Genomic DNA, 56,709 nt, shown 5'->3' on the forward strand with positions numbered 1-56,709 from the left:
ACCCGCGCGTGGGCCGCAGAGTTCGGTCCGCAGGGTGTGCGGGTGAACGCCATCTCGCCCGGCGTCATCGTCACGCCCACCACCGGGGAGCACGAACCGCACCCCGCCGAAATCATGATGAAGGGCACCCCGGCCGGCAAGGTCGGCAGCCCGGAAGCCATCGCCCACGCCGCCGTCTGGCTGGCGAGCGACGAGGCCGCCTTCGTACACGGCACGGTGGTGGACGTCGACGGAGGCCGCGTCGGCGCCGCAGTCATCGCCCACTGAGACTCCTTCGCCTCCGATCGATGCCCCCGGAATCCCGGGGACATCGCCTCGTACGGCACCTGGCCGAGGCCCGCAAGGAGAAGCGGAAACCGGCGGAGCTGGTGGGCACCTGCGTAGTCGTGACCGAGCAGCCGGCCCGTGAGCGGGCTGAGACTCTCGCCGAGCATGACGAGGCCCTCGCCGCGCGGGACGCCGCACCGGGCGTGACCCCGCTGCCCACCGCCACCCCGCCGCAGCAGCGGGGCCCACTCCGAACGGGTGGATTGGCGGTTCGCATGGCGGGTTGTGAGGCGACTTGCCTAGGCTGCGGCGGCATGAGGGGCGGCGGCTGGAGACCGCTCCGCGGCGATGGGTGCGACAGTTGGATCGCTACAGCACATCCGGCAAGTTGGTGCGGGACCGGATTCCGCAGATCATCCGCGAGGACGGGGCCGAGCCGGTCACCTACACCGCAGGCCGGGAGGAATACCGCAGCCGGCTGCGGGACAAGCTCGGGGAGGAGGTCGCCGAGTTCCTTGAGGCGGATGAGCAGTCGGCGCCGGAGGAACTCGCTGACGTGCTGGAGGTCGTGCGCGCGCTCGCCGCGGACCTGGGGGTCGACGCGGCTCAGCTGGAGAAGATCCGTGACGCCAAGGCGGCTGAGCGGGGCGGTTTCGCCGACCGGATCGTCTGGACGGGCAACCGCTGACCTCGTGCGTGGGTACGTTCCTCACCCCTTGGGCTTGGCCAAAACGACGTGACAGACCCCGGGCAGCGGCAGCACCGGGGTGCCGGCGGCGGGGACAAGTCCGGCCTGGCGGGCGAGGGCGGTGATCTCGTCCGGGGCGATGCCGCGCTGGAAGGTCCCCTTGCGCAGCGACACGGCGACGACCTCACTGTGCTTGAACGGAATGCTCAGACAGCCCGTGAACGCCGTTGCAGCGCTTGGGTGCGTCCGGCGTAGTCCTGAAGGAAAGCGGGTGCGACCATCCGCTGAATCTTCCGCAGACAGGCAAGGTCCAGCGGCACCGATCGCCTCATCGAGCGCGCTCCCCGTCGACCTTCTGGAGTAGACGTCCCACGGTGGCCTCGGCCGGGGCGGCCGACGCAGTCCGGCGGTCTCGCCGGGCACGGGCGGGCGGCGTCGGCGAGTTGGCCCAGGCCCCGGTCGGGATGGACGATGAAGAACGGGCAGGCGCGGTCCTCCGTCGTGTTGATCAGCGACTCGACGCCTCGTGATCACCCGAGCCCTGCCTGCCGCCACATCCGGCCCAGACAACCCGTCACCAAGCTCACCGGGCTTCCTGCCCGTCTCAACCGGACGCAACCGCGAAAACGGCGCAGCCCTGGGACCTGCCCCGCGAACCCGGGGACAGTCGCCGAGTCAGCTGATGGGCCGAAGTGCGAGCGTCAAGGCGTCCTGTTCCGCTTTGGTTCGCTGTGAAACGGCTGAGACGTGGTCGTGTGCAGGAGTGTCCGGGAGGGCAGTACCCACGCCAGGCCGAGCAGAGCGCCGAGGGTCGCGATCCATAGGGTGGGGCGCAGGCCGATGGTTGCGCCGAGCCACCCGCCTGCGAGTGCGCCGATGGGGCGGATGCCGTAGTTGAACAGGCCAGGACAACCGTGGTGGTCCCCGGCTACGACCCCGCCGCGCGCTGCTGGCCCGGGGTGTCGCCGATCCGGACGCGTTCCATCGGCTCCGTCCGCTGTGCACGCTGTCACAACCGGGAGACGGCCAAGCACCAGCCGGGCGGTTGGGCTGCGGCGAACGCCCGCCCCGTGCGGCGCTGACCAGGGCCGTTACCAGGGGGGTACTCCCCTCCCCTCCCGCGAAAGCACGGCAGGGAGGCTCCGAGAGCGCGCCGGAGCTGTGGCCATTCTTGGAAGCCTCGGCGCCATCACAGCAAGTTAGAAAGGAGACCATGGCCGACCGATACCGACCCAAGCCGGCGGCAGCACGGGCCCGTGAAGGGAACCCGTCCAAGGCTGAGATCAGAGAAGGGGTGATTGTCCCTCGCGCTGTTCTTGCCGAGCCTGATTGGCGAGACGTGTTCAAGGACTCGCCGGCCGCCGAGATCCAAGCGGCCAATATCCGCTGTCGGGAAATTGCCTCGGCCGAGTGGCGGCGCGTTGTGCCGATTCTCGAAGTGGCTGCCGGGCTTGGCGAGGTGGACCACTCGACCGTCAAGGATCTGTGCGTCTGCGTGGCCCGCATCGACCAGGCCGAGCGCGACTTGTCCGAACGCGGACTCATGGTCACTGCCGAGCGCGGCACGGTGAAGAACGGCGCAGCCACCATCGCGGCGCAGTACCGCTCCCAACTCGCTCGATACATCAGGGAATTGGGCCTCTCGCCGAGTGCGCGAGTGGCAATTTCCCCGCCGGAGTCAGCAGACGATTCCGATATCTGGGATTAGCGGTCTCATCAGGTGATGGGGGTCAGCCAATAATCGGAATTGCAAAGGCCCCGTCCTGTTCTCCCTCAGCGGGAGCCAGGGCGGGGCCTTTCTGCATTTGGGGAGATCGCTCCGGCGTCAATGCGGAGTGCAGGCGCCCACTGTCGTCAGCGCGGGGCCGCCGGGAGGTGAGCGGCCGAACGCTTGGCCGCATCATGCGCACGGAATCCGAAGCTGATGAGAATGACGCGTTCTCCGGCGCCGAGGGGTGTCCTTCCGTGCGGGGTGATCGCACCATCGAACACCACGGACTCTCCCGCAGCGAGATCGCACGCATGGTAGCCGTCAGCACCGATGAAGACGGTAGCGCTCACGGTAGAGGCGACGGCGGGGCGATCGTGCTTGAGACACAGGATCAGATTGGCCTCGCCGAACCCGAATTCGTCCACGTGGAAATCTAGGAACTGCCCCTCTTCCAGGTAGGCGATGTAGACACCATTGTGCGGCTGCTCGACCTCCAGGCCGGTGGATCGTGCGACGACTGCGGCGAGATCAGCTTGCCCGGCGAAGCGGTTCGCGGCGTCGCCAACGGCCGCGTTCCACTTGCCGTTGTGAAGGTATCCGTTGGCGGTCAGGGCGTCTTCCGCCTCCTGCGCCATGGCGGTGATCAGCTCGACCGGGAACAACTGGTCGCGCAGGTGGCGCGGGTGCACTCGCTGGTGTGCCGTCAGCCCGCGCACGGCGCCCCGGATGGCGGGGAAGTCTTCTGCCCACCGATCCGGGCTCCGGGCCGTGGTGTGGGACTGGAGCCACGAGGTCCACTGACCGCTCCACTGTTGAGACGCGGTGTCGTTCGCCGACGATGCGGCGGCTTGGTCGATCAGTACTTCCACCCGTGAGAGTGCTGCCTGAGTGGACCCGATCAGCTCGGTGTCTCCCTTGGCGATCCGCAGCCGCAGCGCTTCCCGCAGAAGGGCCTCGGCGCCCGCGAGGTCCCCGCTCTCCATCAGGTGCTTGCCGGTGTGCTGGAGCGCGAAGTCCACGAGTTCCGGGTGCTGGCTACGTGCGGTGCCCAGGGCGCTGCGGTATAGCGCGTCCGCATTGCGCACGTCACCGGCGTAGCGGTGGGCGTCGCCGAGGTTGAGCCCGGTGGCGATGACCGCTCGGGTGTTGCCGCTCGTTGCGGCCAGGTCGAGCGACTGCCGCAGGAAGGTGCGGGCCTCCTCGTGCTGACCCAAACACATCTGGCCGACACCGATCCATCTGGTCAGGACCCGGGTGCGAGCGGGGTCGGACCCTTCGGGCAAAGCCCGTAGTTCCCCCAGGAGTTGGCCGACCGCAGTAGTCAGCTCGCCCCGGTCGGTGGGGACCATCCGCAGGCCGGCGTCTTGTGTGATGAGGTGCTGGAGCACCGGACCTCCTCGTTCGGTTCTGCTCAGCGTGGCACTACAGCCGGTCGGTCTGCTGGCGCAGGTCGGCCAGCAGCTCGACCCCGTGCGGGGAGAAGTGTGCGGTCAGAAGTTCGAGTTCGCGCATCAGGTAGCGAACGGCGGGCAGGCCCTCGTCGTAGGCGGCTTGGAAGCATGCGCGTTCGTTGGCGGTCAGGTCGTCGCGGTCCAGTTCGGTGCGGCGGAACCTCAGCAACTGGTTGTAGACACAGGTCGCGTGGAAGGCCCGGTCCACCTCCCAGAACTGGTTGCGCGCGACACCCTGACCTGCTCGCCACCTGATCTCGATCTTCGGGGAGTCCTGCGACGAGTACCCGTCAGCGAAGACCTGGTGCTGAAGGACGTGGAAGCTGATCGACTGGTGCGTCCCCTCGTGCAGCAGGTTCTCTGCCAGGAATCGCGGGGACGGCTCCGGACTGACCGTGTTCGGCGGGATGTGGTGCCGGGCCTTGTCGGAAAACACGATGACGTACGGGAGCGCCGGGTCGCTGGAGCTGGTCAGCGAGGAAGCGCGGATGCCGGGCTTGAGACCGACCCACAGCAGCCCACGGACGAATTCGCGCACGCGGGCGAACCTCTCGGGGTGGACCAGCGACAGGCGGTCCAGTGCCCCGGCCAGCGCCGCGCGGCGGTCGTCGGTGTGCTCGGCGATCTCGTAGTTCGTCAGGTTGATCTCGTTGGCGATCTCGACGGGAAGCCCGGCGTCGAACCAGTCGAAGTTGGCTCCGGCCACGGTCACGTTCTCGCTGCGCAGGGATTGGGCGTGCTGTGCGTAGGGGGTGCCGGACTTGATGAGGCGTTCCATCAGGGCGAACGGCAGGGCGCTTTCGGCGCCCTCCTCACGCAGGCGGAGCAGTTCCGGGTCCTTTCGGCCGAGGTCGAAGAAGGAGCCGACCGGGACGCGGGTGGCGATGGTGGTGTTCACTGCGGACTCTCCTTGCTTGGGGCTGTGTGGCGATGCCGCGCGGCGGGTCGGCCCGGGTAGTCATTCGAGCCGACCCGCCATGCCGTCAACTGACCGGCATCAGTGGTGAGTTGCTGTTAGGCCTCGGTGGCCAGCGGCGCGAAGTCGCCGTCCGGGACCGAGTGGTCCAGGCGCCGCGTCAGGGACTCGACGTCCCCCGGCGCGAAGTCGCCGTCCGGCACCGAGTGGTCCAGGCGCCGCGTCAGGTCGCTGACCTTGATGTTGTCGGGCATAGCCCTGCTCCTTCCATGGGAACTACTGCGGGTTGGTGCGCCTCCCCGAGGCCCAGGGAGGGTCTATGGACCGCTGGCGGATTCACCGCGTGGCTTGCGGCAGGTGTCGCCCCTGTCCTGCCAGCCGGGAACCCCTGGCCTGTCGGTGCAATCAGTGAACAGCCAGTCACGCTCCGGGGGTACGGTGTGAGGACACCGATCCCGTTCAACCCGTTCAAGATCGCAATCAGGGGCGACAGTTGACGGACACTAAGGCAGCAAACGAGGCATTGGCCCGTGTCATTGCGGAGGCCGGGTGCACGTACCAGGCACTGGCGACGACAGTGCGCGCGGTCGCCTCGGAGGCGGGGGAACACCTGGCAACGGCACCCTCGGCCATCGCTCACTGGGTAGCCGGCGGCACCCCCACGGGCCGCACACCGCAGTACCTCGCCGAGGCCCTTACTCGGAAGACGCGTCGCAAGGTGACCGTGGCGGAGATCGGATTAGGGTCGGAAGCGATCGGGGAGGTTATGAGTGCCGACCCGCTGGCCACCGCCGCCGACCTCGGGAGAGCCGTGATGCAGTCCCGCCGTGACTTCCTCGCCAGTGCGTTCGCCACCGCCGCTGTGGCGCTGCCGCTGACTTACGATCATCAAGCGGTCGCCGCCACCCTGCGAGCGGGAAGGACCGGCAGCCGGGTGGGTATCGGTGAAGTGGCCACCGTCCGGCACATCACCAGCGTGTTCACCGCCGCTGACGAGCGTCTTGGCGGTGGGCACGGGCTGAGTGCGGTGACTACCTACCTCACTGACACGGTGGTGCCGATGCTCCAGGCCGTGTATCCCTCCGAGGCGATTCGCCGGAGCGCCTACGGCGTGGCGGCCGAACTGTCGTACCTCGCCGCGTGGAAGTATCACGACCTTGGCCGGGAGGGCGCCGCACAGCGGTACTACCTTCTCGGTTACCAACTCGCCTGCGAGAGCGATCCGACAGGACATGGAGCCTGGATGATGCGTGCCCTCGCCCATCAGGCCCTCAATCTCAAGCAGCCGGAGTTCTGCGTCGAACTGGCGGAGGAGTCCCTACGGCGGGCGCGCGGGAAGGTGGACCCGCAGACCGAGGCCCTGTTGCTGATCACGAGCGCCAGGGCGTACGGGGCCACCGGGGACGGACAGAAGGCCGCAGCGGCGCTTCTCGCGGCCGAGGACGCCATGCTCAACACTGCGACGCCCCCGGCGTCCTTTACGGCGGCCACCGGGCCGGTAGCGGCGACCGTCGCGTCTCACACCGCGAAGACCCTGGCTGAGCTGAAAGACCACCAGGCGGCCGAACGCCACCACCGAGCCGCCCTCGCAGGTCGTGACCCCGAAGCGTTCCGGCGCATTCACGCCCTGACGCTCGGGAACCTGGCCCGGTCAGTCGCCGCCCAGCGCCGCCACGACGAAGCTGTGGGGATCTGGGGTCAGTCCCTGGATTTCATGGATGGCGTCGTCTCGGACCGGCACAAGAAGGACCTTCACAAGGTCCGTACCACGATGGCTAGTTGGGCCCGGCGTGGCATTCCCGGGGCCGCAGACCTCGGGCAGCGCGCCGCCGAACTCGTCCGAGCCTGATCCGCGCCCGTCAGGCCCCGCCCTGCTGCTGAACTTCGGCGGGCGGGGTCTGCTGCTGCGCGGTGGCCTGGTCGGTGCGGTCGGCCACGAACGTGCCACGCTGCGGAAGAGTCCGGACCCATCCTTGGGTGCGCAGGTACTCGACAGCATGGCGGGCGGTATTCCGGGCGACGCCGTATGTCTGGATCAACGTCGCCTCGGACGGCACCCGGGCCCCGACCCGCAGTTTCCCGGACTGAATGGCCCGGATGATGTCCGCCGCAATCTGCTGGTACGGGTGCGCCTCGGCGTCCGGGTCGATCGGGGTTACGTCCATAGACAAAAGCGTAGGACGGCCCAAACGTCCCCGCGCGTTTCGCTACGACCATGAACATACCTAGACGTACCTATAGGAGTTTGGGTGCGGTCGAAATCCGCATCACCGACCAAAGACCCCCGGGACTGTGCGACCAGTCACCGGGGCCATTCGCCCGCACAGCTATTTGGGAGCTGCCGACGTGCGTCATCTTATCGCTTGGGCCCTGCTCCGGGCCCTGGTTCTCTGCCTGCCGACTCGCAGCCAGCACCGCCCCACCGTGGTCCCCGAGGCCCCGCCGCTGCACATCTGCGGATGGGAAAAGCCGATCCACCCGCACCACCTAGCGAGGACCATGCCGCCCCTGCCGTACGTCTTCCGGATAGCACCGGCGGTGGTGTGGTGGGAGAACCTTCCCGAGGAAGCGCGACGGGCTCAACTCAAGGAGAGCGCCGAGGCCGCTTGGCCGCACTGGCTCAAGGTCAAGGCCAACGCCGGGAAGCGCCGACAGACCCCCCGAGGACGAGAAGCGCCGCAGGGTCGAGCTGTTCGCCATCGCCTACAATCTTCCGAGCCCGTACGAACTTGTGGCAGCGATGGGCTGATGGCCAAGGCATTCGTCAAGGCACTGCCGGACGGCACCCGCAGGGGCAACACGCGGGGTCTGCTGCGGTGCGAGCGGCAGGGGTGGCAGATACTCGCCGGAAGCCGCTACGCGGTCCGCTACGAGCCCCATACGGCGAACGACTGCCGACCGTGGACTGACGGGGCAGCCCGGTACTGGTCGCGGGACTGCTGGGCCGTCTCGCATCACCGCGCCACCCACGCGTCGTAGGTCTCTCCGGACAGCAAAACGCCCCGTTCGGCCAAGTGCCGGGCGGGGCTCTGTCGTTGGTGCTGACCTGCGGCTATGCTGCACAGAACTGGTAGTCGCGTGTGTTGGGGTCCTGCATGATCCACCAGTGCCCGGCGGGTCCCTTGTCGACCTCGCGGACGCGGACCGCTCCCAGGTCCTCCAGCCGGGCCACCAGCTTTTCGAGGCCGCCGGGCTCACTGTGGATGTCGAGGTGCAGGCGGTTCTTGCCCTCCTTGCCCTCCTTGCCCTCCTTGCCCTCCGGGACGTCCTGGAAGAGCAGTCGCCGGCCGCGGCCGACGCCGCTGGTCTCGTCGAACGGGTCCTCGGGGTGGCGGATTGCGGCATAGCCGCGGAAGGTCTTGCGGCCGCGTTGCTGGGTGACCGCCTCCTCGCCGATGTGGCCGGCGGCCAGCAGCGGCGCTCCCTACCGGACGGCCGCAGGAGCAACAGCCGAGGTGCGCGGCTACCGACCGGCCGACCGCATCCGCGTCACCCATGGCACCACCACGGTCCAGGTCGCCCTCGCCCCCGCCGCCGACGGGGCCCGTACGCTGCTCCGTTTCCACCAGGAGCACCTGACGAGCGCCGAGGAGCGCGAACAGCAGCGGGCACACTGGAAACGCACCATGGACCAGGTCGCAGCCGCCCTCGACGGGCAGTGACGGCGGCGCGCGTACTACCTGACCGGAGAGCAGCGCCTTCAAGAGCCCCCGAGGCGCCGACACCCTCCCGGTGGGCGCTGCGTCGTCACGGGCCGGCCGAAGGTCCGATCGATGACCCAACGGCGGGGCTGGGCGGCGAATCCCCTGATGGCCCGATTCGTCAGGAGCAGGGGGTGCCGTCGTCGGGGCCGGCGACTCCGGGCCGGGTGTTCAGCGACCACATGTGCGTGCACTTCGGGCACTGGAGGTGGACGACCGGCCCCTTGTTGGAGATCAGATAGCGCCAGTGCTCGCCGCAGTTGCGGTGGTCGGCGCAGGTCGCGCAGTGGCGGGCGTCGTCACAGACGGGGCAGGCCACCCAGGCGCGACGGGCGAGGTCCGCCTGTGGATCAATGGGTAGCCGCACGGCCCGGCTCCTCCCCTGGGAGGACACCGGCCGACACCAGTAGGTCATAGGTGCGCTGCTGCTCGTCGTCCAGGTTCGAGTAGAGGAGGGCGTACGCCTCGTCCTCGCCTCGGAGGGCGGCCACCGGGTCCCAGTCGGGCCCGAGCGCGGCCACGACCTCGGCCCGTCGCCGGGCTTCCTCGAAGGTCAGGTCGATCGTGAAGGGGATGAGGCCGACGGTGTTGTCCTGGTTCATGGCGAGACTTCCGGTGGGCTGGCGGAACTCCACCATCTCTACCAGGCGTCCACAGCAGCAGAAAAGGGTGACCTAAGTCGCCCCGGGACCGCCCGGCGCCACGCTCCACCCGGCCCATCGACGGGGCAAGCTCGGATCGGCCGACAGGGGTGGGCCGTTGTCGACAGCCAAGCCCCGAACGGCGGAGGCGATCCGCCCCGGCACTGTGACGCACTTCACGGTCGGCCCCACACGCTGCGGGATCACCACCGATCCGGATTTCGCCACCGAGAGCCTGGCTGCGATGACCCAGCGTGTGAAGCCGCAGACGGCGTTGCGCCTCCAGTCGCGCGGCGTCACCCTCGGGCAGAACTCCACTCCCATCCGAACGTCCCTTTTCCCCGGGTGCGGAGGGCATGCGCTCGGGATATGGTTTTGACGGCAAGATATCAACAATTCACTGTCATCACCAGCCTGAGGAGGGAATGGGTTCATGGAGTTTATTTTCAAAGATGAGGCATTCAAGTTCGAGACGCTGCGTACTGCGGGATTCGCCGGGGACGCCGGTGCTGACATCGGCGAGGTCATCGTCACCACAGCGCAGATCCCCGAGGGTGACGAGGACGCGTGGACCGCAGCCTGGAAGGCGACCGCCGAACGCACCGCGAAACGAGGCGAGGCGTCACTGGAGGTCGGCGACACGGTCAGCGCGCGTGAAGCGTTCCTCCGCGCATCGAGTTACTACCGGTCAGCCGAGTTCTACCGACGCAAGGATCCGCTCAACGATCCCCAGGTCCTCGAACTGTCGCGGCTTTCCAAGGATTACCTCGTCAAAGCCGGGGCCTTGCTGGACGGTCCTTTCCGCGAAGTGACCATCCCATACGCGGACGGTGAGATGCCCGGTTATCTGTTCCTCGTCGATGACAGCGGGGAACCGCGACCGACCGTCATCTACACCAACGGCTTCGACTCCACCCGCGAGGAGGGCTACTTCGTCATCGGTGCGGCAGCGCTGCGGCGCGGCTACAACTTTCTGGCCTACGACGGCCCGGGCCGGGGCTGGATGATCCGGGAGAAGAACGTGCCGTACCGGCCGGACTGGGAGAACGTGTTGGGCCCGGTGGTCGACTACGCCCTGACCGTGTCCGAGATCGACAGCGACAAGATCGTGCATTTCGGCTACAGCCTGGGTGGATACCTGGTGGCGCGGTACGCGGCCTACGACCACCGGTCGGCGGCGATCGTGTGCAACGACGGCGTGACGACCTTCTACGCGTCCTACCCGCCGATCCCCGCAGCCACGCTGCGCCTCATCGAGGAGGGGCGAGACGCCGAGGCAATCCCGTTGCTTGAGACGATGACCAGGAACGACACCAATGCTCGCTGGGGCCTGCAGAATGGTGTCTGGGTCAACGGGGTCGCGAACGTCGCCGAGTACGTCCGCAGCACCGCCGATTACACCCTGACCGTGGACGACCTCCACAGGATCCAGACATCCGTCCTGATCCTTGAGGGCGAGGACGACAAGGTCTTCGCCGGTCAGGCGGCCAAGATCGCCGCAGAGTTGCGCGCACCGCATGAGCACGTGGTGATGCGCAATGCGGACGGCGCGGGCCAGCATTGCCACGAGGGGGCGATGTACCTGCTCCACCAAACGGTCTTCAACTACCTGGCCAAGACCCTCGGCTAGTGCTCTGACCACATAGGCCGGCCCTTCACCCGCTGGTCGATCCGCAGACTCGCCGCCTACCTGCGCCGCGTGCACGGCCGTGTCACGCGGTCACGGCACCAGTTCGGTTACAGGTGGAAGATCTGTCCCGCGATGTCCCGGATGGCGTCAGCCAGGGTGTCAGGAGCGTTGAGGTGGGCGGTGTGTCCCTGGCCAGGAAGCGTGACGATCCGCGCGTTCGGCAGGGCTGCCGCCATGTCAGTCAGACGTTCGCGCAGGTGGGCGGGGCTGAGATCGCCCTCGACCAGGGTCGTCGGTAGGTCGAGCGTCGCGAAGCGATCAACACCGGTGCCGAGCGCGTCGATCGCCTCGTTGTCTGCGATCTGTGCCGCCGCGTACGCGGAGAATGCCGCTCGCACATGCTGGTCGGCGAACCTGGCATCGACCACCTTCGCGGGCATGCGGACGATGTCCCGCATATGGATCCGCATCGCCTCGACCGGATCGCCCCCGTCGAACGCGGCGCGAGCTCGTTCGCCCGCAGTCCCGGCGATCAACTCCTTGGTGGGCATCGGCGGTTCGTAGAGGAAGAGTCCGGCGAACGCCGACGGGTCCAGCAATGCGGCTTCCAGCGCGGCGACGGCGCCCGAGGAATGTCCCACGAGCAGCGCGGGGGGCTTCAGGAGACCCGCGACGGCGACAATGTCGGATGCCTCAGTGATCACCGAGTGAGGGTCGATGAGGTGGCGGGTGACGCCGTCCCAGGTCGTCGCATCCCCGCCACCTGGGTGGACCACCAGCAGGTTGGGCCCGGATCCGTCGTCGAGAGCGGCGATGGACCGGCCGTCATCAGCTGACACGTGGAGCTCAGTCATGCGCACACGTATGGACGTGTCCACCGACATCGCACCGACGGGCTGCGCCGGCATGCCGTGCTGCCGACAGCAGTCGGCCGGGCACGGCGTTGCGTCACGCTCCCCAGGCTGCGAACGGAGTGTCCAATTCGGCGGCGGTCAGGGAACCGTGTTCGTAGCGGTATTCGGGGTCGGCGAGGAAGGTGTCTCCCTCGGCGATGAGCAGCAGTTCGCCGACCCGGTCCCGCACGCTCTCGGCAAAGAGGTCCTCAGCCCCGGCCAGGCGCACCGATTCCGGGAGTTTCGCTGCCAGTTCGGCAGCGACGGCTTCGGTCACGCCCGGTGGCGAATAGAGCCACCGGGTGCGGCCGGCGCCGCCCATCCGGAAGCCGTGCTTGCGGGCCAGTGTGTCGAGCAGCTCGGCGAGGTCGGGGTCCGGGCGGGTCGGGGTGAGCCCGTGGTCGGCGTGTGCGAGTACCACCGTGCCGGTGTCGGCCAGCCTGCGGGCCAAGGCTTCGATCTTGGTCAGGAAGCGGGCGGCGTGTCTGTCGTAGCCGAAGTGGTGGATATGGCGGTCGAGTTCGACGTAGCACCACACGAGCCGTGGCCTGGCACCGGGCAGAGCGAGCGTCCGGACCAGGGCGTCACCGACGAGATCCGCCAACAGGTCCGGATCGCGCTCCGAGTACGGACCCGCGTCCGGGCTGTAGAAACGGTGCCCGATGACCGGTTCGGCACCGCGAAGCAGAGCGTTGCGCCAGGAACCGCCGTACGCCTCCATGTCGCCCTGGACGGCGAGCGGGCGATAGCCGAGACCGCAGGCATCGGTGAAGACGGTCTCCTTGGCGGGGGTGAGGTGCTCGCCCTGGTACTCGAAGACGTTGATGAGCTCCCGCGAGCCCTCTGGGCCGGCAAATACCACACCAGGGACGCGATGTCGGGGGACGTCCAGGCCGGTGAGGGCGGAGAGGAAGCCTGCCGAGGTCGTCGTGGGGAAAACCGACCGCAGACGGTCGATCCGGCAGACATCGGGCCAGCATTCGGCCGCAAAGTCGTGCGCCAGGCCGTCGATGCCGAGAAGTACGACATCCCGTGGGGCCGGCGTGGCAGATTCCTGCCGCAGCAGGGCGGAGATCCTGCCACGGACGCTCGTGATGGAGGTTTCGGCGGTAGTAAGGGAGGACTCAGCGCACGTCGCTTGATCCTCTCTGCCCCCCACCAAGTGAAGCGGTGTACCCACCATGGCCCTTGCGAATGCGTCGTACCGGAGACTGCGCTCGCTGGTTGATGGACCGGATCTGCTCAATCTGGCCTGGACCCTGGACGAACGCCGGTTTCTCTCCATCGACCTTTCCTCACTCATGGGTGCCGAACTCCTGGCGGAGCAGAAGGCCGGACTGCCTTATCTGCACAGTTACTTCGTTCAGGACCCGTACGGCGACAGGGAGCTCGGCCCCACGGTCGGGGAGCTCTTCGGCCGCGCGGGCTGGGACTGCGAGATCACCTGTGGGGCGGGAGTGATATCGCTGCTGCACGCGCTGGCCCAGCTGGCCGAGGGCCGTCCGGTGTACGTCACCGGCGATGTCTACCCCGATCTGCCGCACTGGATTGAACAGCAGGGCGGCGTCTGCGCCTCGGCGTTCTTCGACGGGCTCACCCGGGGCGGGCTCGTCGACCATATTCGGGTGCTGGGCTGCCGACTCGTTCTGGTGGAACGTCCCAGCCTGGTCGCGGCGGAAGCCGACAGGGACGCAGGACTGGACGGGCTGCGTCACCTGTGCGAGGCCGTCGCCCCGCAGGGTGCCGTCGTCGTGGTGGACGAGTCGTATGCAAACTACTGTCCGCCGTCGTACAGCTCGGCTGTCCTTGTCGAGGAACTGCCCAACCTCGTGGTCCTGCGTGGGCTGTCCAAGGCGTATGGGATGGGTGGTCTGCGGCTGGCCTACGCCCTGACCCACCGTTCGCTCACCCCTCGGGTGCGGGCGGTCGTGCCGCCCATGCTCGCCTCCTCGCTGTCGATCCGGTTGGGTAGAGCCGTGCTGGCGCTGGGCGACGCCACCGCCGCGCTGCGGCAGCGCGTGCACACCGCCAAGGCCGAGATGACCGCGCTGCTGACGTCCGCGGGAGTGCCGGTCGCGGACACGTCCCACTCGGACGTCCCCTATGTGATGTATGAGGAGCAGGACACCGCGGCGCAGCAGTGGCTCGAGAGCCGGGGCATCATCGGCAAGCTCCAGCCGCTGTGGTCGGAACGCTTGCTGGGCATTGCCCACAAGTACCGGGTCAGCGTGCCGCTCAGTGAGGAGCGGATGGGTGATTTCCGCAGGCGCCTGAAGTGAAGGGTGCCACACGGGTCAGGCCGATGCGTCGATCAGCCCCAGTTGGGCCGCGCGCACTCCGGCCTGGAAGCGCGAGGTCGCGTCGAGACGGTCGAGCAGTGCCGCCACGCGGCGGCGGTAGGTCCGTACCGACAGGCCGAGGACCCGGGCGGCCTTCTCGTCGGTGTAGCCCCGGCTCGCCGCTTGAAGCACCCGAGCCGCGCTGTCATCGTCGATCCACCCCGCATGTGCGGAACTGAGATCGACGGCCCGTGCCCAGACGGCGTTGTGCAGCACGGACATGGCCCGGGCGGTTTCGGGGTCGCTGATCACGGTGAGCGGTGCACCGCGGGTCGAGCTGAGCAACCCCACCCGGCCGTCGAAGACTGTGGCGGTGGGCAATTCGCAGGGTGATATCCGGATCTGTGCCCCGGAGGCGGCGAGTTCATCCAGTCGGGCGAGTGCCTCCTCGTCCCTCAGCAGCCCGCTGGGGATCAGCAGCCGCATTTCACCGTTCCGGGCGAGGAATTGGGTGTGCAAACGGTCCAGAAAGGGATCGGCGAACTCGTGCGGGCCCTCGGCGTAGCTGCACTGCGCCCGCACCACCCGGTCGCCGACCCGTTGGAGCAGACGCGCTGCGACTGTGCGGGCGTCCTCGACGGGTGGGCAGGGTGGCTGGGTCCCGGGCGTTGCGGCGATCTCTCTCCCGGAGAGGCGGTCGGCCATCTCCGCCAACTGCTGTGCCTGGTCGCGCAACTCCTTGAGCGTGGGGGCGGCTGACTCCGTTGATGACCCTGCAGTGTTGGGCACTGGCTGCTCCTCATGTCTTCTCGACCGATCTCCTTCGGTCGCGGACAGCATGCGGTGGGGCGTCGGCCGTTGTCGGCGAGTGGGAAGACGAGCGGTGAGGGTCGGATGGGGTGGGCGGCCCCCGATGCCACGACGCTGCGACCCCCGACTGGCGTGACCGGTCCGGTTCCGGCCTACCGCTGTTCATCATCACTGAACACGGAGTCCTTTTCAACGTTATTGGACAGCCCGACCGGACGGAGTCGAGCGCCGGCGTGGACGTAATTCCTGCCGACCGGGTTGTCGAGGGAGAGGCGAATTTTCGCCAGATGTTCGCGTGAAATCATTCCTATCGCTCATCAAACTGTCCGGTTCGCCCCTTCGGCTCCTGTCCGGTCGGCTGTGGTGGGCATCTCGCGCAGCCGGCAGTGCCCCGTCGGCCGGTCCGCTGTGACCGATCTGCCGGGCGCAGGGAAGGCCGGAGTCGTCGAACGCCGCGCACGTGGTGGTCGCAGTATGGGAAGCTTGCGCGTGCAGGTGTCCTGCCGGGGGTCTGCCGGACGTCTGAGAACTCCCTCAACCGGGTGAGCGGGCACCTATCCGTGTCGGTCCCGCGCTGCGGCCTCTTTCCGAGGAGTCTTCGAGGTAAGCGCGATGATTCAAGCGGTTCAACGGGCGGTCCACGTCCTGAGGGAACTGGCTACCGCGACACCGCAGCTCGGTGTGACGGCGCTCGCGGATCGGATTGGAGTGTCCAAGCCGACCGCCCATGCCCTGCTGCGCACGCTGGAGCGCGAGGGGTTGGTCTGTCAGGACCCCGAGACTGCTCGGTACCAACTGGGTCCGGGCCTGGTGGTGCTCGGCAACGCGTATTTGGACTCCCATGAGCTGCGTGCCCGCGCCGCCGCCTGGGCCGACCATCTGGCAGGCCGGGTTGACTCGGCCGTCTGGGTGGGGGTGTTGAACAAGCCCGACGTCCTGGTGATCCACCATCAGTTCCGTCCCGGGGACGCCCTGCAGACGCTGGAAACGGGGGCCAGCCTGCCGTGGAACACCTGCGCCCTGGGTAAGGCGATCGTCGCGTTCCTCCCCGCCGATCAGCGCGAGCAGTTACTGGGTGGCGAGCTGTACCGGGTGACCAGCGTCAGCGTCGACGACCCGCTGGTCCTCAAGTCCCAGCTGGACGGGGTGCGGCGCACCGGGTACGCCCTCGACGACCAGGAACTGACCCTGGGCGATGCCGGGATCGCCGCCCCGGTCTTCGACCGCACCGGATTGGTCGCGGGGGCACTCGGGCTGGTCGGCCCTGTCGAGCGGCTCCTGGCGGATGACATGCGTCGGGACTACGCGATTGCGGTCCGCGAAGTCGCGCGGGGTGTCTCACGGGATCTCGGCGCTCCGCGCACGGCGGGGCTGTCGGCGAGCATGTAGTCGATCCTGCGCACTGCGCCGTCGTCCTCGCGCCGGTCCGGGCCGGGGGTGTCCGGTGCCTCGGGCCCGGGGTCAGAGCCCCAGCTGTCGTAGCAACCCCAGCCCCGCCGAGTCGAGTTGGTAGAGGACGCGCCCGCCCAGGCGCTGTTTCCAGACGATGCCCGCCTCGCTGAGGACCGACAGATGCTGGGAGACGGTACTTTTGGCGACGCCCAGGGAGGCTGCCAGGGCCGTCGTGGTCTGCGGAACCACCAGGGCACGTACGACCTGTGCCCGGCCCTTGCCGAGGAGGAGGGCCAGCCGGTCGTCCGCCACCGTGTCCCGGCCCGGAGCGGTCAGCACATGGAAGTACCCCGTGGCCCGGGCCTGGTAGGACATGGCCACGACGCCGTCTTCCTCCATGAACAGCCGCAGGCCGCCGGCGAAGACCGTGGGTACCAGGAGGAGCTTCGAGTGGCTCAGGGTGACATCCAGGTCACGGTGGTACGGCGCGGTCAGGAGCGGCGGAGTCCAGGTGATGCGGCCGCCCAGCTCGGCCAGCATCGCTTCCACGCCGCCCACCGCCAGTGTGCGGCCGCGGAAGAGGATCTCCTCCTCCAGCGAGGAGCGGATCGAGGTCCAGTGCGGGGCGATGGCCCACTCCCAGTACCGCTCCAGGAGTCCGATGAACCGTTCCGCCTGGACTGACCCGCGATGCCGCTGCCGAACCTGCCGCAGTTCGGCTTCGATGGTGTTGTGGGCAGCGTCGGGGAGCGGTACGAAGTCCGGGGGGAACAGGGGACGCTCGGGCTGCCGTAACCGCTCCACCAGATCCCTGGCGAACTCGGTCGGCATGCCACGGCGCACTCCTCGTGCCCAGTTCGTGTACGGCGAGGGGGCCACACCCCGGTAGCGGGCCAGGATGCCGATGCTGCCGATCATTTCCCACAGCGGGCTGAAGGCGAGCCGTGTGGTCTGCAGGCTGTCGTCATCGACGTGGAGACGGATCACGAGGGCACCCCCCGTGCCTGGGTCGCGCCGGTGGTCATGAGGTCTCCACTCGCATGGCCAGGTCCTGGCAGAGCGTGAGCACGCCCTCGATCCAGGGGGCCGGGTCTGCGGGGTCGTATCCCTCCATGGTTTCCACTCGCCAGTAGTCGGCGAAGCTGATGGCCTGCGGAGCCACTGCCTTGAAGCGGTTGGGCCGCCACTTCGGCAGATGGCTGCCGTACTCTCCGTGGCTCTCCAACAGGGCGTTGATGACATGTCCGAAGGCCAGGCGCGCCGAGATCGTCGCGCTTTCCAGGTCTCCGGCCTCCAGCTGGCCGAGTGCGTCCTCGACGGCGTCGTCAGCGGCGCCGAGCGAGCGGACCACGGCGAAGGAGTGGAATGCCGATTCCGCGAGCCGGGACCGGCACCGCGCCAGCCAGGCTTCGCCCAGCAGCGGCAGGCAGCTGCCCAGCCGCCCCAACAGCAGCTCCTCTCGCAGGACCAGGGTGTCCTCGGTGACCCGGCCGGTCTCGAACGCCTCCCAGGAGACCTTGGCGAAGATCTGGTCGATCTGGCTGTCCAGCCAGTACGTGACATCCCAGCGTCGGCTCTGCGTGTAGAACAACTCGGTGCTCAGTCGCGGCGGTTCGAGCGGGACCGGGACCGTGCCGCCGGACGAGGAGACGCGCTCCGTACGGGTGACGACGTAGACGTCGAAGTCGCTGCGCGGGTTGTGCCAGCCCCGAGCGGCAGAGCCGACGACAAACACCGCGAGCGCCCCGCGGGGGATCAGGCCATGCTGCCGTAGCGGGGACAGCCAGTCCTCGGCCGCCTTGGTGCCATCCATCCCAACGTCCCCTTCCCTCAGAGGTCTCGCGGATCTTAGACCACGATCTCGGGCAGTTGCGCATAGGTGTTCGGCCAGGACCGAACGCGTGGGCTGGTCGTGTCCGCACATGTTCAAATCGGATCAAGCGAAACCGAACTCTCGTTTGGGGAGGTGTGTGATGGAGGACCTGAACGTCATCGAGGTCGACGAGGACATCGTCGAGTTCGACTCCGACGAGGAGAACGCGGCCGCCGCGGCGAACGTCGTCAACGTCGTCAACGTCGTGAATGTGGTCAACGTCTGACGAAGACGGTGGCGAGGGCCGGTTCACCGTCCCTCGCCACCTCGGATGTGCCTCCAACACCCCGGCACGCCTCGCCTACCCCGGCACGCCTCGCTCGGGATGCCGCAGAAGACCTGCTTGAGAGATGGGAACCACGGGACATGGCCAGCCCCGCAGTCGAGCAGAAGCTCGCGGCGGCCCGCAAGCTCGGACACACCCTTGCGGCTGACGCTGATACAGACATCGACTCCATCTACATCGGCGGCAGCCTCACGGCCGGCCTGGGAAACGCGACCAGCGACGCGGATCTCTTCGCGCTGACCGGCCACCGAGGCCACGCCGGCGACGAGGCCACCCAGTTCAGCGTCGACGGCCACCGGATCGACGTCGAACGGTGCTCACTCAGCGAGGTCGAAGCATTCGTCGCCGACCTCACCGGTTTCGAGCTGCGCCGGGACAACCTGACAGCCCTTCATGGACTACCGAAGGCACTGGACTTCGTCTTCCGACTCAACGCCTCCGAGACCGTGGTCGACTCGGAGCGCCTGACGGCGCTCCGTGGCCGTATCAGCGACGCTCTCCCGGCGCTCCGGCGCACCATGGTCAACTACTCGGCCGCCGCCATCAACGGACATCTGGAAGACTTCCTCGGCGCGGCCGCCGAGGGCGATCTGGACACTGCGGCGTTCGCCGGGCAGCACCTGGTCGCGTTCGCGGGCAAGGCTGTGGTGTCAGCAGCCGGAGACCTGTACTTCAGCAACAAGTGGGTCTACAAGCAGCTGGCGCGCACCCCCGTCGAGGGCTTCCCCGTGGATCTGTTCACCCACTTCCAGCGCGGTGCCTGGACCGACGGAGGTGCCGAAGCCGCCGAGGAACTGATCCTTTTTGTCCAGACCTGCATAGCGGTCGCGCAGCTCCTTGCGAACACAGGCACTCCGCTCGGAGCCTGGCCGAGCTGGCGGCCCGGGACGGCGAAGGACGGCCTGTGGCGCAGCACCGGCTTCAACGTGCTGCACACGAGCGAGGGCATCCTGCTCCACTGGGAGCTCGGTCGGCAGCTGCTGCTCAAGGAAGCTCCGGCCTTCATCTGGGCCTTGTGCGACGGCCGCTCGGTGGAGGACATCGTGGAGGCAGTCCGCGACCTTGGGGCGAGTGTCCCTTCGCTCAAGGACATGCCCCGAGCCCGCGTCGAGTCGGTCCTGGCAGCCCTACGGAACAAGGGCCTCGTCGGCACCGAGCCCTTCTCCCGGCTGAGCTCGGTCTGACGCGGCACGCAACCGACGACAACGGAAATGCGAACGGCATCATGAGCGCTGAGCTGGTGTCCGCGCCAGGCATCGAGCAGCTGAGAGACATCGCCGGCTGGGCCGCCCGTGAACTGCGCGGTGCAGCGGACTATCTCCAGGTCTTCGCTGAGTCCACGCTGGCGGTGAGTGTGGAGTGCACATCAGGCGAGCCGTCGGCCACCTGCGGGGACCTGCGGGAGGGCCTGGGGTGCCTGGCCCTGAAGGATGGTCGCTGGCGCTACAGGGCGGTGACCCCGGACCAGGTTGACACCGTCGCCGACTGGCTTGGCGCCCCGCGTCCGGCAGCCACGCCCCCCTGGGTGCCCGGCCCGGGCACGGCGGGCTTCCGGCCGGTGGATCCGCAGGCATGGCTGGTGGGGCAGGACGGGGACCCCTACTCCGTCCGCTCCGTGGAGGATGCGACCTGCCGGCGCTACGCCGTGGCTGACAGCGAGGGCGCCGCCTACGCGGGTGCGTCGTACACGCTGCGTCGTCGGGTCGAGGCCGGTCTGCTCGCGGCTGGTCGGCGCTATCGCGGGCTCAGCCGCTGGCTGCGCAAGGGGACGGCTGCGGTCGATGCGGACGCATCGGTCGAGGACCTGGTGAACACGGCCCTGGGCCATGCTCGGGACTCTGCCAAGGCCGCCTTCATTGGCAAGCACCGTACTCCGGTGGTCTTCGGGCCCTCTGCGGCGGCCGGATTCCTGCACGAGTTGGTGGGACACGCGCTGGAGGCGGACAACTTCCGGCTCGACAGCGACTACATCAGGGGGCTGCGCCGGCCGGGGGCCCTGCCGGCGGCACTGTCGCTGCGCGACGACCCGACCGTGGAGCACGGCTACGGCTCGTACCCGGCCGACGACGAAGGCTTCACCGCGACGGTCACCACCCTGCTCCAGAACGGCGAGATCGGTTCCCCTGTCACCTGTCTGCGCACCGCGCAGCGCGGTGGCCTCCGACGCACCGCCAACGCCCGCCGTGTCGACTTCCGCAGCCCCGCCATCCCTCGGGCCGCCAACACCGTGGTGGTGCCCGGTGCGGACGACCCTGCACTGCTGCTGCGGGGCGAGGGCTCCGGCGTGCTGCATGTCGGCGGCCTGGGCGCTGGAATGATCAATCTCGGCACCGGCGAGTTCTCGTTCGCGGCACTCAACTGCCACTACCTGACACCGAATGGCGACCGGGTTCCCGCCCGCGATGTGAGCCTGGTCGGCAACGCACTGGACACACTGGCCCGCTTGGAAGGCATCGGGTCGGACTTCGGCGGCGACAACGCCACCTGCGGCAAGCAGGGGCAGCTGATCGGGATCGGGCTGTACTCCCCTTCGATGCGCTACGCGGCTCTCGACTGGAGCGCCGCGTGATCCGGTCGACTATCGAGAGTGCGCCCGCAGGCAGGACGGCGGCATGAGGCAACTGGACAGCGGCTGCGACGAGGCACTGGCCGTCGCGGACGCAGTGAACCGCGAACTGCGAGCGGGTGAGAGGGCGTTCATCCATCTGGGCCGGACCGGGCGGCGGTGCCTGACTGTCGACCCCGCAACCGGCGGCGGGCAGCTGATGGTGCGACAGGGCCGGTTCGACGGCTATGTGCGCCTCACCCGCGACGGCAGCGAGGTCTACCTCAATGCCCCCGCGCCGGGTTCCGCGACCGTGGGCCGGCTCCTGGACGTCGGCCGGCTCCTGCTGCCGCTCGGCACCTTCCGCACCCCTCTGGCCGACCAGGTGCCACACGCGGGCGAGTGGCGCAACCGTGATGGCAGGGTGAGTCTGGAGTCGGTCGCCACCGACCCGGTACCGCTGCTGTCCCGGCTCGCCGAGGCAGCCGGGCCGGACTGCGCCGTGCGGACCCTCGCTGTCTCCGAGGTACTCGGCGAGCAGGTCTTCGCCGACTCCACGGGCCCGCGTGGTCAGAGCGTCTGCCGAGGGGCCGAGGTGCAGGCCGCCGCATCCGCAGACGGTGGCGCGACTGTCGCCCGGGTCTCCCACTACGCCGCTGATCTCAAGCGCATCGATCTGGTCACCCTCGGTCGTGAGCTGGCGCTGACCGCCGCCGCGCTCGGCCCGGCATCGGCTTCCCTCCCCGGGAGCGAGATCGGGTTCCTCCCCTCGGCGGCAGCCCAACTGCTGCGGGTCCTGGTGAGTGCGCTGCTCTTCAACCCGATCGCCGAGCCCCGGCCGCTGTGCACCGCGGTCGTTGACGACGGGCGCACTGCGGACGGCTGCTCCGCGCGGGCTTTTGACTGCGAGGGAACGCCCACCGGGGCGATGGAGCTGGTGACCCGGCAGGGTGAGCAGCAGGCCGTTGCCACCCGGCTGAACTCCGTCGTCGGTACCGGAGGCCGGAAGGCGCGCAGTCTCACCGGGCACGCGTCCTGGGAGGCACGCCGATACCAGCCGCAGCCCACCGCCACAAATGTGCGGCTGGCGCCGGGTGGTGCGGCTCCCGACCTGTGGAGTGGCGAACGCTGCCTGGTCACCGATGTGCGCAGCCTGGGTGTGGAGGAGTTCCGCTCGGGTGGACAGCTGGCGCTCCGCCTGCTCGCCGCGCGAGCGGTGGACGGCGTACCGACGGGCGCCTATGCGCCGCTCGTGGTGGAGGGAGAGGCCGTCGACTTCCTGGCCGCACTCACCGGGGTCGGTGAGACCGCTTCCTACCACCCCGGTCCCTTCTCTGTCGGCGGCGCCCCGCTGTCGATGGACCTGTCCCGTCTGTCCGAGAGGAACGAGGTCTGATCTTGGCTGCTGATCGGGGACTTCATGTCACCGGCCTGACCCGCGTGTTCACCACCCGGGACGGAACCGTCCGCAAGGCGGTTGACGACGTCGACCTGACCGTGCGGCCCGGCGAGCTCGTCTCGGTGCTCGGCCCGAACGGGGCGGGGAAGACAACGACCGTGCGGATGCTGACAGGTCTGCTGCTGCCGACCTCGGGCACCGTCCTGCTCGATGGCCACGACGTGGTGAAGGACCGCAAGAAGGCCTCCCTGGCCTGCGGGTTCAGCCTCGGGGGTGACACCGGCCTGTACCCACGGCTCACCGCTCGGCAGAACCTCACCTTCTTCGGCCTGATGTACGGCCTGCGCGGCGGCGCTCTGGAAGGCAAGGCCGACCAGCTGCTCCGGACAGTGAACCTGGCCGACCGGGCCGGGGATCCCGTCGGGTCGTTCTCGCGCGGCATGAAGCAGCGACTTCACCTGGCCCGCGCGCTGCTGCACGATCCGGCCGTGCTGATCCTGGACGAGCCCTCGGCCGGATTGGATCCGCAGTCCGCTGCCGCGATGCGCGCCCTGGTCGCCGAGTTGTCCGCGGAGGGCCGCAGCATCCTGCTGACCACTCACGACATGCGTGAGGCCGAGGAGCTCAGCGACCGGATCGTGCTGATGAGGGACGGCCGGATCCATGCCGAGTCCACCGCCTCCGCGTTGCGCCTGGCCGCGGCGGAACGGCTCGGTCACACCGTGCGGATCGACTTCGCCGAAGCTGAGGTCCCTGACGGGGTTGGTGACTGCCCGGGTCTGCTGGACGAGCAGCGGACCGGCTCGACGGCGATCCTGCGGGCCACCGACGGGCCGGCGGCTGTGCAGTGGCTCCTGGCGCGTTTTCCGGGCCGGACGCTGAGTGTGGCGGTCACCCCGCCCACCCTTGAGGAGGTCTTCCTGGAGATGGTGGCCGTCTCGTGAACAACACGTACCTCAGGTCGGTGCTCGACCAGTTCAGGATGCACGCGACGAGCCCGATGGCAGTCTTCGGCACACTCGCGATGCCGTGCGTCTTCGCCTTTGTCATCCACAGCAACCGGGCGCATGGCACGGGCGCGGCCGGCACCACGAGCGACATGGCCGTGGGTTCCGCCGGCATCGGTGTCCTGGACTCCGCCATCGTGCTCGTCGTGCTCAGTCTGCTCGGCGAGAAGCAGTGGAAGACGCTGTACGCAGCGCTCGGCAGTCCGGGCGGCATGGTGCCCCTCGTACTCGGCCGACTGAGCGGGATCGCGGTGCAGACCCTGATCGCGGTCCCTGGAACGTTCGCGGTTCTGGCGCTGTTGTGGGGTGTCGACGACAGCTTCGCCTGGAGCCGCTGGCTGGTCGGCGGAGTACTGCTGACACTGGCCACCATGTCCGTGGTCGGTCTGCTCGCGGCAGCCGTGCTCCGCTTTCCCTACTCCTCCGGCATGGTCAACGGCCTGACCGGTCTGGTCATGGCGCTGTCCGCGCTGGTCGTGCCGCAGTCGGCCCTGCCCGGACCGGTGCGGGCACTGGCCCAGCTGATGCCACAGGCACACGTCATGGCCTGGGTGCGCGGCGGCTCGGCGGGCAGTCTCGCTCTCGCACTGGCTCTCACCGCCGGCTACGCGGTGCTCGTCGTACTGCTGATCCGGCGCGTGGAGTACTCCGCCCGCCGTGACGCCGTCCCCATGGAGATGTGACCGGTGACCACCTACATCAAGGGCGCGTTGCTGTCGTACAAGGCCCTGTTCACCTGGCTCAACCCGCTGGGCTATGTCAGCTCCCGGATCGTCCGCCCGATCGGTCTGGCGATTGCCTGCGTCTCGCTGGCCGACTACTACGGTGCCGCCATCGGCCGCATGCTGATCGGCGCGAGTCTGCTCGCGGGCGCGAGTGCGGTGATCTACGGCATGGCCCTCGCGGTCGGCAATGAGCGGTCGTACGGCACGCTCGGCACCTGGCTCGCCTCGCCGCAGAACAAGCTCGGCGCGGCCTGCCAGCGGGCACTGCCACACATCGCGGACGGTGTCGTGGGCGGACTCTGCACCTATCTGGTGTGCTGTGCGCTCTACGGATCGCTGCCGATCGGCGTGCCCGCGTACACCGGCCTGCTGAGTCTGGCTGTCGTGACCACTGCCGGCCTGGGCCTTGCCCTGTCGGCGCTGGCGCTGCTGATCGAGGACCTGTTCATCGGACCGAACGTGGCCGACCTCGTGTTGATGATGCTCACCGGCACATTGATCCCGCATGACCGGCTTCCGGCCTTCCTGCAACCGCTGTCGGAAGTCCTTCCCGTCACCCATGTCATGGCTGCGGTGGCAGGTCGGCTCGCGGGCGGGAGCTGGAACGGTGGCGAGTTCCTGGTGGAACTGGGGGTGGGGGCCGGCTGGTTCGCGGTCAGTTCGCTTTTCATGATGTGGGCGGTCCAGCGGGCCACCCACCGCCTGGGCCGGTCCTCGGGCTGACCCCTGGCCACCCCTGGCGCAGCGTCAAATCTGCTTCTTAGCGGTGAACTTACTGCCGAGTAGGTGGTGGCGGGCTCCGGGTGGCCGTACACCGGACGTGGATAGGGTGTGACCTGGGCACGGCAACGGCGCCGTTGGACCACCGGCAAAACGCCACCCGCACTGACGTGCATACAGCTGACGACAGTAGGAGAGAAATGACTGCGATTAGCCGTGTCGTGGGACGTGAGGTCATCGACAGCCGGGGCAACCCGACCGTCGAGGTCGACGTCGTGCTCGAGGACGGATCGCTCGGCCGCGCGGCAGTTCCCTCCGGCGCCTCCACCGGTGCCCACGAGGCCGTCGAGCTCCGCGACGGCGACTCCGCCCGGTTCCACGGCAAGGGCGTGCGCAAGGCCGTCGACGCCGTCAACGGCGTCATCGCCGAGGCACTCACCGGACTCGACGCCGAGGACCAGGCCCTGATCGACGGGACCATGGTCGAACTCGACGGCACGGAGAACAAGGGCAGGTTGGGGGCCAACGCGATCCTCGGCGTCTCGCTGGCCACCGCCAAGGCCGCCGCCGCCGCGCACCGCGTGCCGCTCTACCGCTACGTCGGAGGCGCCGGCGCGCGCCTGCTTCCGGTGCCGATGATGAACATCATCAACGGCGGCGCGCACGCCAACAACGCTCTGGACTTCCAGGAGTTCATGATCGCCCCGATCGGCGCCGAGAACTTCTTCGACGCCGTCCGCATCGGGTCAGAGATCTTCCACACCCTGCGCAAGTCCCTGTCCGACGCCGGTCACAGCACCGGTGTGGGCGACGAGGGCGGCTTCGCTCCCGCTCTGACCACGGCGGACGAGGCCCTGCAGTTCATCGTCGACGCCATCGAGACGTCGGGCTACACGCCCGGCGAGGACATCACCCTCGTCATGGACCCGGCGACCTCGGAGTTCTACCGCGACGGCGTGTACGACTACGCAGGCGAAGGCGTGAAGCGCTCCGCTGAGGAGCACATCGCCTACCTCGCCGAGCTGGTCACGCGCTACCCGGTCGCCTCCATCGAGGATGCCATGGCCGAGGACGACATCGAGGGGTGGAAGCAGGTCACGCGTGAGCTGGGCGGCAGGATCCAGCTCACCGGTGACGATGTGTTCGTGACCAACGTCGACCGACTGCGTGACGGCATCCGTGGCGGCTACGCCAACTCCATTCTGGTCAAGGTCAACCAGATCGGCTCCCTCACGGAGACACTGACCACCGTCGACGCGGCCCACAAGGCCGGCTACACGGTTGTCATGTCGCACCGCTCCGGTGAGACCGAGGACACCACCATCGCGGACCTGGCCGTCGCCACGGGCTGCGGTCAGATCAAGACCGGGTCGATGTCGCGCTCGGACCGTACGGCCAAGTACAACCAGCTGATCCGCATCGAGGAGGAGCTGGGCTCCCAGGCCCAGTACGCGGGCCGCACGGCGCTCTTTGTGCGCTCCTGACACCTCGCCACCCGGCAGCCCTCCGTGGATCGGCCACCTGGCGGAAACCGGTGGCCGATCCATTGTCATGATGCTGCCAACGCCCAGCGCCCAATGGCACGTTGATGCAGGTGTCGACGGTGCGGGCGGTGCACCGGCCTAGTGTCGAGGCCAGTCGGGAAAAGGTCCCGGCACTGACCTCTGGAGGATGGCATGATCGCCGTTTCCCCCGCGGTGCAGAGCACCAACTTCAACCTCAAGAACGAGGCTGTCGAGCTGATCGCCGCCGGCGGTGTCGCCGAGCGCGTGTCGCTCTCCGTCGCCGACCTGGAGGCCATGCGCACCCTGCGTGCGGCCGTCCCGGCGTCGAAGCACGGCCTTGAGGCCATCACTGGCGGCTCTTGCGAGACCGGCGCCCAGTAGCACCCCGGGTGGGCCGCCCCTGTGGCGGCCCACCCACCTCGTCTCCCACTGCTCGCTGTCAGGGATCAGATAGGACCGGTTATGCCCACGAACCCCGTCTTCCACGGTAATCCGCCGTCGGTCGCCGTCGTCACCTCGCATGGCCGGCAGACGCTGAGCGGCAACAGCGACGACCGCCTCATCGATGTGCTGAACCGGCACAATGTGCCGTGGTCCGCCATTTCCGCTTACGTCATCCACAAGGCGGGTGAGGCCCCGCAGCTGTTCCCGTCCCTGGACGTGCGCCTCGGCGAGCTGGAGGAGGGCGCCGAGGTGCTGCTCTACTTCAACCGGAACGTCAATCCGTTCAAGTTCTCCCTCGGGGCCTTCAAGCTGATCGAGAGTGAGACCCCGGGTGCGGAGGCGACCGAGTACATCTACCAGCGGCTGGACAACGAGACCGGGACCGCAGAGGCGTTCCTGAAGAAGCTGAGTCCCGAGGAGTGCAAGCAGATCATCGCCGATCGCGTCGGCGACACGGTCCGGCAGCACGTCCCGGCGGGCTCCACACTCGTGGTCGGCGTCAGCGGCGGCGGTGACAGCAACGCCATGCTGTACGGCCTGAGCCGGCTCAAGGACCACGGCATCACCGTCCGCCCCGTGATCCTCAAGGGCATCCCGGACTGGGATGCCGGGGTGCCGCGGGCCGAGGCGCTCTGCGAGAACTACGGCCTCGATCTCAAGGTCATGGAGGCCGACGAGGTCAAGGACCTGCTCGGCATCCCGCGTGACTCGGTCGATCTGATCGACCGCTTCGAGCAGGAGTTCCAGGGCGACGACTTCGAGTTCCTGGGCACCCTGATGATCCGGCTCGCACTGTCCAAGTACGCCCGCGAGCTCGGCACTCAGTACATCGTGACCGGCGTCAACCTCGAAGACATCGTCTGCGAGAACCTCTTCCGCGTCTCAAGCGGCCTCAAGCCCGCCGGCTTCCCGGTCCGAACCATCGGCGACGTGACCCTGGTGCTGCCGCTGTGGCTGTGCCCCAAGCGCATCATCGACGGCTGCTTCCCCAAGTTCTCGCTGGAGAACTACGACGCCCGCTACCCGTGCTTCTCGCTGGGCCGCAACCTCTACTACAGCGTCGTGTACGCCATGCAGTCCCAGTTCCCCGGATACCTGGAGCAGCTGGCGCGGGGCATGTCCGAGCTCAGCCTCAAGGACCCGGTCGAGTACACGTACAACGAGCAGCTCGGCTTCCACACCGAGCGCACCGTCCCCTTCCCGCTGCTGCGCCGCTTCCAGCGGATGCTCACCGGAGCCACGCCCAACTGAACTGAGCTGAGCTGAGGCACGACGGAACGGGACGAAGGAGGCCATCACCATGTCCGATCTGGACAACCCGGGCAAGGGCGTACGCGCCATCACGGACGACGAGGTCGCCCACTACCTGGAGCACGGCTGGGTCAGACTCGAAGGCTTTATGCAGCCGTGGCTGGTGGAGGAACTGCTTGCCCACGGGCAGGCGAAGATGGGCGCCGACCCGTTGACGCTCAGCAGCGCGGCCCCCAAGGACCTTCAGGCCAACGAGTTCAAGTGGTACGAGCGTTGGGACGGACCGTCTCACCACGATGACTGGATCAAGAAGGTCAGTCACTCACCGGAGCTGGCCGCCGGCGCCGCCCGGCTGATGGGTCTGGACGCCGTCCGTTTCTACTTCGACCACTTCTTCGTCAAGGTACCCGCCGAGGAGAAGGGCGGGACCGAGACTCCCTGGCACCAGGACTTCCCGCACCACCCGCTGGACCGCATGGGCGCGCTGACCATGTGGATCCCACTGGTCGAGTGCCCGCCGGAGAAGGGCACCATGCGCTTCCTGAGCGGCTCGCACCGGATCGGCGCCCTCGGGCGCTATCTCAACCGGCATGACAAGATCAACCTGCTGGACGAGAACCCGTGGGTGGCCGAGAAGTTCGAGGCGTCACCGCCGCTGCACCTGATGCCCGGCGACGCCACCGTGCACCACCTCGGCATCACGCACTATGCCCCGCCGAACACCACGGACAGCCCCCGCTGGGTCTACACCACGCAGTGGCTGCCGCCGGCAGCCCGGTTCACCGGTGCGCCGAACCACCGTACGGACGGACTCGACCTCGAGATCGACAAGCCGCTCGACCACCCGCGCTTCCCGGTCATCTCGGTCTGACGGGCAGCGGCGGGGTACGACAGGTCAGGACCAGAATGAAGCGAATGGGGCGGAACGTGGCTGTGAGAGTCGCGGCTGTGGACTGCGGCACCAACTCCATCCGGCTGCTCGTGGCCGAGCGAGACGCTCACACCGGCGCGGTGGTCGAACTCGCCCGCCGGTCGCGGATCGTGCGGCTCGGGCAGGGGGTCGGACGGACCGGGCGGTTCGCGCCCGAGGCGTTGGAGCGCACCTTCGCGGCCTGCGCGGAGTTCGCCCAAGTCATCGAGGAACTCAAGGCCGAAAGCGTCGCATTCGTCGCCACCTCCGCCACCCGGGACGTGGCCGACCGCGCGGAGTTCTTCTCCGGTGTGCAGCGCATCCTCGGTGTGCGTCCCGAGGTGATCAGCGGCGACGAGGAGGCCGGCCTCTCCTTTGCCGGCGCCGTCGGGAGCCTGTCGACCGGCCCAGGCCCCTGGCTGGTGATCGACATCGGGGGCGGCTCCACGGAGTGCGTTGTCGGAGCTTCGGCAAGGAGTGCCCCGGAGAGCGGGGGTACCACGTCCGGCGCCCTGGACGTCCATGCGTCCGTCTCCCTGGACATCGGGTCCGTACGGCTGACGGAGCGGCACCTTGCCGACTCGGAAGGATCGCTGGACCGGGCCTCGCCGGAGGGCATCGCAGCCGTGCGCCGGGATGTCGAGGCGGCTCTCGGAGGGGCGGCGGCCCGGCTTCCCCTCGCGCCCCGGCCCACGCTGGTCGGTGTCGGCGGCTCCGTCACCACGCTGGCGGCGGTCCGAAGGGGCAGCAAGGACGGGGTGCACGGGGTGCGGCTCGACATCGACGAGGTCCGCGAGGTCAGCCGCCTGCTGCTGTCTGCCGACCGGGCGCAGCGCGCCGCCATCGACGTCATCGAGCCAGGACGGGTGGACGTCATCCCGGCCGGGTCCCTCATCCTGCTCACCGCGATGGAGAGGCTGGGATTCCCCGAGATCGTCGTCAGCAGGCACGGTCTGCTGGACGGGCTGGCACACCGTCTCGTCGGCTGAACCGCGCCCGCGGCTCGCGTTCCGAAGTCCGGGATCCGAAGGAGAGACCACCCCCATGACCCCCACGACACCCATCGGCGCCGGCAAGCCCCAGCTGGCCTGCTCGTTCTGCGGGAAGCGGATGGACGAGGTGACCCAGCTGGTGGAGGGGCCGGGTGTCCAGATATGCGACGGCTGCGTCGAACTGTGCAGCGAGGCGGTGGCCGAGGGCGCCCGCAACCGTGCCCAGGCGGAGCAGGGCGGCCGCGAACTGCCCAGGCCCTGGGAGCTGCGCGGCTTCCTGGACGGCTATGTCGTCGGCCAGGACACCGCCAAGCGGGCCCTGTGCGTCGCCGTCTACAACCACTACAAGCGCGTCGACCGCGCAGCGGCGCTCGGCCCGGACGCCGTCGAGCTGGCCAAGTCGAACATCCTGCTGCTCGGACCCACCGGCTCCGGCAAGACGCTGCTCACCCAGAGCCTGGCCCGCATCCTCGACGTCCCGTACGTCGCCGTGGACGCCACCGGGCTGACCGAGGCGGGGTACGTCGGCGAGGACGTCGACAGCATCCTGACCAAGCTGCTGCGGGCAGCCGGCAACGACCCGCGGAAGGCTGAGACCGGCATCGTCTACCTGGACGAGATCGACAAGCTCGCCCGCAGCCCCCAGGCATCCTCCGGCGGTCGCGACGTCTCCGGCGAGGGAGTCCAACAGGCCCTGCTGAAGATCCTTGAAGGCACCGTCGTCACCTTGTCCGGCGGCGACAAGGGCGCCCAGGCGGTTCGCGGGCGCGGGTACTCCAGCCGGGAGCCGGTGCGCATCGACACCTCCGGCATTCTCTTCATCGCCGCTGGTGCCTTCAGCGGCCTGGAGGAGATCGTGGACAAGCGCCGGTCGCGCGGCAGCGTCGGCTTCGGCGGAGCCCTCCAGACCTCGGCCTCGGCCGCCGACCGCACCGGGGCCGCCGGGGTGACCGCGGCGGACCTGGTGAAGTTCGGCCTCATCCCCGAGTTCATCGGCCGCTTTCCCGTCCTCACCGCACTGCGCAGACTGGACCGCTCCGACTTGCTGCGTGTGCTGACCGAACCGCGCAATGCCCTGGTGAAGCAGTACCAGACCCTGTTCGAACTCGACGGCGTCGAGCTTGAGTTCGAGCAGGAGGCGTTGGAGGCTGTAGCGGATGAGGCGATAGCCAGGGAGACGGGGGCGCGCGGCCTGCGCGGCATTCTGGAGGATGCCCTGATCCCCGCCATGTACGACATCCCGTCGCTGCGCGACATCGTGCGGGTCACCGTCACGGCGGACGTGATCACGGATCGTGTGGAACCGGTGCTCACCGTCGCGGAAACCGGCCGTGACCGACGGGCCGGTTCAGCGGGATGAGCCCCCACGACCGCACCCGATGTGGTCCGATCGAAGCCGTGGGGGGACTTCTTGCCGAGCAGAGACAGGAACACCGAATGCCCGACTGGCAGTTGATCACCCGAACCGAGGCCAAGGCGCAGCTCTACATGCGCGAGACCTACTTCCGCGAGGGTCTCGCGGACGCCCAGGACACCTTCGGGGACGCGCTTGAGGACGGCCTCTGGCACTCCTCGATGATCATGGTGAAGGCGGACGGCCTTGCAGCCGGCACGCTCGCCCCGGTCGTCGAGTTCCTGCGTGAACACGACTTCGCGGTCGTCGGCGTGGAGGAAGTCCGGTTCACCCGCACACTCTGGCGTGAGCTGTGGCGCTTCCAGCTCACCTCGGCCACCCTCGACCGCCTCGCCGTCAACGATGCCGTGCACCCGGGCCGGTCGGCGCTGCTCCTGCTGCTGCGCAGCGGCGCGGGCCACGACCTGCCCGGGACGGTCCGGCTCAGTGGTCTCAAGGGATCCGCCGGCGGCCCCGCCAAGGGCAGCCTGCGGGACCGCCTGGGCCAGCCCAACCGGGTCTTCAGCTATGTCCATGTGCCGGACGAACCCGCCGACCTGCTACGCGAGTTGGGCCTGCTGCTCGACTCCAGGGCCCGCCGCCGCGCCCTGGCCGCGCTTGCCTCCGGTCGGATCGGAGACGAGGGCACCGCCCGATTGGAAGCAGCCCTGACGGCGCACACAGGCCGCTCCCTGGCCGCAGAGCCGGCCGCCCGGCGGATCGAGGCTGCGATCCAGGACTCCCTGGACCAGGGCACCGTGGCAGCGGAGCAGGCCGCCCAGCTGCTGGACCATCTGAAGGCCCTGGACAGCGGCAGCCCGGTGCCGTGGCGGTCCTTCTACCAGCTCGCAGCCGACAGCGGCCTGGCGGCCGACCCCTGGGACCTCGCGATCCTCGGCGCCACCCATGTCGTCTGCGACGAGACGGGCTTCGCCAAGGTCCTGACCAACCCCGACCCCGAGGACTGGCGCACTGCGCCTGCCACGGTTGCCGAATCAGCCCCGGCCGGCGAGGAGCCGGACTGCCGAAGGAAGACCCCCATGTTCATGCATCGCATCACGACCGCGGACCAGATGCCCGATGAGCGGGCCTGGCACGCGCTCACCCGCTCCCCGCGCAAGCGCGAGCTGTTCGCCGACGACCTCTACTTCCGCGAGGCATGGGCCGATGCCGACGCTGTCCTCGGGGACGGCGCACTCGACCTGCTGAGCCAGGTGGCGCTGTTCAACTTCAAGCCCGACGGCCTGGTGGGCCGCCGTGCGAGCCGGACCCTCGACTTCTTCGAGGAACACGGCTTCACCGTGGTGGGAACGGCGCCGATGCGTCTCAACCGTCACTCCATGCGCGAGGTGTGGCGCTATGACTGGAACGTCTACACCCCCGATCGACTCGCCCTGTGCTCCCTGATGCACAGCGCCACGGAGACGGTCCTGCTCATCCTCCGTGACCACCGCTACGACGGGGTGATTCCCGCTGCCGTGCGCCTGTCCGACCTCAAGGGCTCGGCGGACCCCAAGGCCCGCGGCCCTGAGGCACTGCGCTCCGTGCTCGCCCCGCCGAACCGGGTCATCAACTTCAACCATGTGGCCGACGAGCCCGCCGACCTGGTCCGGGAGATCGGCATCTTCCTCGATCGCGCCGAACGCCGCACGCTCTTCGAGGAGGTGCGCCGCGACTTCTCCTCGGACCTGTCCGAGCGAGCCCGGTCCGAGGTCGAGCGGCTCGAGAACCTCATCCCCGCCAACGACTTCGACCTGGACCAGGCCCTGGACCGCTTGGAAGCCTCAGGCCGGATCCCGGCCGACGACATGGAGCGGCTGCGCAAGGAGTCGGGGGGCGGCAAGGGCATGGCCTTCGACGAACTGACGGCGATCGTCGATCCGCACGACCCGGCGATCGACCGTTGGGACTTCGTCCGCGTCGCCACCGAAGTGCTGCCCGTGGAGCGAAAAGGCTTCGGCGGCTCGCTCCCGGCACCCGTCTCGGCGGACTGGGTCCGCACAGCCGCGGAGAGCCCGGCCCCGTGAGCGAGACAGCAGAGACCGGGTCCGCGGAGCACGAGTTCGACCTGTTGATGTCCCTCCACGGGCATGACGTGCCGGAAGGTCTGCGCCCGGGGGTCCTCGCGGTCCACCTGGAGCTCAGACGGATGACCGCGCTGTTGCGCACTGCGAACCTGCCGCCCGAGGCAGAGCCCGCGCATGTGTTCTCCGTTGAGACCTATGCGCGGCAAGCCTGAACGGATGGACACACCCATGGGTGACAAGCCCCTGCACGAACTGTCGGTCGCCGAAGTCGGCGCCGCGCTGCGCGACGGTTCGCTCACCTCGGTGCGGTTGACCGCGCACACCCTGGAGCGGATCGCGGCGATCGACCCGCTGATCGACTCACTGGTGGCGGTCACGGCGGAGCGGGCACTCTCCGACGCGGAGCGCGCCGACGACGAACTGGGCCGCGGCGCCGACCGCGGGCCACTGCACGGCATCCCGTACACGCTCAAGGACATCATCGATTCGGCCGGCATCCCGACCACCTCCAATTCCCGCTTGATGCTCGGCCACGTCCCACAGCAGGACGCCCATGTCGAGGAGCGCCTGCGCGCCGGCGGCGCCGTCCTGGTGGGTAAGGCCAACCTCGCCGAATTCGCCTTCGGCGGCCCCGGGTTCGACCTGCCGACCCCGCCTTCCCGCAACCCCTGGAACCCGGAGCACTTCACCGGCGGATCATCGGCCGGCAGCGGCGCCGGTGTGGCGGCCGGCCTGGTGCGGGTCTCCATCGGCTCCGACACCGGCGGTTCGATCCGCTCACCCGCCGCCAACTGCGGCGCCGTCGGTCTGAAACCGACGTACGGCCTGGTGTCGCGGCGCGGCGTCTACCCACTCTCGTACACGCTCGACCACGTCGGTCCGCTCACCGGGAACGTACGGGACGCGGCGCTTGCCCTGCAGGTCATCTCCGGTCACGATCCGCTCGACCCCAGCAGCGTCGAGCGGCCCCGGGAGGACTACACCGCTGACCTCGACAAGGGCGTGGAGGGGCTGCGCATCGGCTATGCCCGCGAGTTCTTCACCGCGAGCAAGGGCGTATCCGACGAGGTGGTCGCGACCATCGATGCGGCGGCTGCCCTGCTCTCCTCCCTCGGCGCGGTGGTGGAGGAGGTGCGCATGCCGGACTTCGAGCTGATGAAGGCCTGCGGCCGAGTGATCCTGCAGGCCGAGGGCTACGCCATCCACGAGCACAGCCTGCGCGAACGGCCACAGGACTACGGCCGCTACACCTACCAGCGACTGACCGGCGGTGCCGCCCTGACAGCGGCCGACTACATCCAGGCCACCCGGGTCCGGCACGAGCTGACCCGACAGCTCAACACCGGCCTGTTCGGTCGCTACGACGCGCTGATCACGACCGTCGCGCTCGCGCCCCCTGCGCCGTTCACGGACTTCCCGCACCACTGGCCGCCACCCGGTCCGGCGGTGGCCGTCCAGACCGCGCCGTTCAATGTCACCGGCCACCCGGCGCTGGTGGTGCCCGCCGGCTTCTCGGCCGACGGCCTGCCCTTCGGACTGCAGATCATCGGCCGGCACTTCGACGAGCGGAGCGTGCTGCGGATCGGCCAGACCTTCGAGTCCGCGGCAGGCGCGAGCGAGCGGCGCCCCGCACTCGGAACGCAGGTGGGCACATGACGGGGCAGCACCGGGACGCGACCCGGAATGTCGTCATCGTGGGCGGCGGACCGTGGGGCACCTACGCCCTGGAGCGGTTGGCAGCCCTGCTGCCGCACACCGAGCCGGACAGCACCGTGCACATCACCGTGTTCGAGCGCTCGGGACGTTTCGGTGCAGGTGACACCCACAGTGACGACCAGGTAGCCACGAGCTATCTGAACCGGGTGGCCAGCCAGATAGCATTCGCCGCCGACGAGTCGACCGCAGCCGCCGACCATCTGCTGCCCCGGCGGCTGCGCCCGACCTTCGCTGAGTGGACCCGGGACGCCTATGCGCGTACCGGGGAAGAGCACTACGACCTCCGGCCCACCGACGTCCCGCGCCGCTATCTGCACGGCCACGCCCTGCGCGACATGTTCCAGCGCTACACCGCGCTGCTGCGAGCGGTCCCCGGTGTGACCGTCGACCTGATCGCCGCCGAGGCCACCGACATCGAACCCGGCAGCGGCGCGGGGTTCCTGGTGCACCACACCGGCGACAGCCCACCGGTCAAGGCTGACCACCTCCTCCTGGTCACAGGCCACTCACAGAACCGCCCGGCCCCCGGCTCCACCGAGGCCCTGCTCGCCAAGGAGGCATCGACCCGCTACATCCCCAACGCCTACCCGCTGGCCGACCTCACGCTCGACGCTGTCCCGCCCGGTTCCACGGTTGGCGTGACCGGGCTCGGACTCACCGCGATCGACCTGCTGATGCACCTCACCGAGGGCAGGGGCGGCACCTTCAACCCGGTCGGCGCCGGCGGCCTCCTTGGCGATCTCAGCTACGCCCCCAGCGGCCGCGAACCCGCTGTGATCGTCCCCGTCAGCCCCAGCGGCATGTTCACCTGGGCCCGCGCCGAGAACGCCAAGGCCGCTGACGAAACCGGACGCACCCATGCCGGCCTGGAGCACACCGCGCGCTTCCTGACCGGCGAAGCCATCGCCACGCTGCGCCGCACCGTCGGGACTCCGCGGCTCCTGCGTGACGGCGAAGTGCGCCAACTGGACTTTGAGCGGCACATCTTCCCGCTGGTCGTGCTGGAGATGGCGTACGTCTACTACGCCACCCTGTTCGGTGCCCAGGCCGGCGTCCGGCTCGCCGAGACCGCGGAGACCGGCTACCGCCGCTTCCTGCACGGCACCGCCGACCCGGCGAGCGTGGCCATCGCCGAACTGATGAGGCCGATGCAGCGGGAGTTCGACCGGGTGGCGGAGTACGTCCTGTGCACTGCGGCCGGACGCCCCGTGCCGCCCGACTGCGCCGTCTACGCGGCGACGGACGCGGTGGAGGCGTTTCACCGCACCGTCTTCGGTGAACCGGGAGAGAACGGTCCCGGCGCGTCGGGGACCATGGGCGCCTCGCCCTGGGGCCACTCCACCGACCCCCGGGACCACAGATACGTCTGGGAGGAGTTCTTCGATCCACTGGGCCCGGAGGACACCAAGAACGGTGATGTCTGGCAACGCGGCCTCATCGACCACATGCGCCGCGACCACCGGGCCGCCGCCCAGGGCAACCTGCGCAACCCCACCAAGGCAGCATGCGACGGCGTATGGCGTGACCTGCGCTCCACCTTCTCTGCCGCGGTCGACTTCGGCGGCCTGACGGCGGCCTCGCACCGATCCTTCCTGACCCGGCACCTGCGCCACTACACCCGCATGTCCAACGGCACCGGCCTGGAGGCGATGAAGAAGGTGCTCGCCCTCATCGAGGCGGGCATCGTGGATGTGACGGTGGGCCCCGCGCCTCTGGTCGAGGTGACCCCGGACGGCGCCTTCCGGCTGCGCGGCACCAAGACCGGCACGGAGCGCACCGTCGCGTACCTGGTCGAGGGCAGAGGTCATGCCTTTGACGCCGACCACGATGTGCGCCCGCTGTATTCCAATCTCCTGCGGCGCGGCCTGGTGCGGAAATGGCGCAACCCCGGGGACACCGAGGACGAGGACTTCGTGCCGGGCGCCATCGACGTCAACCGGGACTTCCAGGTCGTCCGGGCGGACGAAACCGTGGACCCGCGCATCACGGTCCTCGGCGCCCCGGTCGAACGACTGTGCTTCTTCCAGCTCAGTGCCGCACGGCCGTACTCGGGTAGCTCGGTACTCAACAACATCGCCCGATGGGCACAGCACGTCGTCGGGGGACTTCATGACGACTGTTGAAAGGCGAGGGACCCGATGACTGACACCCTCCTGGAGGACTGCCTCCGCCTGGTACCGCAAGACGAGGTGATGCGCCACATCGAACGCATCTGCCGCTACGACCGCTACCAGGGCTCGACCGGTCTGGAGCAGGCAGCGGAACTCGTTGCCGAATCCGCGGTCACGGCGGGACTGACGGGCGTGGCCATCGACCGCTACCCGGCCGACGGCAAGGCGCAGTGGTGGACCTGGCGTGCCCCGGTCTCCTGGACTCCGGTCGCGGCGGTGCTCGAGGTGTACGAGGGCGCGGTGCGGGTTGTCCGGATCGATCACGCGGAGCAGCCCTTCTCGATCGGCACGTACTCTGCGCCTACGCCGCCGGGCGGCTGTGACGCACGGCTGGTGCGGGTCGGGGACACCGCCGTGCGGGGGGCACTGGTCGTCGTCGAGCGAGCCGACTTCGGTAACGCTCGTCTGCTCCGGGAACTTCAGACCGCCGGTGCCGTCGGCTTTGTCACCGATGCCCCCTGGAAGGGGACACCGGAAGAACCCCATGCCGGGCGGATTGAACTTCCGCCGGACAGTCCGCTGTCGGCCTTCAGCGTGCCCCCGCCGCAGTTGGCCCGTATAGCCGCAGCGGCAGTCCGCAGGGGACACGCGCGACTGACGATCGAGATCGACCGGTCGGCCGAGATGCCTGTGGTCTCCGGAGTGCTTCCGGGCACGGACCCCGAAGCCGAGGAGATCTGGCTCACGGCCCACTTGTGCCATCCTCGCCCCGGCGCCAACGACAACGCCTCGGGTGTGGCGGCGACGCTGGGTGTGGCGGCAACCCTGAGCGCTGCCCGCAAGGCGCGCGCCTCCTTCGGCACGCGGGCCTCGATCCGCTTCTTCTGGGCACCGGAGTTTCTGGGCCAGGCCGCAGTACTTCACCAGTGCCTGGGAGAGTCCGTCCCCAGGCAGCGGCTCCCGCGCGCGGTGATCAACCTGGACATGGTGGGCGAGGACCAGGCCCAATGCGGGTCACCCTTTGTGGTGGAACGCCCGCCAGACCTGATCCCGTCCCTGCTGGCTCCCCTTGCGGAGCACTACGTCGATCAGGCGTTCCGGAACACCGCCACGCACTCGGGCGCCTGGCAGCCGTCCCCCTTCCTCGGCTTCTCCGACCATGCCCTGTTCGCCAATCCAGGTATCGCCCGCCCCGGCGTGCAGTTCTGCCACCCCGCCGACCGCTTCAACCACTCGGCTGGAGACGCCCCCGACAAGGTGTCGCGCATCGAAATGCTCCGCTCGACCGCGGCTGCCGCCGCCCTGGCCCAGACGCTCGCACGGAGTGGTCCGGACACAGCCGACCTGGGCACCATCGTCGGTCGCTGGTGCGACCGTGAACGCACAAGGGCACGGAAGGTCGCCGCCGGCCGCAGCGCGGAATGGGGTCGTCGCTACCTGACCCGGGTGGACTCCACATGTGCGGCCATGACCCTCCTCGCCTCCGGACGCCCGGCACATCAGCCTCAGCCGTCCCCGGGGCAGGAGGGCCCACCTGTCAAGGCGCACTGGGCCGGGCCCCTGAACGTGCGGGCGATGATGACAGACCTCTCACCCCGCACCCGCGACGCGCTGTCCGACCTGGTGACGCTGGACAAGCACTGCCTCGCGATGCTCTTCCACTTCGCCATCAGGGCCGACGGTCACCGCACGCGCGCCGAGATCATCGACGACACGTCGTTCGCTCTGGAGCGCGAGATCGGCTCGGCGGTGTCGAGGCAGCTCTTCGACGCCCTGCTGGAGTCGGGTTGGCTTCGCGAGGGCTCGGACTAGTGTCCATGTCCATGTCCTGGGCCGAACCCGGCTGAGCTGGTGTGGTCGGATCACAAGCGGCAGGACTCGGCACGTGGGTGCCCGTCACCTGAACCACCACGACCGTCCCTGCCCAACCCACGAACCCAGGACCCCGGAGACCCCGACGACGCGTCGGTTGCGGCGGGCAGGTCCGCCGTCCTCGGTACGAAGAACTTCGCGCCGAGATCCCGCACCAGTTCCTCGTCGCCGGCGCCCGCGACCGCGACCACCCTCACACCGGCCAGCGCGGCGAGCCGCACCGCGTAGCCGCCCACCGCCTCCGCCACCGGATCGGTGCCGACCGGCACTGCGGCGACCGCGTCCGCGTCCAGCACCACGTACTCGGCCTGCGCCTTGAGCGGCAGCGCCAACCGGTCGGACAGCCCGATCACCGCGTCGCCGCCCCGGAAGCCGGTGACCCCGGACCCCAACGCGTCGACGGTGCCGGCGACATCCCAGCCGATGCCGATGACCTCCCGCTTCGGGAGCAGGCCGCCTGCGGTGAGCGCGCCGGAGCGGGTCTGGACGTCCACCGGGGAGCCTGGTGCTCAACGCGCTGGCCGACGGGCCGCTGCCTGCTGCCGGTGATGGCCTCGATCAAGGAGTGGGCCGAGTGCCACATCGAGGAAGTCCAGAGTGCCCGCGCGCAATACGACCAGGGCACGGCCGCGGAACCGGCACCCCAGCCGTAGGCGGCGCGCGGGCTGAGGACTCCCTCCACCAGGCGCCGCCGTCGCCGCTGGTTGTGTAGGGCTGCTCGGTCCGCGCTGCGCAGGCGGGTGCCGTAGCGGAGTCCGTCGACGAGCAGGGTGATCATGCGCTGGGTGTAGCCGTGGTCGTCGGGGGCGACGATGTCGCTCATGGCGCGCAGCAGGTCGTACGGGATGACGTCGGAGCGGATGTCGCCGGATGCGGCGGCAGCGTCCAGCAGCTCCGTCACGACGGGGACGAAGCGCTGCTGGAAGTAGGCGGGCAGGCTTTCGTAGGCGGGGTCGCCGGAGTGCAGGGCGGTCTTGAGGCCGCGTTTGGCTGCGACGAACTGAGCGAAGCGCTCCAGCCACCGCGTCAGGGCCTCCACCGGCTCGTACCGGTCCGAGAAGGCGGGGGCGGCCGCGGCGCAGGCGTCGACCTCGTGGCGGAAGACGGCGGTGATGAGGTCCGAGCGTTGCGGGAAATGGCGGTAGAGGGTGCCCGCCCCCACGCCCGCCTTGGTGGTGATCCGTCGTACGGGGGCGTCCACGCCGTCCGAAGCGAAGACCTCGGCGGCTGCGGTCAGCAGGGCGTCCAGGCTGCGCTGGACGTCGGGTCGCACGCGGCGGGCGGCCGGTTCTCCGGTGGGGCGGTCGGTCTCATGATGTTCGGCGCCATCGGCAACCCCGACCACGACGACTGCACCCGCATCATCCACAAGGCGCTGGACGCGGGCATCAACTTCATCGACACCGCGGACGCCTACTCGCGCGGCGAGTCGGAGGAGATCGTCGGAAAGGCCCTCAAGGGCCGCCGCGACCACGTCGTCCTGGCCACCAAGGCGCACCTCCCGATGGGGGACGACCCCAACCAGCAGGGCAACTCCCGGCGCTGGCTGGTCGGCGCACTGGAGGATTCGCTGCGCCGGCTGCAGACCGACCACGTCGACCTGTTCCAGATCCACCGGCCCGCGCCGGACACCGATGTCGAGGAGACCCTCTCGGACCTCACCGACCTGGTACGCGCCGGCAAGGTCCGTGCCATCGGTTCCTCGGCCTTCCCGGCCTCGGACATCGTCGAGGCGCAGTGGACCGCCGAACGGCGCGGCCTGCAGCGCTTCCGGACCGAGCAGCCGTCGTACTCGACCATGGACCACCTCGACAACCTGCTCGCAGGCGCCGAGACCGCCCTGACCGACGAGATACTCGACCAGATCGACGCCATCGTGCCTCCCGGCACCGACATCGGGACGCTGGACATGGCCTACAACCCACCCGCCATCCAGCAGAGCGCGCTGCGCCGCCGCCTGCCCGACGAGCGCTCCGCCGCCTGACGCCTGACGCCTGACGCCTGACGCCTGACGCCTGACGCCTGGCTGGCCGCCGCCGGTGCCGACCCGCCCGCTGCGGTGCGTTCACCCTTGGCCTGCTCGCGGAACAGGCCCCGGGCCGAGGGCCGTGCTGCGCCTCTCGGCCCGGGGCCCCCGCGCGGGGATGCCCAGGGAGTGCCCGCCGGGCGCGGCACTAGGCTGGAGGCCGCCGTCCAGTCCCCGTACGCCGGAGGGGTTCCCTTGCCCGCTCGTGACGCCGCCCGGCCCACCCCCGCCGAGCTGGAGGCGGCCCGCGACCGCACCATCGCCGATGTGATCGCCGACGACCTGCGGGTGCTCTTCTGCGGCATCAACCCCGGGCTCTGGTCGGCCGCCACCGGCCACCACTTCGCCCGCCCGGGCAACCGCTTCTGGCCGGCCCTGCACCGCTCCGGTTTCACCGACCGCCAGTATCTGCCCCGCGAGCAGGGGCAGTTGCTCGCGCTCGGCCTGGGCATCACCAATGTCGCCGCCCGGGCGACCGCCCGCGCGGACGAACTGCGGGCGGCGGAGTTCACCGAGGGCGGTGCCGTCCTCACCCGCAAGGTGCTGCGGCACCGCCCGCGCTGGTTGGCCGTGGTGGGCATCACCGCGTACCGTGCCGCCTTCGCCGCGCCGCGCGCCGTGGTCGGGCCGCAGCCGGAGCCGATCGGCAACACCCGGGTCTGGGTGCTGCCCAACCCCAGCGGCCTCAACGCACACTGGCCGGCCCCGGCGCTGGCCGCCGAGTTCGCCCGGCTGCGGGAGGCCGCCGGACCGGGGGAGGGGCAGGTCGGACCGACGGCTCGGGCGACTTCAGGCGGGTGACTCCTCGGCGGGGCGGTCAGCTGCCGGTGGCCTGCTTCCAGGCATCGACACAGCCGATCTGGTGGGCCGGGCTGACCAGGGTGGAGTCGAACGGTCCCCCGCCCCTGCGCAGGCCCGCTGCCACCGGGGCCGAGTGCCGCCTTCAGCTCAGCGTGATCCGGGCGGCGATCGGGAGGTGGTCGCTGCCGGTGGCGGGCAAGGTGCGGATGCGGGTGACGGTCGCCGAGCGGGCCATGACCTGGTCGATCCGGGCCAGCGGGAAGGCGGCGGGGAAACTGAGGGCGAAGCCGCGTTTCGCTACGTTCATCCGTGAGGTCAGCGGGGCCAGCCCACGATCGTCGACCGTGCCGTTGAGGTCGCCCAGCAGGATCACCGTGCTCAGCTCCTCGGCGCCGACAGCCTTGCCCAGCAGGTCGGCGCTCTCGTCGCGCCAGGAGGATGCGAAGCCGCTCGCCCGGACGCGGACCGAGGGCAGATGCGCGACGTATGCCGCGATCCGACCGTGCGGTGTGTGCACCACCGTCCGCAGCCCGCGACTCCATGGCTCCGCGATCCCCTGGGGTTTGAGGTCCAACTGCCGGGTGCCGGTCAGCGGATGCTTCGACCAGAGTCCGACGGTGCCCCGGACCGCGTGGTACGGGTAGTCCGAGGCGAGGCTCTTCTCGTAGACCGCCAGTGCAGGGGGCACCACCTCCTCCAGCGCGATGAGATCGGACCCGGCGCCGGCCAGAGCGTGGGCCGTGCCCGCCGGATCGGCGTTCTCGTCGCTGACGTTGTGCTGCACCACGACCAGGTCGTACGGGCCGGACCGCGCCCCGGGCAGGAGCAGCCCGCCGAAGAGATACGTCCAGGCAGCCACCGGCAGTAGCAGGGCCACCAGCGCGATGGCCGAACGACGCAGCAGCGCCAGGCCGAGCAGCACCACGACCACCAGGCCGAGCCACGGCAGGAACGCTTCCAGCAAACTGCCCAGGCGGCCGACGGAGTTGGGCACGGCCCGGTGGAACGCCAGCAGCCCGGCCGTCAGCACCGCGAACGCAGCGAGCACCCGCCCCCGCGTCCAGACCGACCGGCCCCTCGCATCCGTCTTCGCGTCAGCACCCGGAATCCACCGCCCCGCCCACGTCGCACCTCTGCCTGCCCGAGCCCGCTCCACCACGGCCACCCCTCCACTCGCCCTTGCCCTCCAGGACGAGCCACCAGGTGAATCAGTTTCGGTTTCCCGCAAGCGAGCTCCCCTTCCTTGCCCGCTACGCCTGGCTCAGCGGCACCGCCCAGTCGGCACACGGTCAGCAACATCCCGCCGACCGAGAACCTGACGCGGACGTCCGGACAGCCCAGCCGACGGCGACAACCTGGGCGAAGGCGCTGGAGGACTCCCGGCGCAGCCGCACCATGTCGCGTACACCTGGCAGCACGGCGGACACCACGGCATGCTGGCCGGGCCGTCCGCGGCCGTCACCGTCAACAACAGGCCGCGACGACAGGTCATCGATGGAGGGACTCTGCTGACGTGAAGTGCCTTGGCCCGCTTGCGACGTGCTGCAGCCATCTGTGCGGCGAGTCGAATCCACGGAATGCCCGCACACCACCGAGCCCCGCCGCCTGCTGCCTCTAGGGTGGCGGGTATGGATGCCAAGGACGTGCACCCCGCTGCGGAGTGGCCGCTGCCGCCTCCGTGGATGTGGGCCTGCCCGGAGTGCACTGCGCTGTACACGGCGATGCGGCGTGTCGCCGAGGAGGTGGAGGCCGCCTGGGCGGCGGCCGAGCCGGGGCTGGACTGCGATCCGGCGTCCTCGGTGGTGGGCGGTGAGATCCGGCTCGCCCGGCACATCGCCACCGCCCATGCCCCGCAGGTCCCCGACGCCGACCCGGCATGCGCCATGTGCCGGTACCACGGCACCGGTCGGAGCCCCGCCCTGCTGGACTTGGAGCACCGTGCCCGCCACCTCTTCACCCCGCCCAGCACCACCGGCCTGATCTGACCGCGGCGCAGCCACCCGCAGCACCAGCACCCCGGCCCCCTGGGGCGGCGGTGCAACTGCCCCGCGCCGCCATGCCCCGCCGTACCGGACCCGGGCCCGCCAGCGGTGCGGGCCACGGAGGCCGCGCCGCGCTCGGTCGCGATGTCAGCTGACAGCCGGTGGCACGGCACCGGGGGAGAGCCGGAGCCCCGGCCCTCCCCCGATCGCATGCAAGGGGCTACCCGGTGACCCCGGCGCCGTGGCCCTCGTGCAGGCCCCCGCCGCCACCCGCGGAGCCCTTGGTGCGCTGCGGCTTCACCGGCTTGGTCAGCAGGCTGGTGTCCCAGGCGTACTGTCCCACCGCGTTGGCGATGACGTCGATGTTGACGTCGAACGCCCTCATGTTGATGTTCTTGAGGGTGTCGCAGGCCGAGTGGTAGCAGGCGTCGTACGCGATCCCGGCCCTGCCGCCGTAGACCTTCGCCTGACCCCGCGTCTTGATGCCCGCGGCCCCGGTGAAGGTGCCGCCGGACGGGATGCCCACCTCCGTGAACGGCCCGTAGTCGGACAGGCCGGTGAGGTCGGTGCCCTCGTGTGGAATGCGCCGGCTGTCCAGGTAGTCGGTGATCTGCCGCTCCAGCTGTGCCGAACCCTCCGGGCCCGGGCCCTCGCCGACCTGGTCGGAGTCGTCGCCGTCGTAGACGAACTGGACGTAGTTGGGCGAAGCGATCATGTCGAAGTTGAGGTACAGCCTGATCTTCCGCTGCTCGGCCTCCGACAGGCCGTCGACGTACGCCTCCGACCCCAGCAGACCGGACTCCTCCGCCGACCACCAGGCGAAGCGGACCTTGTTCCCGACGTTCTCATGGGCGAGGTTGAGCGCCACATCGAGGATGCCCGCGGCGCCCGAGCCGTTGTCGTTGATCCCCGGACCGGCCGCCACGGAGTCCAGGTGGGCACCGAACATCACCACATTGCGGGGATCGCCGCCCTTGGTCTCGGCGATGAGGTTGTAGGTGTGCCTCGGCTCCGCAAAGGTGCGGACTTCGAGGTTCACCGTGACCTTGCCGGCGGCCGCCCTGGCCGCCAGGGCCTGGCCGTCCTCCCGTGTGACACCGGCGGTCGGGATTCTCCCCACGCCCGGGCCGTCAAGGCTGCCGTTGAGCGTGCCGTCGGTGTTGTTGTAGACGATCACGCCGACCGCACCGGCCGTGGCGGCGGCCGCCTGCTTGTCCGTGAAGCCGCAGCCGCCCCGCATGATCAGCACGACCTTCCCGGCGAATGCGCCCCCGGCGTAGTCCTCGGCCGCGCAGCCCGACGCGTCCTTCACCGGCACCACCGCGAGCGGGGCGGTGATGCCGCCGACCGGGGTGGAGGCCGAGTAGGTCATCGCGGCCACCGGAATGTCCTGCTGCTGCGGCGACACCACCTTCAGCCGCTGCGCCAGCGTCTCGGTGTACATGTAGTCGAACTCGTTCCGGGTCACCGAATAGCCGGCCTTGCGCAGCAGACCGGAGACGTACTCGGCCGACTGGCGGTGGCCTTCAAGCCCGGCCACCCGGGTGTTCCCGTTGGCGTCGGCGATCCGCTGGAACCTCTCCAGATGCCTGTACGCGCTCTTGGCGTCACTCTTCTGGACCAGCTTCCTGGCGAGCCTGGCGGCCTCCCCGGCAGGGTCGCTGCGGGCGGTGGCGGTACCGGATCCGAACAGCAGCAGCGGGGCTGTGAGCGCTGCTGCGCAGACGGCGGCTAACGTGGCGCGGCGGTTCCGTGCGTACAAGGCGCTTCCTTCCGGCGGTCCGTGACGATGGGCAGGCAGGGGGGAAAGCCTGGCTGGTCCCGCCCCCGCAACCGGCAAGGGCAAAGGTATCTTTCCCGGAATCGATTGGTAATGAGTTCGGTGGAAGCGCCGACGCCCCGGGGCACCGGCAGCGGCCGGACTGCGGGCACTGCACTCCGCACAGCCGTACGAGATGCTGGAGATCCATCCGGGCCGCCCGACCACGGTGGACCAACGGCCCAGCGTCCTGGAGGCAGGTCCCCCCTGGATCGCTCCGGCCGCCTGAAAGAAGGGACAATGCGATGGAGCCTGATATCCGGACCAGGGCCGCAATCGAGGAACACTGGCGGGCATCGGAACGTGGGGATACCGAAGCCGAGCATGCCATCTACGCCGCCGACGCGATTCTTGACTACCCCCAGTCAGGTGAACGATTCCGGGGCCGCGCGGCGATTTCGGCGCAACGCGGCGGGCACCCGGCCAGTCGGCACTTCACCGTCCACCGGATCGCCGGCAGCGGGGATCTCTGGGTGAGCGAGTGCATCATCACCTACGACGGGGTGCCCACCTACTCGGTGAGCATGATGGAATTCGCCCAGGGGCAGGTGGTGCACGAGACGCAGTACTTCGCGGATGCCTTCGGTGCGCCTGAATGGCGGACAGCACTCGCGGAGCCGATGCCGGGCAGGGACATCGCCAGGGCCTGACCCAGGGCTGGGAGAGGGTACTGCCTGCCGCTTCTAGGGTGTGGTGGCTGCGGTGCGGTAGAACTCGGCTGCGGTGACGGTGGCGGGGACGCCGAGTTCGGCGGCGACTGCGGTGATCGCGGTGGCGCCGACGCCGAGGTCGGCTTGGCCGTCGGTGGTGAAATACGGTGCGATGAACGTCTCGTAGTGGGCTCGGGCTTCGTCGCCGGTGTGTCGGCCGAGGAACGCCTGGATGTACCGCACCGTGGTGTCGGGTTCGTTGTGGATCACCTGCAGAGCCCGCCGGTGGGCGCGTACGACGGCCTGGACCGCAGGGTCGTCCGGGTCGATGTAGGTGGGGTCGACGGCCACGCCGACGGTGGGGATCCGGAAGTGGTCGCCGACCCAGGCCAGCACCTGCCAGCCGTGCCGGGCGGCTACCGCCTCCGGTGCCATGGTGCTGCCGACCAGGGCGGCGTCGATCCTGCCGTCGTGCAGCCGGCGCAGGTCCATGCCGTAGTCGCCGGGCGGGCGGACGATGGCGTGAAGGTCGCGGTCCGGATCGAGGCCGACCTGGCGCAGCACGATCCGGGTGAAGCACCCGGGCGCGGTGTGGGGGGCGTGTACCGCCAGCCGTCGGCCGGCCAGATCGGCCAGGGAGGTCGGGCCGGGGCGGGCGAGGAACCAGAACAGCGGGCGGTGGGTGTTGACATGGAGTACGACCCAGGGGGTGCCGTCGGCCAGTCGGGACAGCAGTGCCCGGCCGAGCCCGATGGTGGCGCTGTGGCGCAGCCGCTCCTCGTCCCAGGAGCAGCCGTCGTGCAGCGCGACATGGACGCCCTCGTCGGCGTAGTAGCCCTGCTGGTCGGCGATATAGGCGGTCAGTTCCTCATGCAGGCCCCGCCCGGCGTAGGCGAGATCGAACGTGTACATGAGCGTCTTCCTTGGTCGTGTCACCGCCGTGCGCCCGCGTGCCGCTGTCCAGCCATCGGCCGTGACCGGGACGATCGTGACCGGGACGATATGGCCTCGCGTGCACAGCACAGCGAGCCATCAGTACATGGACATCCCGCCGTTGACCGCGGCCGTGGTGCCGGTCATGAAGGCGCTGTCCTCGCCGGCGTAGAAGGCGACCGCTTGAGCGACGTCGCCCGGGTGGGCCAGGCGGCCCAGGGGCGTGGCGGCCACCTGCCGCCGCTTGTGCTCCTCGTCGAACACATCCGCCGCCATGCGGGTGTCGTCCACCGGGCCGGGCTCGACGACGTTGACCGTGATGCCCAGCGGGCCCAGTTCCTGGGCGAGGTACCGGGCGAACTGCGCCAGTGCGGCCTTGGCCGTGCCCAGGGCGATCATGCCCTCCCGGGGCTGCCGGCTGAGGCCGGTGCCGAGATAGACGATGCGTCCCCAGCCCTGTTCGGTCATGGCGGGCAGGACGGCTTTGGTGACCGCGAACGCCGCACGCATCTCGCCGTCGAGCTTGCCGCCCAGTTCTTCCCAGGTCATGTCCTGGAACGGCTTGACCACAAACGGGGCGAGCGCGTTGTGCACGAGCACGTCGGTGCCGCCCCATACCGCCTGGACCTGCTCGATCATGCTCCCGACCGCCGGCGCCTCGCGCACGTCGGCCCGTACGGCCATGGCCTGACCGCCTGCGGCCTCGATGTCGGCCACGACCTCCTCGGCCGCCGTGGCGCTGTGCAGGTAGTTGACCACCACGCGCATCCCTCGGGCGGCCAGCAGGCGCGCGGTGGCCGCCCCGATTCCGCTGCTGGCCCCTGTCACCAATGCCACCCTGCTGGTTGCCCCAGTCATGGGACCACCCCTTGCTTGTCATCGCGGGCCGTCGGGATGACCGTCCGGAGTTGTTCATCGCCGATGCCGGGGTGTGCCGGGCGGATCGCCCCGTAGAGCACGGTGTCGACGGTTGCGCGCAGCAGATCGGCCGCGGCGCAGTCGAGTCCATGCGGCAGCTGTGAGGTGAGCAGCCGCTCCAACGCGCCGCGGGTGATCTCACCGAGCAGCTCGGGCGGCGCCGACAGCACTCCCCGCCGGTGCCCCTCCCGGAACAGCTCGTCCAGCCGCCGGTAGACCGCCGCGTCCACACGCTGCTCCACGTACTGGCGCAGCCTCGCATCGCCGCGCCCCGCCGCGAGCCGGGCCGCGCCGATCCGTCCGAGCTCACTGCCTGCCGCGATCAGGAACCGCCGTACCCGCACATCGAACGGCTGCCCTTCTGCGTCCTCGGCTGCCGCCGCCAGCGTGCGTTCCACCGCCGCGAACCGCCGATCCAGCACTGCGGCCAGCAGGCTGCGCTTGTCCGGGAAATGACGGTAGATCGTCTTCTTGCTCATCCCGAGCTCACGAGCGAGATCGTCCATGCTCACCCGCGTGAAAGCAGGCGCGAGGAACAGCCGTCCGGCCGTCTCCAGAATCACGTCGGCCCGCTGCCGGTCACCCTCGGAAACGTGAGAAACCGATGGAGTTTCCACGGTTCCCATGGTGGATCCCCACCCCTCCGCCGTCAATCAGGACCCCGATGTCTGCCTCGCCCTCCGCCTCGCCCTCCGGCTTGTCCCGGCCGACAAGGCCGCAGGCCAGGCGCGCTCGTGCAGGAGGTCGGCGAGAAGGGCGCGGATGCGCTGCTCGATCTCGTCCCGGATGGGGCGGACCGCCTCGGGGCCCTGTCCGGCCGGGTCGGCGAGCGTCCAGTCGAGGTACTTCTTGCCGGGGAAGACGGGGCAGGTGTCGCCGCAGCCCATGGTGATCACCACGTCGGATGCCTGCACGGCCTCGACGGTCAGCACCTTCGGTCTCTCGGCGGACATGTCGATACCTACCTCCGCCATGACCTGCACGGCGGCCGGGTTCACCGCGTCGGCCGGTGCGGACCCGGCGGAGCGGACCTCGACCCGGCCCTCGGAGAGGTGGGTGAGGAAGGCGGCGGCCATCTGCGAGCGGCCGGCGTTGTGGACGCACACGAACAGCACGGACGGCTTGGACTCAGACACGGGCGGAACCTTCACGGGAGACGGTTGGTCGGGCCGTCGGTGCGGGCTGGGGGAAGAAGCGGCGGGCGGCCAGGGCGACGTAGACCAGGCCGATCAGGACCGGCACCTCGATGAGCGGGCCGACGACTCCCGCGAGGGCCTGGCCGGAGGTGGCGCCGAAGGTGGCGATGGCGACGGCGATGGCGAGTTCGAAGTTGTTGCCCGCAGCGGTGAAGGCCAGTGTCGTCGCCTTCGGGTAGCCGAGTCCGACCGCACGGCCGGCGGCCATGGACCCGGCCCACATCACGGCGAAGTACACCAGCAGGGGCAGCGCGATCCGGGCGACGTCCAGGGGGTGGGAGGTGATGGCGCCGCCCTGGAGGGCGAAGAGTACGACGATGGTGAACAGCAGCCCGTACAGGGCGAAGGGGCCGAGGCGCGGGATCAGCTTCGTCTCGTACCAGGTGCGGCCCCTGGCCTTCTCGCCCAGGCGGCGGGTGAGGAACCCGGCGAGCAGGGGGATGCCGAGGAAGAGGAGGACGGAGCGGGCAATCTCCCACACCGACACATCGAGCGTGGTCTGCTCCAGGCCGAGCCGGCCGGGCAGCACGCTCAGGTAGAACCAGCCCAGCGCGGCGAATGCGATCACCTGGAACACGGAGTTCAGGGCGACGAGGACGGCGGCTGCCTCGCGGTCGCCGCCGGCGAGGTCGTTCCAGATGATGACCATCGCAATGCAGCGGGCGAGGCCGACGATGATCAGGCCGGTGCGGTAGGCGGGCAGGTCCGGCAGGAAGGCCCAGGCGAGGGCGAACATCAGCGCCGGGCCGACGATCCAGTTCAGCACCAGGGACGGGATGAGCAGGCGCCGGTCGCGGGTGACGGTGTCCAGGCGGTCGTAGCGGACCTTGGCGAGGACCGGGTACATCATCACAAGCAGGCCGAGCGCGATCGGCAGCGAGACACCGGTGACGGTGACCTTCGCGAGCGCGTCCCCCAGGCCGGGAGCGAGGCGGCCCAGGCCGAGGCCGGTGGCCATCGCGATCAGAATCCACACGGCGAGGAACCGGTCCAGGAACGACAGCCGCCCGGCCACCGGCCCCGGGGCCGACGCCGTGGCGGCGGCTTCGGCGCTCACGAGACGGCTCCGGCAGGCCCGGCCTCGGTCGGCGGCTGCCCGGCGGGGCGGGTGAGGAGCGCGGCGAGGCGGTCGGTCATCTGCGGCAGCAGCCGGTAGTACACCCAGGTTCCGCGCCGCTCGGAGTCGATGAGCCCGGCCTGCTTCAGCAGCTTGAGGTGGTGGGAGACCGTCGGCTGCGACAGGTCGAAGGCCGGGGTGAGGTCGCAGACGCAGACCTCCCCGCCCGCGCGGGAGGCGATCATCGACAGCAGCCGCAGCCGTACGGGGTCGCCCAGGGCCTTGAACACCTTCGCCAGATCGGCGGCCTGGTCCTCGTCCAGCGGGGCGGTCAGCAGCGTGCGGCAGCATCCGCCGGCACTGTCCTGGCCGATCACCACAAGCTCTTGTTTCGACATTCTTCTATATTGACGCTTCTCGATCCAAGGCGCAAGGTTGCGTCGACCTCGCCGAGCAGTTGAGAGCCGCTGCCGGGGCGCCCCGGCAGCCATGGCCGACCGGGAGAGCAAGGTAGCCGTCGTCACCGGCGTCAGCTCCGGTTCGTCCGCGCTCGGCCCGTCCGCGCCCAGCCCCGCAGCCTCGGCCTCGGCCTGGCGGATGAACCGGGCGCGGTACAGCTGTGCGCAGCGCCCATCGGCCTTGAGCAACCCCTCGTGGTTGCCACGCTCACGCAAGTGCCGCGGCAGGACCCGAGCGCGACCCGTCAGCGACACCGGCGGGTGTTGAGCCGGCCGGCCTGGCGCGTCAGGTGGTCGCGCTCGGCCAGGTTGGGTGCCTTTCGGGCCGCCTCGGCGTACAGCCGTGCCGCCGTCGCCAGGTCGCCGTCGCGCTCGTGCAGGTACGCCGCCACCGCGGCGTGGCGGGGCAGTGAGTCGTCCAGCGCCGCGAGCGCCGCCAGGCCGGCGCGCGGTCCGTCGGCCTCGCCGACGGCCACCGCGCGGTTGAGCCGGACGACCGGGCTGTCGGTCAGGCGCGCGAGCTCGTCGTACCACTCGACGATCTGCACCCAGTCGGTCTCCTCGGCGGTGGGCGCGTCGGCATGGAGCGCCGCGATGGCGGCCTGGGCCTGGAACTCGCCCAGCCGATCGCGGGCGAGGGCCGCCTGCAGGATCTCGACGCCCTCGGTGATCGACTCGGTGTCCCACCGGCCGCGGTCCTGCTCGGCGAGCGGCACCAGGCTGCCGTCGGGCGCGGTCCGGGCCGCGCGCCGGGCATGGTGGAGCAGCATGAGGGCGAGCAGCCCCGCCACCTCGGGGTGGTCGATCGCGGCCGCGAGCTGCCGGGTGAGCCGGATGGCCTCGGCGGCAAGGTCGACATCGCCGGAGTAGCCCTCGTTGAAGACCAAGTAGAGGACGCGCAGCACGGTGGCGACGTCGCCAGGCTGGTCGAACCGCACGCCGGAGACAGTGCGCTTGGCCCGGCTGATGCGCTGCGCCATGGTCGCCTCGGGCACCAGGTACGCCTGGGCGATCTGGCGGGTGGTCAGCCCTCCGACGGCCCGCAGCGTGAGCGCGACCGCGGACGACGGCGTCAGTGACGGGTGGGCGCACAGGAAGTAGAGCTGGAGCGTGTCGTCCACCGCGGGCGCCGGCCCGGGCGCCGGCTCCTCGTCGACGAGGTCCTCACGCCGGCGGCGGGCGGCGTCCGCCCGGGTCGCGTCGAGGAATCGGCGCCAGGCCACGGTGACCAGCCAGCCCTTCGGGTCCCGCGGCGGGTCGGTCGGCCAGACGCGGACCGCCTCGACCAGCGCGTCCTGCACGGCGTCCTCGGCCGCCGCGAAGTCGGCTCCGCGGCGGACGAGGATCCCGAGCACGCTCGGCGTGAGGCTCCGCAGCAGGACCTCGTTCACCTCGGAGGTCACTCCGTGACGGTGGGCGGCGCGGCCAGGAACGGGCGCACCTCGAGCCACTCGTGGATCGGCTCCCCGCCCGCTCCGGGGGCTGCCGACAGCTCCCCGGCCAGCTCGATGGCGCGCTCATAGCTGTCGACGTCGATCACCATCCAGCCGGCGATGAGGTCCTTGGTCTCGGCGAACGGGCCGTCGGTGACCGGCGGACGGCCCTCGCCGTCGTACCGGACGAACGTCCCCTCGGGGGCGAGCGCCTGACCGTCGACGAACTCGCCGGTCCCCTCCAGCCGGGCCGCGAAGTCGTGCATGTACTGCACATGGGCCGAGATCTCCTCCGGCGTCCACTGGTCCATGGGCACGTCGTTGACCGCCGCCGGGGCGCCGCGGTAGTGCTTGAGCAGCAAGTACTTGGCCATCGTGGTTCTCCTCGGTGCTGGTACGACCCATTGTGGTCGCGTTCAGTGCGGGGACGGAGCCGGCCACGGATTCTCGACATCGCCGTCCGGATTTTTTGGCTCTTGTAGTTGAGCGCGGGGTGGGGTCAGTCCGGGAAGGCCCGCGCTTCGGGCAGGTGTCTGCGTGCGGACTTCGCTGACATCGTGGAACGGTTCCCGCCCGGAAGAGTGACAGTGACGCCGCCGGGGCGGACGGGCCGATGGCTAGGCCGAGGAGTGCCCGTGGCCGACCTTCAGTCGCCGAGGGCGCCGAGGGCGCCGAGGGCGGCGGCGTACTGCTCGTCGGTGACCGGCTCCAGCCAGGTGGTGCCGTCGCCGCTGCCATCACCGACCACGAGGGCGATGTGCGCCATGAGGTTGGCCTCGGTGGCACCGTGCCAGTGCTCCTCGCCGGGCGGGCACTTGAGGCTCTCGCCGGCGCTGACGCGCACCACCTTGCCGTCACGGGTGCCGACCAGGCCGACGCCGTCGGTGATGTACAGGACCTGGCCCAATGCGTGGGAGTGCCAGTTGGTGCGGGCTCCGGGGGTGAAACGCACCAGGCCGGCCGCGAGACGGGCGGGCTCGGTGGGGGCCTCGATCACGTTGAGGTAGACGTCGCCGGTGAAGCGCTCGGCCTGGGCCTTGACAGTGGGGGTGGACGTGATGTGCTCCATGGCTCTTTTCCTTGATCGTCTAGTGGTGCGCGGTCGCTCAGCCGGTGGTGCTGCCGCTCAGGCGGCGTCGTCGTGGGCGAGGTCGGCGCCCAGCTCGCGCGAGGCTTCGGCCTGTGCCATCAGTTCCTTGGCCTTGGCGGTGACGGGAGCGATGGCATCGGCTCCGGCGACGAAGCGGGCCGGGGGCTGCTCCTGGCCCGCGCTGGTCAGCAGGGCGGCGGCGAGCTTGGCAGGGTCACCGGCTTGCTGCGGGCCGGCCAGGACCACCGAGAGGCGGGGGCGGCTTTCCAGCAGCCGCCACAGCCAGGATCCCCGGTGGTTCCCGGGGCCCTCAACCGCTGCCGATATCCATGAAACCGAAGGTCAGCGAGGTGGGGAAGGGTCTGCCATTACAGGTACTGACAGGACCCCCCACCCGTGCGCCGTCCGGCCTAGCCTGGAATGCGTGAGTACCGAGAGCGACATCCGCGCCTTCCTGGCCTCCCGCCGTGCCAAGATCACCCCGCAGCAGGCCGGACTGCCCGCCTATGGCGGCAACCGGCGCGTACCCGGCCTCCGCCGCGAAGAAGTCGCCCTGCTCGCCGGCGTCAGCATCGACTACTACGTCCGCCTGGAACGCGGCCACCTCGCCGGAGCCTCGGAGGAAGTCCTCGACGCCGTCGCGAACGCCCTCCAACTGGACGACGCCGAACGCGCCCACCTGAGCGACCTGGCCCGCGCCGCCGCCAAACGTCCCGCCCGCCGCACCAAGCGCGCCCACGGACCGCTCCCCGACAGCATCCTGCGCGTCCTGGAGTCCATGACCGACTCACCGGCCTTCATCCGCAACGGCCGCCTGGACATCCTCGCCGCCAACCCCCTCGGCCAGGCCCTGTACGCACCCCTGTACGCCGACGACGCCCCGCGTCCGGTCAACATCGCCCGCTTCCAGTTCCTGCACCCCGGCGGCCGGGACTTCTTCCCCGACTGGGACGAGTCCCTGAACACCACCGTCTCCCTGCTGCGCACCGAAGCCGGACGCGCCCCCCACGACAGCGGCCTCACCGGGCTGATCGGCGAGCTCGTCACCCGCAGCGAGGACTTCCGCACCGCCTGGGCCAAGCACAACGTGCGCCTGCACCACACCGGCCGCAAGTCCTTCCGCCACCCCGCCGTCGGCGTCCTCGCCCTGGACTTCGACGCCATGGAACTGCCCGCACAGCCCGGCCTGACCCTCACCGCGTACACCGCCGCGCCCGGCACCACCGAGCACGACGCCCTGCAACTCCTCGCCAGCTGGGCCGCCACCGAGAACACCTCGCCCGACAGCAGCCCCGACCCCGCCGACCGGCAGAACCGGTGAACACGGTGCTGCGATCACCCAGCGCCCGACGATTCTCGTCAATGACCGGTTGCGAGAGTCGTTTCCGCAGGTCGCCGCTGGCGGAAGTCCTTTCCCGCCGTCCCGGATCGCCCCAACGCGCAGCCAGCGCTACCGAGGCGACCGGCCAACTGCCACACAGCGTCGCGGCGCCGCCCGGCCCGGGCGACGGAGCTGCCGCTGGGCTTGCTTCTGCCGACGGCTACTGAGGTCGTGTCATCGCGGCGACAGGGGCGCTCGCGCAGCCCAGCGACCCTGCTGCCCAGTCGGCTGATGGCTGGTCGCCAGGGTCATCGTGGTGTCCGGTCGCCGACGGGAGGGTCACACCGGGCCAGGCGGTGAGGCGTTGTCGGACCAGAGGCGCGATGCGGCGCAGGACGGCGCTGTGGGACGTCGCGGTGAGGCGCACGAGGTAGCGGCCCTGTTGGACGTAGACGACGCGCAGCGACCCCTCCGGGGTGGACTCGAACAGCTCCAGGCTGTGCGGGTCGAGCCAGGTCACCGGCTCGATGCTGACCTGGTGCTGTGCACACTCCTTGGCCCGGAGCAGGTCATGGGCTGCCGCCGCGGTGGGTGCCACCCAGTCCAGGGACAGCGTCAGTGAGATGCCGCGTTCGGCGGGCGGCAGGAAGTCGCACTGCGACGGGGCGGTGAGCCCGGCGTCGGACAGGGTCCGGCGTCGGGGGATCGGGACGTATCCGGGGGCGAGGAATGTCAGGTCCTGCTCGGTCAGGGCGGTGCAGGCGTTGGGCCAGGCGGCAGCCGGCGGTACGACGCCGGCGGCCTGGTCGGAGGCCGGGCGCTGCCGCACGCGGTAGGCGGTGAGCCGGGCGTTCTCGTCGCCCTCAAGGGCGGTCTGGACGTACACCAGCCCTGCTGCCGCTCCGATCACGCGCGAGTCCGTGGCGGTGGTGGGCAGCGGCAGCAGTCGCCGGGTGCCGGTGCGCGCGTCGACGGTGAGGACGAAGGCCGGCAGTGGCCAACCGATCCAGGTGCTGTAGAGCACGCCGTCGGCGGCGGCGAGATGGGACCCCTCCACCGACCACACATCCACGCCCCCGGCCGTCCAACGCGGCCTGCCGGTGGACCGGTCCAGGGCGTGCAGCCGGGTGTGGCCCCCCTGGTCGGTGGCGGACTCGTACAGCAGGGTGTCGGCGGTGAAGCCCATGGCCCACAGGGACTCCGGGATTCGGGCGATCATCCTGCCCTGGGCGGAGTAGAGCCGGAAGCTGTCGGCCTCGGTGACGGCGACGGTGCCGTCGGCGACGGCTATCGGGGTCGGAGGCCGCTCCTCCTTCCCGGGGGGTGCCAGGTCGTCGCTCCACAGCAGTCCGCTCACCGGGTCGATGCTCCTGATCCGCGCCGCTCCTCGGCAGAGGGTCGTCACCAGCAGGGCGTCCAGGCTCTCGGAGGTCGCCAGCTGGCAGCCCTCGCGCGCCGTGGCCCTCCAGCGCGTCAGCCCACTGGACAGGTCCAGGGACTCCAGTCGGGTCGGTGTCCCGCGCAGCACGAGGACACCGCGGCGGGTGACGGCCAGGTGGGTACCCAGGACGTCCGGCTCCCGGTCCGCCGGCCACTGCCGGCGCCACAACTGCTGCCCCGTGTCGACCGAGTACGCCGTGACGACGTCAGCACCTGGGGCGTAGCCGACTCCCCGGGCGACGACCAGGGTTCTTTCCGCCACTCCCAGGTATGCGTGTACTGACCTGGCGGCGGGGTCGGGGGGAATGCGCGCACGTTCACGGCCGCTTGCCGGGTCCAGCAGGACCAGGCCTCGCGCCCTGTCCCTGTCGGGTACCACCACGACCGCGTCGGACACCAGGAAGCCGCCCCCGTCCAGACTCGGATCGGG

The 56,709-nt window shown here is 69.7% G+C and carries 57 protein-coding genes and 2 pseudogenes (2 of these 59 cut by a window edge); 31 read left to right on the forward strand and 28 right to left on the reverse strand.

Annotated features, from left to right (window positions below; genetic code table 11):
* Together C7M71_RS30015 and C7M71_RS30020 are read left to right on the forward strand one after the other, a co-directional pair.
* A protein-coding gene (locus C7M71_RS30015; RefSeq protein WP_111488830.1) for an SDR family NAD(P)-dependent oxidoreductase crosses the window boundary here: on the forward strand, positions 1-267 show its 3' portion. It extends 504 nt beyond the left edge of the window; only the last 267 of its 771 coding nucleotides appear in the window; the start codon falls outside the window, past its left edge; the stop codon is at positions 265-267.
* Positions 268-619: 352 nt separating this feature from the next.
* Positions 620-955 (forward strand): nucleoside triphosphate pyrophosphohydrolase, encoded by a 336-nt coding sequence (locus tag C7M71_RS30020; protein WP_229759011.1) that lies wholly within the window; start codon positions 620-622, stop codon positions 953-955.
* A 21-nt stretch (positions 956-976) separates the two neighbouring features.
* On the opposite strand, the gene C7M71_RS30895 is transcribed toward C7M71_RS30020, so the two are convergent.
* Positions 977-1,129: a hypothetical protein gene (locus C7M71_RS30895; RefSeq protein ID WP_162824482.1), complete on the reverse strand. Its 153-nt coding sequence runs from the start codon at positions 1,127-1,129 to the stop codon at positions 977-979.
* A 1,039-nt stretch (positions 1,130-2,168) separates the two neighbouring features.
* On the opposite strand from C7M71_RS30895, the gene C7M71_RS30035 reads away from it, so the two are divergent.
* Positions 2,169-2,663 carry a phage terminase small subunit P27 family gene (locus C7M71_RS30035; RefSeq protein WP_111488834.1) on the forward strand — a complete coding sequence of 165 codons (495 nt, stop codon included), beginning with the start codon at positions 2,169-2,171 and terminating at the stop codon, positions 2,661-2,663.
* A gap of 146 nt (positions 2,664-2,809) precedes the next feature.
* On the opposite strand, the gene C7M71_RS30040 is transcribed toward C7M71_RS30035, so the two are convergent.
* From C7M71_RS30040 to C7M71_RS30900, 3 genes are all read right to left on the reverse strand, one after another.
* The gene (locus tag C7M71_RS30040) at positions 2,810-4,054 is read right to left on the reverse strand and encodes a tetratricopeptide repeat protein (protein WP_111488836.1); all 1,245 of its coding nucleotides are present in this window, start codon (positions 4,052-4,054) and stop codon (positions 2,810-2,812) included.
* A 34-nt stretch (positions 4,055-4,088) separates the two neighbouring features.
* Positions 4,089-5,015 carry a hypothetical protein gene (locus tag C7M71_RS30045; protein WP_111488838.1) on the reverse strand — a complete coding sequence of 309 codons (927 nt, stop codon included), beginning with the start codon at positions 5,013-5,015 and terminating at the stop codon, positions 4,089-4,091.
* 116 nt (positions 5,016-5,131) lie between these two features.
* Positions 5,132-5,287, reverse strand: coding sequence for a hypothetical protein (locus C7M71_RS30900; protein ID WP_162824483.1), 156 nt, complete (start codon positions 5,285-5,287; stop codon positions 5,132-5,134).
* 239 nt (positions 5,288-5,526) lie between these two features.
* On the opposite strand from C7M71_RS30900, the gene C7M71_RS30050 reads away from it, so the two are divergent.
* Positions 5,527-6,882 (forward strand): tetratricopeptide repeat protein, encoded by a 1,356-nt coding sequence (locus tag C7M71_RS30050; protein ID WP_111488840.1) that lies wholly within the window; start codon positions 5,527-5,529, stop codon positions 6,880-6,882.
* A gap of 10 nt (positions 6,883-6,892) precedes the next feature.
* Here the strand turns inward: C7M71_RS30050 and C7M71_RS30055 are convergent, their stop codons facing one another.
* Both C7M71_RS30055 and C7M71_RS30060 read right to left on the reverse strand, forming a co-directional pair.
* Positions 6,893-7,198: a winged helix-turn-helix domain-containing protein gene (locus C7M71_RS30055; RefSeq protein ID WP_111488842.1), complete on the reverse strand. Its 306-nt coding sequence runs from the start codon at positions 7,196-7,198 to the stop codon at positions 6,893-6,895.
* A gap of 887 nt (positions 7,199-8,085) precedes the next feature.
* Positions 8,086-8,448 (reverse strand): VOC family protein, encoded by a 363-nt coding sequence (locus C7M71_RS30060; protein WP_111488844.1) that lies wholly within the window; start codon positions 8,446-8,448, stop codon positions 8,086-8,088.
* Here C7M71_RS30060 and C7M71_RS30065 point away from each other — a divergent pair.
* Positions 8,411-8,695 carry a hypothetical protein gene (locus tag C7M71_RS30065; RefSeq protein ID WP_407675960.1) on the forward strand — a complete coding sequence of 95 codons (285 nt, stop codon included), beginning with the start codon at positions 8,411-8,413 and terminating at the stop codon, positions 8,693-8,695. The two genes, C7M71_RS30060 and C7M71_RS30065, sit on opposite strands and share 38 nt — an antisense overlap.
* Positions 8,696-8,855: 160 nt before the next feature.
* On the opposite strand, the gene C7M71_RS30070 is transcribed toward C7M71_RS30065, so the two are convergent.
* Both C7M71_RS30070 and C7M71_RS30075 read right to left on the reverse strand, forming a co-directional pair.
* Positions 8,856-9,101, reverse strand: a complete 246-nt coding sequence (locus C7M71_RS30070) for a hypothetical protein (protein ID WP_111488846.1) — start codon at positions 9,099-9,101, stop codon at positions 8,856-8,858.
* Complete coding sequence (locus C7M71_RS30075; protein ID WP_175607835.1) at positions 9,085-9,336, reverse strand: DUF6400 family protein; 252 nt, start codon at positions 9,334-9,336, stop codon at positions 9,085-9,087. Before C7M71_RS30075 ends, C7M71_RS30070 begins: the two co-directional genes overlap by 17 nt.
* Before the next feature lie 472 nt (positions 9,337-9,808).
* Here C7M71_RS30075 and C7M71_RS30085 point away from each other — a divergent pair, with 472 nt between their 5' ends.
* The gene (locus C7M71_RS30085; protein WP_111488852.1) at positions 9,809-11,005 is read left to right on the forward strand and encodes an alpha/beta hydrolase family protein; all 1,197 of its coding nucleotides are present in this window, start codon (positions 9,809-9,811) and stop codon (positions 11,003-11,005) included.
* Positions 11,006-11,112: 107 nt separating this feature from the next.
* On the opposite strand, the gene C7M71_RS30095 is transcribed toward C7M71_RS30085, so the two are convergent.
* Both C7M71_RS30095 and C7M71_RS30100 read right to left on the reverse strand, forming a co-directional pair.
* A complete protein-coding gene (locus C7M71_RS30095; protein ID WP_111488976.1) occupies positions 11,113-11,859 on the reverse strand; it encodes an alpha/beta fold hydrolase in 747 nt (248 codons plus the stop codon).
* 94 nt (positions 11,860-11,953) lie between these two features.
* A complete protein-coding gene (locus C7M71_RS30100) occupies positions 11,954-13,057 on the reverse strand; it encodes an alkaline phosphatase family protein (RefSeq protein WP_229759266.1) in 1,104 nt (367 codons plus the stop codon).
* A gap of 22 nt (positions 13,058-13,079) precedes the next feature.
* Between C7M71_RS30100 and C7M71_RS30105 the strand changes: the two genes are divergently transcribed.
* On the forward strand, positions 13,080-14,177 hold the full coding sequence (locus tag C7M71_RS30105) for an aminotransferase class I/II-fold pyridoxal phosphate-dependent enzyme (protein WP_111488854.1): 1,098 nt from the start codon (positions 13,080-13,082) through the stop codon (positions 14,175-14,177).
* 15 nt (positions 14,178-14,192) lie between these two features.
* On the opposite strand, the gene C7M71_RS30110 is transcribed toward C7M71_RS30105, so the two are convergent.
* A complete protein-coding gene (locus tag C7M71_RS30110; RefSeq protein WP_162824488.1) occupies positions 14,193-14,912 on the reverse strand; it encodes a helix-turn-helix transcriptional regulator in 720 nt (239 codons plus the stop codon).
* Positions 14,913-15,599: 687 nt separating this feature from the next.
* On the opposite strand from C7M71_RS30110, the gene C7M71_RS30115 reads away from it, so the two are divergent.
* Positions 15,600-16,376, forward strand: a complete 777-nt coding sequence (locus C7M71_RS30115; protein ID WP_111488858.1) for an IclR family transcriptional regulator — start codon at positions 15,600-15,602, stop codon at positions 16,374-16,376.
* Between the two features lie 72 nt (positions 16,377-16,448).
* On the opposite strand, the gene C7M71_RS30905 is transcribed toward C7M71_RS30115, so the two are convergent.
* A complete protein-coding gene (locus C7M71_RS30905; protein ID WP_162824490.1) occupies positions 16,449-17,297 on the reverse strand; it encodes an ArsR/SmtB family transcription factor in 849 nt (282 codons plus the stop codon).
* 103 nt (positions 17,298-17,400) lie between these two features.
* On the reverse strand, positions 17,401-18,192 hold the full coding sequence (locus C7M71_RS30125) for a nucleotidyltransferase domain-containing protein (RefSeq protein ID WP_162824492.1): 792 nt from the start codon (positions 18,190-18,192) through the stop codon (positions 17,401-17,403).
* A gap of 160 nt (positions 18,193-18,352) precedes the next feature.
* On the opposite strand from C7M71_RS30125, the gene C7M71_RS32820 reads away from it, so the two are divergent.
* The 18 genes and pseudogenes from C7M71_RS32820 (at position 18,353) to C7M71_RS30210 (ending at position 39,095) form a co-directional block, all read left to right on the forward strand.
* Entirely contained in the window at positions 18,353-18,478 is a 126-nt protein-coding gene (locus C7M71_RS32820) for a hypothetical protein (RefSeq protein WP_265737682.1), read from the forward strand.
* A 140-nt stretch (positions 18,479-18,618) separates the two neighbouring features.
* The gene (locus C7M71_RS30130; protein ID WP_111488862.1) at positions 18,619-19,722 is read left to right on the forward strand and encodes a PqqD family protein; all 1,104 of its coding nucleotides are present in this window, start codon (positions 18,619-18,621) and stop codon (positions 19,720-19,722) included.
* A gap of 41 nt (positions 19,723-19,763) precedes the next feature.
* Positions 19,764-21,107 (forward strand): TldD/PmbA family protein, encoded by a 1,344-nt coding sequence (locus tag C7M71_RS30135; RefSeq protein ID WP_111488864.1) that lies wholly within the window; start codon positions 19,764-19,766, stop codon positions 21,105-21,107.
* Positions 21,108-21,150: 43 nt separating this feature from the next.
* Complete coding sequence (locus C7M71_RS30140; RefSeq protein WP_111488866.1) at positions 21,151-22,479, forward strand: metallopeptidase TldD-related protein; 1,329 nt, start codon at positions 21,151-21,153, stop codon at positions 22,477-22,479.
* Positions 22,480-22,550: 71 nt separating this feature from the next.
* A pseudogene (locus C7M71_RS30145) lies at positions 22,551-23,426 on the forward strand (ATP-binding cassette domain-containing protein); the annotation flags it as partial.
* On the forward strand, positions 23,423-24,172 hold the full coding sequence (locus tag C7M71_RS30150; RefSeq protein WP_111488870.1) for an ABC transporter permease: 750 nt from the start codon (positions 23,423-23,425) through the stop codon (positions 24,170-24,172). The pseudogene C7M71_RS30145 and the gene C7M71_RS30150, both read left to right, overlap by 4 nt.
* 3 nt (positions 24,173-24,175) lie before the next feature.
* The gene (locus tag C7M71_RS30155; RefSeq protein ID WP_111488872.1) at positions 24,176-24,937 is read left to right on the forward strand and encodes an ABC transporter permease; all 762 of its coding nucleotides are present in this window, start codon (positions 24,176-24,178) and stop codon (positions 24,935-24,937) included.
* Positions 24,938-25,134: 197 nt separating this feature from the next.
* Complete coding sequence (gene eno / locus C7M71_RS30160) at positions 25,135-26,418, forward strand: phosphopyruvate hydratase (protein WP_111488874.1); 1,284 nt, start codon at positions 25,135-25,137, stop codon at positions 26,416-26,418.
* A 192-nt stretch (positions 26,419-26,610) separates the two neighbouring features.
* On the forward strand, positions 26,611-26,820 hold the full coding sequence (locus C7M71_RS30165; RefSeq protein ID WP_111488876.1) for a hypothetical protein: 210 nt from the start codon (positions 26,611-26,613) through the stop codon (positions 26,818-26,820).
* Between the two features lie 81 nt (positions 26,821-26,901).
* Entirely contained in the window at positions 26,902-28,134 is a 1,233-nt protein-coding gene (locus C7M71_RS30170; protein ID WP_111488878.1) for a tRNA lysidine(34) synthetase, read from the forward strand.
* A 49-nt stretch (positions 28,135-28,183) separates the two neighbouring features.
* Positions 28,184-29,005 (forward strand): phytanoyl-CoA dioxygenase family protein, encoded by an 822-nt coding sequence (locus C7M71_RS30175; RefSeq protein ID WP_111488880.1) that lies wholly within the window; start codon positions 28,184-28,186, stop codon positions 29,003-29,005.
* Between the two features lie 56 nt (positions 29,006-29,061).
* Positions 29,062-30,033, forward strand: a complete 972-nt coding sequence (locus tag C7M71_RS30180; protein WP_229759012.1) for a Ppx/GppA phosphatase family protein — start codon at positions 29,062-29,064, stop codon at positions 30,031-30,033.
* A 55-nt stretch (positions 30,034-30,088) separates the two neighbouring features.
* The gene (gene clpX, locus C7M71_RS30185; protein WP_111488884.1) at positions 30,089-31,396 is read left to right on the forward strand and encodes an ATP-dependent Clp protease ATP-binding subunit ClpX; all 1,308 of its coding nucleotides are present in this window, start codon (positions 30,089-30,091) and stop codon (positions 31,394-31,396) included.
* A 77-nt stretch (positions 31,397-31,473) separates the two neighbouring features.
* Entirely contained in the window at positions 31,474-33,456 is a 1,983-nt protein-coding gene (locus tag C7M71_RS30190) for a nucleoside-diphosphate kinase (protein WP_162824496.1), read from the forward strand.
* The gene (locus C7M71_RS30195) at positions 33,453-33,668 is read left to right on the forward strand and encodes a hypothetical protein (RefSeq protein ID WP_111488888.1); all 216 of its coding nucleotides are present in this window, start codon (positions 33,453-33,455) and stop codon (positions 33,666-33,668) included. The genes C7M71_RS30190 and C7M71_RS30195 overlap by 4 nt, the downstream gene beginning before the upstream one ends.
* A gap of 16 nt (positions 33,669-33,684) precedes the next feature.
* Positions 33,685-35,112, forward strand: coding sequence for an amidase (locus C7M71_RS30200; protein ID WP_111488890.1), 1,428 nt, complete (start codon positions 33,685-33,687; stop codon positions 35,110-35,112).
* Complete coding sequence (locus C7M71_RS30205) at positions 35,109-37,295, forward strand: FAD/NAD(P)-binding protein (protein WP_111488892.1); 2,187 nt, start codon at positions 35,109-35,111, stop codon at positions 37,293-37,295. Before C7M71_RS30200 ends, C7M71_RS30205 begins: the two co-directional genes overlap by 4 nt.
* Before the next feature lie 15 nt (positions 37,296-37,310).
* Positions 37,311-39,095: a DUF4910 domain-containing protein gene (locus C7M71_RS30210; RefSeq protein WP_111488894.1), complete on the forward strand. Its 1,785-nt coding sequence runs from the start codon at positions 37,311-37,313 to the stop codon at positions 39,093-39,095.
* A 50-nt stretch (positions 39,096-39,145) separates the two neighbouring features.
* Here the strand turns inward: C7M71_RS30210 and C7M71_RS30215 are convergent, their stop codons facing one another.
* Together C7M71_RS30215 and C7M71_RS30220 are read right to left on the reverse strand one after the other, a co-directional pair.
* The gene (locus C7M71_RS30215) at positions 39,146-39,649 is read right to left on the reverse strand and encodes an alcohol dehydrogenase catalytic domain-containing protein (protein WP_407675961.1); all 504 of its coding nucleotides are present in this window, start codon (positions 39,647-39,649) and stop codon (positions 39,146-39,148) included.
* Between the two features lie 251 nt (positions 39,650-39,900).
* Positions 39,901-40,428, reverse strand: a pseudogene (locus C7M71_RS30220) (TetR/AcrR family transcriptional regulator); the annotation flags it as partial.
* 39 nt (positions 40,429-40,467) lie between these two features.
* Between C7M71_RS30220 and C7M71_RS30225 the strand changes: the two are divergent.
* Both C7M71_RS30225 and mug read left to right on the forward strand, forming a co-directional pair.
* Positions 40,468-41,139 (forward strand): aldo/keto reductase, encoded by a 672-nt coding sequence (locus C7M71_RS30225; RefSeq protein ID WP_111488898.1) that lies wholly within the window; start codon positions 40,468-40,470, stop codon positions 41,137-41,139.
* A gap of 237 nt (positions 41,140-41,376) precedes the next feature.
* Positions 41,377-41,982, forward strand: coding sequence for a G/U mismatch-specific DNA glycosylase (mug, locus tag C7M71_RS30230; protein ID WP_111488900.1), 606 nt, complete (start codon positions 41,377-41,379; stop codon positions 41,980-41,982).
* 142 nt (positions 41,983-42,124) lie between these two features.
* On the opposite strand, the gene C7M71_RS30235 is transcribed toward mug, so the two are convergent.
* Positions 42,125-43,090: an endonuclease/exonuclease/phosphatase family protein gene (locus C7M71_RS30235; protein WP_407676005.1), complete on the reverse strand. Its 966-nt coding sequence runs from the start codon at positions 43,088-43,090 to the stop codon at positions 42,125-42,127.
* Positions 43,091-43,610: 520 nt separating this feature from the next.
* Between C7M71_RS30235 and C7M71_RS30240 the strand changes: the two genes are divergently transcribed.
* Entirely contained in the window at positions 43,611-43,967 is a 357-nt protein-coding gene (locus C7M71_RS30240) for a hypothetical protein (RefSeq protein WP_229759013.1), read from the forward strand.
* 217 nt (positions 43,968-44,184) lie between these two features.
* Here C7M71_RS30240 and C7M71_RS30245 read toward each other — a convergent pair whose 3' ends face one another.
* A complete protein-coding gene (locus tag C7M71_RS30245) occupies positions 44,185-45,726 on the reverse strand; it encodes a M28 family metallopeptidase (protein ID WP_111488904.1) in 1,542 nt (513 codons plus the stop codon).
* 302 nt (positions 45,727-46,028) lie between these two features.
* Between C7M71_RS30245 and C7M71_RS30250 the strand changes: the two genes are divergently transcribed.
* Positions 46,029-46,433 (forward strand): nuclear transport factor 2 family protein, encoded by a 405-nt coding sequence (locus C7M71_RS30250; RefSeq protein ID WP_111488906.1) that lies wholly within the window; start codon positions 46,029-46,031, stop codon positions 46,431-46,433.
* Positions 46,434-46,466: 33 nt separating this feature from the next.
* Here the strand turns inward: C7M71_RS30250 and C7M71_RS30255 are convergent, their stop codons facing one another.
* The 10 genes from C7M71_RS30255 to C7M71_RS30300 all read right to left on the reverse strand — a co-directional run bounded on the left by C7M71_RS30255 (position 46,467) and on the right by C7M71_RS30300 (position 53,764).
* Entirely contained in the window at positions 46,467-47,345 is an 879-nt protein-coding gene (locus C7M71_RS30255; RefSeq protein ID WP_111488908.1) for an ABC transporter substrate-binding protein, read from the reverse strand.
* A 120-nt stretch (positions 47,346-47,465) separates the two neighbouring features.
* Entirely contained in the window at positions 47,466-48,194 is a 729-nt protein-coding gene (locus C7M71_RS30260) for an SDR family NAD(P)-dependent oxidoreductase (RefSeq protein ID WP_229759014.1), read from the reverse strand.
* 26 nt (positions 48,195-48,220) lie between these two features.
* Positions 48,221-48,910 carry a TetR/AcrR family transcriptional regulator gene (locus tag C7M71_RS30265; RefSeq protein WP_229759015.1) on the reverse strand — a complete coding sequence of 230 codons (690 nt, stop codon included), beginning with the start codon at positions 48,908-48,910 and terminating at the stop codon, positions 48,221-48,223.
* 27 nt (positions 48,911-48,937) lie between these two features.
* Positions 48,938-49,420: an arsenate reductase ArsC gene (locus tag C7M71_RS30270; protein ID WP_111488912.1), complete on the reverse strand. Its 483-nt coding sequence runs from the start codon at positions 49,418-49,420 to the stop codon at positions 48,938-48,940.
* Positions 49,413-50,537, reverse strand: a complete 1,125-nt coding sequence (gene arsB, locus C7M71_RS30275) for an ACR3 family arsenite efflux transporter (protein WP_111488914.1) — start codon at positions 50,535-50,537, stop codon at positions 49,413-49,415. The genes C7M71_RS30270 and arsB overlap by 8 nt, the downstream gene beginning before the upstream one ends.
* Positions 50,534-50,935 carry an ArsR/SmtB family transcription factor gene (locus C7M71_RS30280; protein ID WP_111488916.1) on the reverse strand — a complete coding sequence of 134 codons (402 nt, stop codon included), beginning with the start codon at positions 50,933-50,935 and terminating at the stop codon, positions 50,534-50,536. The genes arsB and C7M71_RS30280 overlap by 4 nt, the downstream gene beginning before the upstream one ends.
* Positions 50,936-51,240: 305 nt before the next feature.
* Positions 51,241-52,386, reverse strand: coding sequence for an RNA polymerase sigma factor (locus C7M71_RS30285; RefSeq protein ID WP_111488918.1), 1,146 nt, complete (start codon positions 52,384-52,386; stop codon positions 51,241-51,243).
* Positions 52,387-52,394: 8 nt separating this feature from the next.
* Positions 52,395-52,802, reverse strand: a complete 408-nt coding sequence (locus tag C7M71_RS30290) for a YciI family protein (RefSeq protein ID WP_111488920.1) — start codon at positions 52,800-52,802, stop codon at positions 52,395-52,397.
* Between the two features lie 272 nt (positions 52,803-53,074).
* Positions 53,075-53,497, reverse strand: a complete 423-nt coding sequence (locus C7M71_RS30295; protein WP_111488922.1) for a (R)-mandelonitrile lyase — start codon at positions 53,495-53,497, stop codon at positions 53,075-53,077.
* A gap of 57 nt (positions 53,498-53,554) precedes the next feature.
* Positions 53,555-53,764 carry a hypothetical protein gene (locus C7M71_RS30300; protein ID WP_322975211.1) on the reverse strand — a complete coding sequence of 70 codons (210 nt, stop codon included), beginning with the start codon at positions 53,762-53,764 and terminating at the stop codon, positions 53,555-53,557.
* Positions 53,765-53,942: 178 nt separating this feature from the next.
* Between C7M71_RS30300 and C7M71_RS30305 the strand changes: the two genes are divergently transcribed.
* Positions 53,943-54,839, forward strand: a complete 897-nt coding sequence (locus tag C7M71_RS30305; protein ID WP_111488924.1) for a helix-turn-helix transcriptional regulator — start codon at positions 53,943-53,945, stop codon at positions 54,837-54,839.
* A gap of 220 nt (positions 54,840-55,059) precedes the next feature.
* Here C7M71_RS30305 and C7M71_RS30310 read toward each other — a convergent pair whose 3' ends face one another.
* Positions 55,060-56,709 carry the 3' portion of an outer membrane protein assembly factor BamB family protein gene (locus C7M71_RS30310; protein ID WP_162824498.1) on the reverse strand. It continues 135 nt past the right edge of the window, so only the last 1,650 of its 1,785 coding nucleotides appear in the window; its start codon lies beyond the right edge, outside the window; its stop codon occupies positions 55,060-55,062.

This window comes from Peterkaempfera bronchialis (assembly GCF_003258605.2).
GTDB lineage: Bacteria > Actinomycetota > Actinomycetes > Streptomycetales > Streptomycetaceae > Peterkaempfera > Peterkaempfera bronchialis.

Coding starts and splice junctions, on each gene's coding strand:
- C7M71_RS30035 (WP_111488834.1), top strand. CDS start 2,169: ATGGCCGACCGATACCGACCCAAGCCGGCGGCAGCACGGGCCCGTGAA.
- C7M71_RS30900 (WP_162824483.1), bottom strand. CDS start 5,287: ATGCCCGACAACATCAAGGTCAGCGACCTGACGCGGCGCCTGGACCAC.
- C7M71_RS30055 (WP_111488842.1), bottom strand. CDS start 7,198: ATGGACGTAACCCCGATCGACCCGGACGCCGAGGCGCACCCGTACCAG.
- C7M71_RS30075 (WP_175607835.1), bottom strand. CDS start 9,336: ATGAACCAGGACAACACCGTCGGCCTCATCCCCTTCACGATCGACCTG.
- C7M71_RS30085 (WP_111488852.1), top strand. CDS start 9,809: ATGGAGTTTATTTTCAAAGATGAGGCATTCAAGTTCGAGACGCTGCGT.
- C7M71_RS30095 (WP_111488976.1), bottom strand. CDS start 11,859: ATGACTGAGCTCCACGTGTCAGCTGATGACGGCCGGTCCATCGCCGCT.
- C7M71_RS30105 (WP_111488854.1), top strand. CDS start 13,080: ATGGCCCTTGCGAATGCGTCGTACCGGAGACTGCGCTCGCTGGTTGAT.
- C7M71_RS30115 (WP_111488858.1), top strand. CDS start 15,600: ATGATTCAAGCGGTTCAACGGGCGGTCCACGTCCTGAGGGAACTGGCT.
- C7M71_RS30905 (WP_162824490.1), bottom strand. CDS start 17,297: ATGATCGGCAGCATCGGCATCCTGGCCCGCTACCGGGGTGTGGCCCCC.
- C7M71_RS30125 (WP_162824492.1), bottom strand. CDS start 18,192: ATGGATGGCACCAAGGCGGCCGAGGACTGGCTGTCCCCGCTACGGCAG.
- C7M71_RS32820 (WP_265737682.1), top strand. CDS start 18,353: ATGGAGGACCTGAACGTCATCGAGGTCGACGAGGACATCGTCGAGTTC.
- C7M71_RS30130 (WP_111488862.1), top strand. CDS start 18,619: ATGGCCAGCCCCGCAGTCGAGCAGAAGCTCGCGGCGGCCCGCAAGCTC.
- C7M71_RS30135 (WP_111488864.1), top strand. CDS start 19,764: ATGAGCGCTGAGCTGGTGTCCGCGCCAGGCATCGAGCAGCTGAGAGAC.
- C7M71_RS30140 (WP_111488866.1), top strand. CDS start 21,151: ATGAGGCAACTGGACAGCGGCTGCGACGAGGCACTGGCCGTCGCGGAC.
- eno (WP_111488874.1), top strand. CDS start 25,135: ATGACTGCGATTAGCCGTGTCGTGGGACGTGAGGTCATCGACAGCCGG.
- C7M71_RS30165 (WP_111488876.1), top strand. CDS start 26,611: ATGATCGCCGTTTCCCCCGCGGTGCAGAGCACCAACTTCAACCTCAAG.
- C7M71_RS30170 (WP_111488878.1), top strand. CDS start 26,902: ATGCCCACGAACCCCGTCTTCCACGGTAATCCGCCGTCGGTCGCCGTC.
- C7M71_RS30175 (WP_111488880.1), top strand. CDS start 28,184: ATGTCCGATCTGGACAACCCGGGCAAGGGCGTACGCGCCATCACGGAC.
- clpX (WP_111488884.1), top strand. CDS start 30,089: ATGACCCCCACGACACCCATCGGCGCCGGCAAGCCCCAGCTGGCCTGC.
- C7M71_RS30190 (WP_162824496.1), top strand. CDS start 31,474: ATGCCCGACTGGCAGTTGATCACCCGAACCGAGGCCAAGGCGCAGCTC.
- C7M71_RS30200 (WP_111488890.1), top strand. CDS start 33,685: ATGGGTGACAAGCCCCTGCACGAACTGTCGGTCGCCGAAGTCGGCGCC.
- C7M71_RS30205 (WP_111488892.1), top strand. CDS start 35,109: ATGACGGGGCAGCACCGGGACGCGACCCGGAATGTCGTCATCGTGGGC.
- C7M71_RS30210 (WP_111488894.1), top strand. CDS start 37,311: ATGACTGACACCCTCCTGGAGGACTGCCTCCGCCTGGTACCGCAAGAC.
- C7M71_RS30225 (WP_111488898.1), top strand. CDS start 40,468: ATGATGTTCGGCGCCATCGGCAACCCCGACCACGACGACTGCACCCGC.
- C7M71_RS30240 (WP_229759013.1), top strand. CDS start 43,611: ATGGATGCCAAGGACGTGCACCCCGCTGCGGAGTGGCCGCTGCCGCCT.
- C7M71_RS30250 (WP_111488906.1), top strand. CDS start 46,029: ATGGAGCCTGATATCCGGACCAGGGCCGCAATCGAGGAACACTGGCGG.
- C7M71_RS30255 (WP_111488908.1), bottom strand. CDS start 47,345: ATGTACACGTTCGATCTCGCCTACGCCGGGCGGGGCCTGCATGAGGAA.
- C7M71_RS30265 (WP_229759015.1), bottom strand. CDS start 48,910: ATGGGAACCGTGGAAACTCCATCGGTTTCTCACGTTTCCGAGGGTGAC.
- C7M71_RS30280 (WP_111488916.1), bottom strand. CDS start 50,935: ATGTCGAAACAAGAGCTTGTGGTGATCGGCCAGGACAGTGCCGGCGGA.
- C7M71_RS30290 (WP_111488920.1), bottom strand. CDS start 52,802: ATGGCCAAGTACTTGCTGCTCAAGCACTACCGCGGCGCCCCGGCGGCG.
- C7M71_RS30295 (WP_111488922.1), bottom strand. CDS start 53,497: ATGGAGCACATCACGTCCACCCCCACTGTCAAGGCCCAGGCCGAGCGC.